This is a genomic window from Paraburkholderia heleia NBRC 101817 (assembly GCF_000739775.1).
GTDB classification, from domain to species: domain Bacteria; phylum Pseudomonadota; class Gammaproteobacteria; order Burkholderiales; family Burkholderiaceae; genus Paraburkholderia; species Paraburkholderia heleia.
In genome coordinates this window covers 1-51947 of the sequence record NZ_BBJH01000059.1, presented here as the reverse complement: position 1 = coordinate 51947, position 51947 = coordinate 1, and the positions used below count along the sequence as shown (strand labels likewise).

The 51947-nt window shown below is 65.1% G+C and carries 48 protein-coding genes and 1 pseudogene; 18 read left to right on the top strand and 31 right to left on the bottom strand.

Annotated features, from left to right (window positions below):
* Both BHE01S_RS33640 and BHE01S_RS33635 read right to left on the bottom strand, forming a co-directional pair.
* On the bottom strand, positions 1-830 hold an 830-nt coding region (locus BHE01S_RS33640), incomplete at its 3' end, for a T6SS phospholipase effector Tle1-like catalytic domain-containing protein (protein ID WP_042272224.1).
* A gap of 21 nt (positions 831-851) precedes the next feature.
* Positions 852-1370 (bottom strand): DUF3304 domain-containing protein, encoded by a 519-nt coding sequence (locus BHE01S_RS33635; RefSeq protein ID WP_084069541.1) that lies wholly within the window; start codon positions 1368-1370, stop codon positions 852-854.
* A 564-nt stretch (positions 1371-1934) separates the two neighbouring features.
* Here BHE01S_RS33635 and BHE01S_RS33630 point away from each other — a divergent pair.
* Together BHE01S_RS33630 and BHE01S_RS33625 are read left to right on the top strand one after the other, a co-directional pair.
* Positions 1935-2273 (top strand): Hcp family type VI secretion system effector, encoded by a 339-nt coding sequence (locus BHE01S_RS33630; protein ID WP_322787355.1) that lies wholly within the window; start codon positions 1935-1937, stop codon positions 2271-2273.
* Positions 2274-2312: 39 nt separating this feature from the next.
* Positions 2313-2705, top strand: a complete 393-nt coding sequence (locus tag BHE01S_RS33625; RefSeq protein WP_052406225.1) for a DUF3592 domain-containing protein — start codon at positions 2313-2315, stop codon at positions 2703-2705.
* A gap of 154 nt (positions 2706-2859) precedes the next feature.
* Here BHE01S_RS33625 and BHE01S_RS33620 read toward each other — a convergent pair whose 3' ends face one another.
* Positions 2860-3810, bottom strand: a complete 951-nt coding sequence (locus BHE01S_RS33620; RefSeq protein WP_042272199.1) for a cation diffusion facilitator family transporter — start codon at positions 3808-3810, stop codon at positions 2860-2862.
* Between the two features lie 90 nt (positions 3811-3900).
* Complete coding sequence (locus tag BHE01S_RS33615; RefSeq protein WP_042272196.1) at positions 3901-6672, bottom strand: type IIG restriction enzyme/methyltransferase; 2772 nt, start codon at positions 6670-6672, stop codon at positions 3901-3903.
* 244 nt (positions 6673-6916) lie between these two features.
* Here BHE01S_RS33615 and BHE01S_RS33610 point away from each other — a divergent pair, with 244 nt between their 5' ends.
* A complete protein-coding gene (locus BHE01S_RS33610) occupies positions 6917-8065 on the top strand; it encodes a methyltransferase (protein ID WP_042272193.1) in 1149 nt (382 codons plus the stop codon).
* Between the two features lie 135 nt (positions 8066-8200).
* Here BHE01S_RS33610 and BHE01S_RS33605 read toward each other — a convergent pair whose 3' ends face one another.
* Positions 8201-8521, bottom strand: a complete 321-nt coding sequence (locus BHE01S_RS33605; RefSeq protein WP_042272190.1) for a type II toxin-antitoxin system HicA family toxin — start codon at positions 8519-8521, stop codon at positions 8201-8203.
* A gap of 373 nt (positions 8522-8894) precedes the next feature.
* Here BHE01S_RS33605 and BHE01S_RS33600 point away from each other — a divergent pair, with 373 nt between their 5' ends.
* Positions 8895-9758 (top strand): class I SAM-dependent methyltransferase, encoded by an 864-nt coding sequence (locus BHE01S_RS33600; RefSeq protein WP_042272185.1) that lies wholly within the window; start codon positions 8895-8897, stop codon positions 9756-9758.
* 19 nt (positions 9759-9777) lie between these two features.
* Here BHE01S_RS33600 and BHE01S_RS33595 read toward each other — a convergent pair whose 3' ends face one another.
* Together BHE01S_RS33595 and BHE01S_RS33590 are read right to left on the bottom strand one after the other, a co-directional pair.
* Complete coding sequence (locus BHE01S_RS33595) at positions 9778-10347, bottom strand: DUF1415 domain-containing protein (protein WP_042272182.1); 570 nt, start codon at positions 10345-10347, stop codon at positions 9778-9780.
* 19 nt (positions 10348-10366) lie between these two features.
* Entirely contained in the window at positions 10367-11008 is a 642-nt protein-coding gene (locus tag BHE01S_RS33590; protein ID WP_042272179.1) for a TetR/AcrR family transcriptional regulator, read from the bottom strand.
* A 173-nt stretch (positions 11009-11181) separates the two neighbouring features.
* Between BHE01S_RS33590 and BHE01S_RS33585 the strand changes: the two genes are divergently transcribed.
* The 3 genes from BHE01S_RS33585 to BHE01S_RS33575 all read left to right on the top strand — a co-directional run bounded on the left by BHE01S_RS33585 (position 11182) and on the right by BHE01S_RS33575 (position 14682).
* The gene (locus BHE01S_RS33585; protein WP_042272175.1) at positions 11182-12465 is read left to right on the top strand and encodes an MFS transporter; all 1284 of its coding nucleotides are present in this window, start codon (positions 11182-11184) and stop codon (positions 12463-12465) included.
* A 164-nt stretch (positions 12466-12629) separates the two neighbouring features.
* Entirely contained in the window at positions 12630-13232 is a 603-nt protein-coding gene (locus BHE01S_RS33580; protein ID WP_042272172.1) for a nitroreductase family protein, read from the top strand.
* Positions 13233-13422: 190 nt separating this feature from the next.
* Entirely contained in the window at positions 13423-14682 is a 1260-nt protein-coding gene (locus BHE01S_RS33575; RefSeq protein WP_042272170.1) for an Hsp70 family protein, read from the top strand.
* A gap of 158 nt (positions 14683-14840) precedes the next feature.
* Here the strand turns inward: BHE01S_RS33575 and BHE01S_RS33570 are convergent, their stop codons facing one another.
* Entirely contained in the window at positions 14841-15044 is a 204-nt protein-coding gene (locus BHE01S_RS33570) for a cold-shock protein (protein WP_027797379.1), read from the bottom strand.
* A 433-nt stretch (positions 15045-15477) separates the two neighbouring features.
* Between BHE01S_RS33570 and BHE01S_RS33565 the strand changes: the two genes are divergently transcribed.
* Positions 15478-17073: an APC family permease gene (locus tag BHE01S_RS33565; protein ID WP_042272166.1), complete on the top strand. Its 1596-nt coding sequence runs from the start codon at positions 15478-15480 to the stop codon at positions 17071-17073.
* Between the two features lie 135 nt (positions 17074-17208).
* Here the strand turns inward: BHE01S_RS33565 and BHE01S_RS33560 are convergent, their stop codons facing one another.
* The 6 genes and pseudogenes from BHE01S_RS33560 to hemA form a co-directional block, all read right to left on the bottom strand.
* Complete coding sequence (locus BHE01S_RS33560; RefSeq protein ID WP_042272163.1) at positions 17209-18003, bottom strand: DODA-type extradiol aromatic ring-opening family dioxygenase; 795 nt, start codon at positions 18001-18003, stop codon at positions 17209-17211.
* A gap of 150 nt (positions 18004-18153) precedes the next feature.
* Complete coding sequence (locus tag BHE01S_RS33555) at positions 18154-18777, bottom strand: UbiX family flavin prenyltransferase (protein WP_245639939.1); 624 nt, start codon at positions 18775-18777, stop codon at positions 18154-18156.
* A gap of 134 nt (positions 18778-18911) precedes the next feature.
* Positions 18912-19223: a Grx4 family monothiol glutaredoxin gene (grxD, locus tag BHE01S_RS33550; RefSeq protein WP_042272160.1), complete on the bottom strand. Its 312-nt coding sequence runs from the start codon at positions 19221-19223 to the stop codon at positions 18912-18914.
* An 84-nt stretch (positions 19224-19307) separates the two neighbouring features.
* The gene (gene prmC, locus BHE01S_RS33545) at positions 19308-20177 is read right to left on the bottom strand and encodes a peptide chain release factor N(5)-glutamine methyltransferase (protein ID WP_042272157.1); all 870 of its coding nucleotides are present in this window, start codon (positions 20175-20177) and stop codon (positions 19308-19310) included.
* 14 nt (positions 20178-20191) lie between these two features.
* Entirely contained in the window at positions 20192-21274 is a 1083-nt protein-coding gene (gene prfA / locus BHE01S_RS33540) for a peptide chain release factor 1 (RefSeq protein WP_042272154.1), read from the bottom strand.
* A gap of 234 nt (positions 21275-21508) precedes the next feature.
* A pseudogene (hemA, locus tag BHE01S_RS33535) lies at positions 21509-22774 on the bottom strand (glutamyl-tRNA reductase); the annotation flags it as partial.
* A gap of 518 nt (positions 22775-23292) precedes the next feature.
* On the opposite strand from hemA, the gene BHE01S_RS33530 reads away from it, so the two are divergent.
* The 3 genes from BHE01S_RS33530 to BHE01S_RS33520 all read left to right on the top strand — a co-directional run bounded on the left by BHE01S_RS33530 (position 23293) and on the right by BHE01S_RS33520 (position 26109).
* Complete coding sequence (locus tag BHE01S_RS33530) at positions 23293-23550, top strand: hypothetical protein (protein WP_042272151.1); 258 nt, start codon at positions 23293-23295, stop codon at positions 23548-23550.
* A 77-nt stretch (positions 23551-23627) separates the two neighbouring features.
* Positions 23628-25442 carry an aminopeptidase P family protein gene (locus BHE01S_RS33525; protein ID WP_042272210.1) on the top strand — a complete coding sequence of 605 codons (1815 nt, stop codon included), beginning with the start codon at positions 23628-23630 and terminating at the stop codon, positions 25440-25442.
* 43 nt (positions 25443-25485) lie between these two features.
* A complete protein-coding gene (locus BHE01S_RS33520; protein WP_042272148.1) occupies positions 25486-26109 on the top strand; it encodes an HAD family hydrolase in 624 nt (207 codons plus the stop codon).
* A gap of 60 nt (positions 26110-26169) precedes the next feature.
* On the opposite strand, the gene BHE01S_RS33515 is transcribed toward BHE01S_RS33520, so the two are convergent.
* The 3 genes from BHE01S_RS33515 to ychF all read right to left on the bottom strand — a co-directional run bounded on the left by BHE01S_RS33515 (position 26170) and on the right by ychF (position 30281).
* Positions 26170-27327, bottom strand: a complete 1158-nt coding sequence (locus BHE01S_RS33515; RefSeq protein ID WP_042272145.1) for a DUF748 domain-containing protein — start codon at positions 27325-27327, stop codon at positions 26170-26172.
* Positions 27328-27484: 157 nt separating this feature from the next.
* A complete protein-coding gene (ettA, locus tag BHE01S_RS33510) occupies positions 27485-29149 on the bottom strand; it encodes an energy-dependent translational throttle protein EttA (protein WP_042272142.1) in 1665 nt (554 codons plus the stop codon).
* 37 nt (positions 29150-29186) lie between these two features.
* A complete protein-coding gene (ychF, locus tag BHE01S_RS33505; protein WP_042272140.1) occupies positions 29187-30281 on the bottom strand; it encodes a redox-regulated ATPase YchF in 1095 nt (364 codons plus the stop codon).
* 281 nt (positions 30282-30562) lie between these two features.
* Here ychF and BHE01S_RS33500 point away from each other — a divergent pair, with 281 nt between their 5' ends.
* From BHE01S_RS33500 to BHE01S_RS33485, 4 genes are all read left to right on the top strand, one after another.
* Positions 30563-31735, top strand: a complete 1173-nt coding sequence (locus BHE01S_RS33500; RefSeq protein WP_042272208.1) for a UbiH/UbiF family hydroxylase — start codon at positions 30563-30565, stop codon at positions 31733-31735.
* 165 nt (positions 31736-31900) lie between these two features.
* A complete protein-coding gene (locus tag BHE01S_RS33495) occupies positions 31901-32632 on the top strand; it encodes a DsbC family protein (RefSeq protein WP_042272205.1) in 732 nt (243 codons plus the stop codon).
* Positions 32633-32782: 150 nt separating this feature from the next.
* Positions 32783-34573, top strand: a complete 1791-nt coding sequence (locus tag BHE01S_RS33490) for a M61 family metallopeptidase (protein WP_042272137.1) — start codon at positions 32783-32785, stop codon at positions 34571-34573.
* A gap of 196 nt (positions 34574-34769) precedes the next feature.
* Positions 34770-35366 (top strand): FMN-dependent NADH-azoreductase, encoded by a 597-nt coding sequence (locus tag BHE01S_RS33485; RefSeq protein ID WP_042272133.1) that lies wholly within the window; start codon positions 34770-34772, stop codon positions 35364-35366.
* Positions 35367-35468: 102 nt separating this feature from the next.
* Here the strand turns inward: BHE01S_RS33485 and BHE01S_RS33480 are convergent, their stop codons facing one another.
* The 8 genes from BHE01S_RS33480 to rpe all read right to left on the bottom strand — a co-directional run bounded on the left by BHE01S_RS33480 (position 35469) and on the right by rpe (position 43095).
* Positions 35469-36428: a uracil-DNA glycosylase gene (locus BHE01S_RS33480; RefSeq protein WP_042272130.1), complete on the bottom strand. Its 960-nt coding sequence runs from the start codon at positions 36426-36428 to the stop codon at positions 35469-35471.
* Positions 36429-36598: 170 nt separating this feature from the next.
* The gene (locus tag BHE01S_RS33475) at positions 36599-37225 is read right to left on the bottom strand and encodes a CYTH domain-containing protein (RefSeq protein WP_042272128.1); all 627 of its coding nucleotides are present in this window, start codon (positions 37223-37225) and stop codon (positions 36599-36601) included.
* Positions 37226-37237: 12 nt separating this feature from the next.
* The gene (gene trpC, locus BHE01S_RS33470) at positions 37238-38023 is read right to left on the bottom strand and encodes an indole-3-glycerol phosphate synthase TrpC (protein WP_042272126.1); all 786 of its coding nucleotides are present in this window, start codon (positions 38021-38023) and stop codon (positions 37238-37240) included.
* Between the two features lie 29 nt (positions 38024-38052).
* On the bottom strand, positions 38053-39084 hold the full coding sequence (gene trpD, locus BHE01S_RS33465; protein ID WP_042272124.1) for an anthranilate phosphoribosyltransferase: 1032 nt from the start codon (positions 39082-39084) through the stop codon (positions 38053-38055).
* 13 nt (positions 39085-39097) lie between these two features.
* On the bottom strand, positions 39098-39673 hold the full coding sequence (locus tag BHE01S_RS33460; RefSeq protein WP_042272121.1) for an aminodeoxychorismate/anthranilate synthase component II: 576 nt from the start codon (positions 39671-39673) through the stop codon (positions 39098-39100).
* Positions 39674-39687: 14 nt separating this feature from the next.
* On the bottom strand, positions 39688-41181 hold the full coding sequence (gene trpE, locus BHE01S_RS33455; protein ID WP_042272117.1) for an anthranilate synthase component I: 1494 nt from the start codon (positions 41179-41181) through the stop codon (positions 39688-39690).
* 475 nt (positions 41182-41656) lie between these two features.
* A complete protein-coding gene (locus BHE01S_RS33450) occupies positions 41657-42400 on the bottom strand; it encodes a phosphoglycolate phosphatase (protein ID WP_042272114.1) in 744 nt (247 codons plus the stop codon).
* Complete coding sequence (gene rpe / locus BHE01S_RS33445) at positions 42397-43095, bottom strand: ribulose-phosphate 3-epimerase (protein ID WP_042272112.1); 699 nt, start codon at positions 43093-43095, stop codon at positions 42397-42399. The genes BHE01S_RS33450 and rpe overlap by 4 nt, the downstream gene beginning before the upstream one ends.
* A 217-nt stretch (positions 43096-43312) precedes the next feature.
* Here rpe and apaG point away from each other — a divergent pair, with 217 nt between their 5' ends.
* Entirely contained in the window at positions 43313-43687 is a 375-nt protein-coding gene (apaG, locus tag BHE01S_RS33440) for a Co2+/Mg2+ efflux protein ApaG (protein WP_042272109.1), read from the top strand.
* Between the two features lie 24 nt (positions 43688-43711).
* Here apaG and BHE01S_RS38585 read toward each other — a convergent pair whose 3' ends face one another.
* On the bottom strand, positions 43712-43855 hold the full coding sequence (locus tag BHE01S_RS38585; RefSeq protein WP_042272202.1) for a hypothetical protein: 144 nt from the start codon (positions 43853-43855) through the stop codon (positions 43712-43714).
* On the opposite strand from BHE01S_RS38585, the gene mltA reads away from it, so the two are divergent.
* Positions 43821-45137, top strand: coding sequence for a murein transglycosylase A (gene mltA, locus BHE01S_RS33430; RefSeq protein ID WP_407669584.1), 1317 nt, complete (start codon positions 43821-43823; stop codon positions 45135-45137). The genes BHE01S_RS38585 and mltA overlap by 35 nt on opposite strands.
* Positions 45138-45220: 83 nt before the next feature.
* Here the strand turns inward: mltA and paaK are convergent, their stop codons facing one another.
* From paaK to paaN, 5 genes are all read right to left on the bottom strand, one after another.
* Positions 45221-46519, bottom strand: coding sequence for a phenylacetate--CoA ligase PaaK (gene paaK / locus BHE01S_RS33425; protein ID WP_042272103.1), 1299 nt, complete (start codon positions 46517-46519; stop codon positions 45221-45223).
* 67 nt (positions 46520-46586) lie between these two features.
* Entirely contained in the window at positions 46587-47057 is a 471-nt protein-coding gene (gene paaI / locus BHE01S_RS33420) for a hydroxyphenylacetyl-CoA thioesterase PaaI (protein ID WP_042272101.1), read from the bottom strand.
* A gap of 1 nt (position 47058) precedes the next feature.
* A complete protein-coding gene (gene paaG / locus BHE01S_RS33415; protein WP_042272098.1) occupies positions 47059-47850 on the bottom strand; it encodes a 2-(1,2-epoxy-1,2-dihydrophenyl)acetyl-CoA isomerase PaaG in 792 nt (263 codons plus the stop codon).
* Positions 47851-47962: 112 nt separating this feature from the next.
* Positions 47963-49171: a 3-oxoadipyl-CoA thiolase gene (gene pcaF / locus BHE01S_RS33410; protein ID WP_042272095.1), complete on the bottom strand. Its 1209-nt coding sequence runs from the start codon at positions 49169-49171 to the stop codon at positions 47963-47965.
* A 97-nt stretch (positions 49172-49268) separates the two neighbouring features.
* Complete coding sequence (gene paaN / locus BHE01S_RS33405) at positions 49269-50969, bottom strand: phenylacetic acid degradation protein PaaN (protein WP_042272093.1); 1701 nt, start codon at positions 50967-50969, stop codon at positions 49269-49271.
* 138 nt (positions 50970-51107) lie between these two features.
* On the opposite strand from paaN, the gene BHE01S_RS33400 reads away from it, so the two are divergent.
* On the top strand, positions 51108-51884 hold the full coding sequence (locus BHE01S_RS33400; RefSeq protein WP_042272091.1) for an enoyl-CoA hydratase: 777 nt from the start codon (positions 51108-51110) through the stop codon (positions 51882-51884).
* Positions 51885-51947: the final 63 nt, after the last annotated feature.

Below are 51947 nucleotides of genomic sequence, written 5' to 3'. Positions count from 1 at the left end.
GGGTAAACGACCTCCTCGCAGTTGGCAGGATAGTCGCGGCCTACGCGGACCGAATCCAGCGGAAACGCTTCGCGCACCTCGTGCGCCGAAACGAAATGCACACAGCGTTCGACTTCGGTCGGTATCGCCAGTTCTCTGCCCCAGTCGAGATGCAGCGTTGGACCGCCAACCGACGCCACTGTGTCGAACAGTCCCATGAATCTGATTCGTACCGGCGTGCGCTCCCCATTCGAGGCCTGCCAGATCAGGCCGCTGTCCGTGCGTTGGCACTTTTTTTCGATCAACCTCCGCACAAACGCCCGTGCCTCAGTTGCGCCACGCGAAAAGCCGAAGATCGAGACATCGATGAACTGCATGCACCGCCAGGAAGCTGAACCCCAGTCGAGTTCAAGAGTTCGCGAGAATTCGGCCAACGCGTACTGGAGACGCATCTCACCGCCGCTCCCCAGTCCAAGCCCAAGCGCTCCGCCCTTGTCGTCGGAGAGCTTGTCGGTATAACCCACGAGCTTGGGCACCTTGAACGGAGTGCCCACACCTGGAATGTAGATCACAGAAGCTCCGCGCCCCTTCGGATCGTCAACCGCTGCACGGGAGAGCTTGGCGACATTTGACAGGCGCTGTAGCGGCTCGTCAATGTCAAGATTGTTGCCCGTGCCATCGAAGAAAAACGAGAGTTTGGGATACAAGCGGCATTTGGCGTCTCTCAACGAGATAGGGCCGGCCTTGTTGGCAGGGGAAGACAATTCCTGCATTTTTTTCATCCCACCGAACATCGCAGCACTGCGAAGATTCTTGTCCGTAACGGGCGCGCCCGCCTGGCGTACAGTCATCATGCAATGATTCCTTTTTGGTTATTTGTCGGCGCAACCAGATGCCGAAGGAGAAAACGTTAGTTCCGCCGTATTGAGGTCGCGCAGAATTACGCAGACGTAGGCATCAGCCTTTCTTGGGTCCGGGTCATCGTGTGGGCCACCGGAGGGGAAATGCGTAACGACCGTGTGCGGTGCGTCCGGCATGGTTACAGCCCTCGTCTTCGGGTCTTCTTCCCTGCCCCACGTCCATCGAACCGTAACTGGTTGACGCCAGTCCTTGAGGCCGGGATAGCAGCAGTTGATTCTGCCCCCGCCTGAATGATCGTCAACATCCCCGGCCCAGTATTTGTCCACGAAGATGCTTACCGCGTAGCGGTCGGTATGGTTGATCGGCACCATAGCCATCGCTTGGTCTTCGCTGGCGAAGGGATCATCGGGCAAGGTATGGCCGCAAGCGGACAGCGCGATCACTGCACCAGCCGCGAGTGCAGCGGTACGCCGGGATGCTATCGGCGAACTGACGGCGATGAAAAGATACGCAGAAAGGCCCTTCTGCATCGTGGATCTTCCTTCTTTATTGATTGTTGGGAGACAACCCACAGTGGTGCGCAGGGCTGCTATCGTCAGACTTGAGGTATGTCTACCGGCGCGGCCAAAGAAAGGCAATTGCTTCCAGTCCGAAAATTTGGCATTTATTGTCTAGACGCAAAATCGATCGGCTGGACCCTTCGCGTCGTGCCGTGACCGTATCGGCAAACGGTCGTCGCTTACCGAACTGCGCAACACAGGCGACGATGGCGACGGCGATATGTGCGAACTCGACCTCGAAGTGCGCGACGATCTGGCGAGCAAACGGCACTGCTCGCATTACAGGCAAAGCAGAAAGTCGTGCTTTAGATAGACACGCCATCGAAAACGAATAACCAGGTTAGTGATTAAAAATCATCATGTTTGAGCGCGATCAATAGACACCCGTGCTTGTTTGCTGAAGACTCAGCGATCTACCACACGATCGGATGAGGTGAGTATGTCGGACATGTTCATCAGGATTGACGGCATTGTTGGCGAGGCACAGGACGAGATTCACAACGGTGGGTTGATGTCGCGAGCTGGCATTGGAAAATGTCTCAGCAATCGTCAATGATGTCGGGTTCCGGCGGCGGAGCGAGCAAGGCCACAATCAACGATCTTGAATTCGTCCGCCAGATTGATCGCGCCAGTCCCAACCTGATGCGCTACTGCCTGACCGGTCGACACATCCCCAAATGCGTTCTCACAATGCGTAAGGCGGGCAGCCTGCCGCTCGATTTTCTCAAGATCACGATGAATGACGTTGTGATCACCAGCGTTGAGACAACCGCTGCGGGGACGAAATATTGGGAGCATGTGGCGCTCTCCTTCGTCAAGGTTAAACATGAATACACAGTCCAAAATAGCTTGGGATCGACCAAGGGCTCGTGACGGCTCAGTTCAACATCAAAGAAAACCTCGACCGATAGCATGCCCAAGTTCAACTATCTGGCACTGGCATTGGGCGCTGCGTTTTCGGTGGCAACCGCGTATTCCGTCTACAGCACACTCGACTTCATCGGCGCGACTCAGACTGCGCCTGGCGAGGTGGTCGCGACACCAATCGGCCCGCATCACCCCGTTGTCGTCTTCACGGATGTCGACGGCAACAAGGTCCGGTTCCAGGCGAACGGCGACATTTCCGGGAACGTTGGGGACCAGGTGACCGTTCGATACAGCCGGGAAAACCCAGAACGCACTGCGAAGCTCGACACATTCGGGAGTCTTTGGGGCGGCACGCTCGTCCTGCTGGCGATGGTTGTGTGCTTCATCATTGCCGGCCTACGCAATATCGCACCTGGAGGTTGGGGGCCGCAGGAATGATTCATCTGCGAAAGGAAAGCGCCTGAACCTTCAACATGAGCGCTGGAGGCGGGATGGGCCTTGTCTCGATAGTCGCGTCGGGCGGCATGTTCGTGTTGCAAGACCCTCAAGGTCGGTTGCAGCGTTTCAACTATAACGGGTATCGCCAAAACCCTCACTCCGCCCATTCCGGATCGCTCGTGAACATGATCGTGAGCCAGCGATGCGATTCGTCCCCGCCTATGGCCCGGCCAATTTCGTCGCGGATCGCATCCCATTCGGCGATGCGCTTCGCCGGCATATCGGGCGGCACGACGAAATACAGCTCGATTTCGCGGGAGCGGCCCACTTTCGCGACATAAGCGCGGTAGTACTCGAAGGCATAGCGCTCGACGAAGCGTTTCGCGACGGCATCGACATGCTGCTTGAGATCCGCGGGTGTCACGAGCAACACGTCCAGCAGGGCCTGGCGAATTTCCGCGAGCGGAATCGGAATGATCACGACGCAGACTGCGACGAGCGCCGCCGGGTCGACGTAGGGCGTGAAGTGCTCCCAAGCCGTTCCCTGAATCGCGTAACCGATGCTGAAGGCGATCAGCAGCGCCGCGGTGATCCCCGCGGACATGATCCACGACTTGATATCGAGGCGCACGAAATCCGAGTGGATCCGGCGGTTCGCGCGCGATTCGAACACCGCCATCGCCACGCAGGCGCTGACGGTGAGCACGGCGTAGACGAGGGCAGGACCGAAGTGCAGTTCGTGGCCGCCGGAGAGCAGGTTGGTGACGCCGTTGATGAGCGCGTAGACGGCCACGCCCACGAGCAGCGTGCTGTTCAGGCCGAGCACCATGGGTTCGAGATGCCAGAAGCCCATGGTGAAGCGCTCGCGCCATTTGCGCGGCAGGTCCACATTGACCGCGTAGGAGGTGATCAGGCGCACGACGGCGAGGGCGAGTGCACTCATGCTCGCGTCGACGAGCGAATAAACGCCGTCGAACACGATGGAAAACGAGCCGGAGACCAGGCCGAACAGAATGCCGATGAGGGCGATCAGCAACGTCGTGGCGATCGATAGCGTCAGCACGCTGCTCTCGTCGGAAGCACTGAAGAAGCGAAGCCGTTCCATGATGTCCGCCCTGCGCGAGGATGAGCAAGACTAGCCGACTTGCCGGGACGCCGTCGCCGCGCTGCGCGGTCAGCTTGCCCCGCGTGCCGTCTAGCCGGCGCGGCCTTCCACGAGGTCGATCTCCTGGGGGGACAAGCCAAATGCCGCGTAGAGGCGTCGATTGATCTCGCGCGCGATGTCGTCCACTGCCGGCACGTCGCATCCGGACTGTCCGGCGTGCAGCAACCGGGTCACGCATGCGGCGACTTCGCTGCGCACCACGGCGCCGCCCGGCACGGGCAACGCGTCGATCATCGCTGTCGTGAACGCCACGCCGCCGTTGTAGCTCGACGCGCCGTACTTCGCGCGGATCAGGAACACCGAGAGCGGGCAATTGAGCAACGCCGCCGCGAACTTCAGCAGGTTCTCGTCGTCCGAGCGCAGGATCAACGTGGTCTTGCCAGGGATCGTGTCGCCTGCGAGATCGAGTGTCGCGTCGAGTCGTGTGAGGCCTTTCACGATCACCTTTTTCGCCCTGGCTTTCGCGCGGTAGCCGTTCGCGAAAGCCGACGCGAAGCGCTCGCGTTCGACCACGGGCGCCTCGTAGCGTCGCCCGAGATAGGTCATCGGCTTGCTGCCCCAGCGCGAGACGTAGCGTCCGAGCGTGCCAGTGTTCACCACGCGGTAGTGGTGGTCCGGCCGGAAGCGGCCGTCGGCCGCTTCGACGAGCGGCGCGAGCCGGTAGGCGTCCGACGTCGCGCATGCGTTCTCGCAGGGCAACAGCGAACCGAGTGTGGCGTGCGCGCGGGCGAGCCGCTGCATGAACGCGACGTGCGGCGAGAACAATGCGTCGAGCGGCCATGGCGACTCGAGCGTGCCTTTGTCGGTTTGCGCAAGCTCGGTGAACGTCTCGCCGTCGATGCGCGCGGTCGCGATGGCGGGCGTGCCGGACTCGCGAAAGAGCGTGACGATCGAATCCACACGCGCCTGCTCGAACACGTCGCGCCCGAGCCTGACGATGCGTTCGATCTTGCCGATATGCCGTGCGCGCAACGCATTGCCGAAGGGCTTCGATAGCCACTTGTCCGGCGTGAGATACGCCATCGCGCCGCCCGGCTTCAGCAGCGCCAGGCCCAGCTCCATGAACACGATGTACAGGTCCCAGTTGCCCCTTGCGCTCGGCCAGCGTCGCGCCAGCCACTCGCGCAGCGCGCGCTGGCCCTGGTTGATCATGCGCTCGGAGTCGATATAGGGCGGGTTTGCAATGACGGCGTCGAAGTGCTCGAAATCGCCTTCGTCAGTGAGCAGATCTGCAAATTCGATACGCCATTCGAACGCCGTGGTTTCCTCGGGCGGCGTTTCGGCGTGGTTGGCCGGGAGGGTATTGTGCAATGCGTCGCGCAGTTGTGCGAACCGGACGGTTTCGGCGCGCCTTGCTGCGGGCGTAGCTGCCGTTCGCAGTCTCGCCGCGCTCGCGCGGTAGTTCGCCACTAGCTCAACCTGGTCGCGCAATGGCGTATCGAAATCGAAACGGCTGAGCGTCGCATTGCCTGCTTTGAGGTTGGTCTCGAGGTTCGGCAGCGCAGCGGTGAAATCCGCGTGTTCGAGCAGTTCGATCCACAGCCGCAGGCGCGCCATGCCGACCGAATCCGCATTAATATCCACACCGAAAAGCGAGTGCTCGACGATGTCCCGCTTGATGCGAAAGAGCGCCGCTTCGATCTTGCGGATGGTCGCGCCATCGCGCTCGCGGGTGAGCGGCTCGCCGTTCGCGTGCGTGACGCAAAGCCGGTCCGCAGTCACGTCGATGCGGCAAGCGCCAAGCGCTTCGCGCTCGTGCGTGTCCAGCAAGCCGAGGCGCACTTTCAGCGCCAGCAACTCGTTGAGTGCCGAAACGAGCAGATGCCCCGAGCCCACGGCGGGATCGCAGATGCGCAGCGAGTCCAGAATCGCGCGAGCTTCGTCGCGGTTTTCAGTCGATTCGCCGATCACTTCGGATAGCTGATCGATGTTTGCGCAGCACCAACCCTTCGCGCGATGCAAGCGGTTCAGCGCCGCTTGTCTGATGGCGGGACGCGCGAGCTGCATCGCGACGCTACCCGGCGTGTACCAGGCGCCGTCGCGGTAGCCGTTGAGCTTTTCGAAGACAAGCCCGAGCGCCGAGGCGTCGAGGCAGCGCCTGTTCGCCGCAGTTGGCTCTCGCGTGACCGGACCGGCGCAGAAGTCGAAGGCGGCGAGAAAATCGAGCAGATACGCAAGCACGTGCCGCTCGCCGCTCGCATGAGGCAGTACGGTCGCCGGGAAAAGCGCAAGCGTGGCGCGCTCGTCGAGCGTGCGCATGTCGAGCTGGCTTCGATCCAGGTCTTGCGGCTCGAAAAGCGTACCGTCGAAGCGGGGAAGGTGAGCGAAGCGAGCCGGTGGCGTGTCGTCACCGGCGCCGAAGACAGCGTCGCACAATGCGTCGAGGTCGCTGAACGAGCCGATGCGCTGTGCGTTCAGGAACGCGTAGGTCGAATCGCCGTCATGAAGCGTCAGCAAACGCGTTTCGAGCACCTTGAGAAAAACGAGGCGGCTGATCCATGCGATGCAAAGCCGAAGCGCGAGTTCGAAGGAGTCGGCCACCGGCCGCTCGCTCTGACTCTCGCCATTGCCATTGCCATTGCCGGCGGCGAGGCGCGACAGCGCGAGTTCGATCAAAGCGCCGGGCAAGCGCTCTTGCGGCGCGAGTCGTGCGACGGTGCGCCTTACGCCGGAAACGCTCTCCCGCAACCCGACGATATGCAGCAGTTCGGCGTAAAAGCCTTCGTCGAGTCCACCAACGGCGCCGGCGCGGCGCGTGCGCGGTTTGCGCGCGCGGCGTGTCTGCTGGGTGGTTTCTGGCATGGTCTCGGCGGATGGGCGTGCCCTGGCGGGACGCGGTTGGCGCACATTTTACTGCGGGGCGCGCGCGTTTCGTCCTATGCCGTCTGGCCGAGTCGACGCATTCGCCCGTCTGAGCGATCATCGTTGCGATGGCGATGCGGCGGAACGCGGCGCCTCGCTCTGCTATATGATGGCGCCCCGCGGCGCTCACCCGCGGGCCGGGTACGAATCGACAAACTGGCCCGCCGCACCGAATATCCGATCTATGACCGAACATCCCACTCTCACCTGGCCCGACACCGAAGGCCCGCGCACGGTGCGCTGGCGCTCCGAGGCCGGCGTGCCGGCGCCCAAACGCGTGGTCATCGCCGACGACCGCACGACTGCCGACGCCGCCTACCGCCTTGCCAGCGAAGGCACCGCGCTGCTGTGGCGCGGCGACTATCAGAACGCGCGTCAACTGCTGCAGGCCATGGGGCGCCGTGCCGAGCGCAAGCCGCGCAAGGCTGCGCCGCCCAAGGCGCCCGCTTCGCCGCTCGAAGCGTTTCATCTGCATCGCCAGGCGCAGGCGCAGCGCGCCCGTACGCTCGGCATGGTGCTGATTCCGCTCGAAGGCGATTACGGCATCAACCTGCGCCGCGCGCCCGACATCCGGCTCGCGTGCGAAGAGGCGTGGGGCGCGGCCGATGGCGAAGCGTCTGCCGTGTCGCTGCGTGAAATCCTCGGTCTGGTCGGCGCGCACGAATGGCGCAAGAAGGGCGTCGAGATCGCCGCGCTGAACGGGGCGCGCATTCATCCGTACTACGGCGTGTTCTCGCCGGTGCGCGGCGAATACGTCGATCTCGTTGCGCGCACGGCGCTGCCGTCGCTCGAAAAGGCCTTCGACATCGGCACGGGCACCGGCGTGCTCGCCGCCGTCCTCGCCTCGCGCGGCATGAAGCGCGTGGTCGCAACCGATCAGGACGCCCGCGCGCTGGCTTGCGCGAACGAGAACCTGGCTCGTCTCGGTTACTCCGCGCGGGTCGAGGTCGTCGAGGCGGATCTGTTCCCGCCGGGGCGCGCGCCGCTCGTTGTCTGCAATCCGCCGTGGGTGCCGGCGCGCCCCGCGTCGCCCATCGAGTACGCCGTGTTCGATCCCGAGAGCCGCATGCTGCGCGGCTTTCTCGGCGGTCTCAAGGATCATCTCGAGCCGGGCGGCGAGGGCTGGTTGATTCTGTCGGACTTCGCGGAGCATCTCGGGCTGCGCACGCGCGAATCGCTCATCGAGATGATCGTGCAGGCGGGACTTGAAGTAGCCGGGCGCGAGGACATTCGCCCGCGCCACCCGAAAGCTTCGGATCCTGACGATCCGCTCTATCGTGCGCGAGCGGCCGAGCTGACGTCGCTATGGCGCCTCAAGGTGCGCGCAGAGTGAGCCGGCGGCGGGAAAAAGCGTTGTCAATAAAGAAAAAGCCGGGCCGTGAACAATCCATGCGGCCCGTGTGGGTGTCGAGTATCAGCATCGGCGGCCTGGCTGCCACGCCGGGTGCGCGTCAGATTGACATCGGCTTCACCCGGGATAGGCTTCGTCGACCTTCAGGCCTGCCAGCTTGAAAATCACGCGCAGCGTTTGTGGCTTGATATCGCGGCGCGACGCCAGCGCCGACATCACGAAATCGAGCACCTTTGCGTACTTCAGCAGAATCAGGCAGGTCTCGAGATCCGAAGGGCCGTCGCGCATGCTTTCGGCGACCCGCAACATCTCCACCGAGATGTCGCGCGCCATTTCCAGCTCCAGCTGCTGCTTTTCCGTCCAGTCGGGAACCGCGACGAGTTTCGTAAGCAGTTCCTGGAATTTTTGCTCTGCGTTTCCGTCAGGTATCGTATTCATTGCATGCCCCATGCAAGGCCGTACAGCGGCGTGCGCTCTTTGCGCAGCGAGGACCGCGCCAGCCTGATTCATCGCAACCGGCACTCCCGGTGCGACCTCCCAATGCGCGCCTGTCGATTCGTTGCCGGCCGGTCGCGCTGCGTTTTGGTCCTTTTTGGGCATCGGGGACAAAAATCCTCGTGTCTCTTCTATTCAACCCCTCCCTCCTGTCCGCACGTGGGTCAGCGTGCCTGGACGCTATTACGACACTCGCTGCTCTTATGGGTTCGGCAGCCTTGACCAGCTTTTTTCGTAAAATGACAGAAGTACGGCGGCCCTTCTGTCGCCTGTCGCACGTTTCACGACATACCACGCCTTTCATCTGACCACGCCGATGTCCAGCAAGACTTACGAAGTCCGTCCGAACCAGTCTGTCGAACTCCTCAAGGAACTTCACATCCTGACGCGCGACGGCAAGATGAACCAGGACAGCCGCCGCAAGCTGAAGCAGGTCTATCACCTGTTCCAGTTCATCGAGCCGCTGCTCAAGGACCTCAAGCAGGATGGCCGCGACGTGACCCTCGTCGATCACGGTGCGGGCAAGTCCTATCTGGGCTTTATTCTCTACGACCTGTTCTTCAGGGATCAGCGCGACAGGTCACATATTTATGGCATCGAGACGCGCGACGAGCTCGTGCAGCACTCGCAGGCGCTGGCCAAACGGCTGGGCTTTGGCGGGATGTCGTTCCTGAACCTGTCGGTAGCCGATTCGATCACCTCGCCGCAACTGCCGCCGACCGTCGATATCGTGACTGCGCTGCATGCCTGCGACACCGCCACCGACGACGCCCTGCGCTTCGCGCTCAAGAAGCACGCGCGCTACATCGTGGTCGTGCCGTGCTGCCAGGCCGAGGTGGCGGGGGTGCTGCGACGCAACAAGGGCAAGTCGCTCGGCCAGGCGCTCACGGAGATCTGGCGTCATCCGCTGCATACGCGCGAATTCGGCAGCCAGATCACCAACGTGCTGCGCTGTCTGCAACTCGAAGCGCATGGCTATCAGGTGAGCGTGACGGAACTGGTGGGCTGGGAGCACTCGATGAAGAACGAACTCATCATCGCCCAGTACAAGGATTTGCCGCGACGCCGTGCGGCGGCGCGGCTGGGCGAGATTCTCGAGACTTTCGGGCTGGCGGATCTGCGCGAGCGCTTTTTCGCTGACGAAGGCGAGACGGCTTCCGAAGTGGCAACCGAAGGCTGAGCTCGTGGGTGGCGCGGCGTCAGTCGCGCTTGCTCATCCAGTCTTGCCAGCCTTCGAAGCCGAGCTTGCGCAGCGTTTCCTGGTTGCGTTCGTAGATGTCGGCGGCGTCGGGGAATGCCTCGACCGCGCGCTCGATGCTCGCCTCCCGCAGCAGATGCAGGATCGGATACGGCGCGCGGTTCGTGTAGTTCTCGATGTCGTCGGGCTCGGTGCCCTCGAACTGGAATTGGGGGTGGAAGCTCGCGACCTGGAGTGTGCCTTCGAGGCGCAATTGCTGCACGAGGCGCTCGGCGAACCAGGCCGCGTCATTGAAATCGGCGAAGTCGGCCAGCGCGCGGGGCAGGATCAGGAGTGTCGTGTCGATTTCCGCGGCATCCGCCTCTGCCAGCGTTTGCAACTCGCGTTCGAGATCGCCGAGGACACCTTCCAGACCGGTCGCCTCGCTGATCACATAGCGAATCTGGTTCTTCACGTGCACGCTTTTCGCGAACGGGCAGAGGTTCAGGCCGATCACGGCGCGCGTGAGCCAGTGGCGGGTCGCTTCGAAAATGGCGGCGTGGTCGGGGGACAGAGCAGCGGTTTCGTTCATCGTGACATTTTACGGGCGGCTAGCGCCGGGGACATGCCGTCTCGATCAATAGCTTTGCCATACGAGGCGCCGCGAGAATCGGGCCGCAGCCGGGGCCGTAAGTCTGGCTTGCGGCATAGATGCCTTCGACGAGCAGCGCGAGTTCCTCGGCGAGCGCGACCGGATCGTTGGCTCCCGCATCCTGCGCGAGCGCGGTGAACCGCGCCATGAGGCGCGTCTTGTTGTTGTCGACGCTGCGCCGTGCGGGGTGGGTGGCGTCGGGAAATTCGGTCGCGACGTTGACGAACGGACAGCCGCGATAGTCCGGCACCGAGGCGCGGCGCGCGAGGTCATCGAAATATTGCACCAACTGCTTTGCCGGCTCACCAGGGTGCTTCGCGAGACTTTCGTCGAAGCGCTCGAAAAAGCGCACGTCGCAGCGCTGCAGGTAGGCGACGACGAGATCGTCCTTCGACGAAAACTGCCGGTACAGGCTCATCTTGTTGACGCCAGCGCGCTCGACCACGGCCTCGATGCCGACCGCGCGCACGCCTTCGCGATAGAACAGCTCATCGGCGGCGCGCAGCAGGTGTTCGTGCGCACGCGCCCCAGCCGTCTGCGCGCGGGGGCGGGGCGGGCGGGCAGCGGCGCCAGCGGTTTCGTCGTGGCCTTCGGATTTCATGAGGGCATCTCGCGATCAGGGTGATTGCTTGACAATGTTACCGAGCGGTAACTACTATCGCAACACACTTGTGACCGATCGGTAACAAACGAACGATGGCGAATCGTTGCAGCGGACGGTCATACCAACGAAAACATGGGCGCGTCGAACGGCGCGCCGTGACAGGAGCACCGATGAACTGGGCAGCGAGGCGTATAGGCGGGCGTTTCCACTACGGATGGCTCGTCGTGGCGGTGGTGTTTCTGGTCCTGCTGGCGGCGGCCGGCACGCGCGCGACGCCCAGCGTGATGATGGTCCCGCTCGAGCATCAGTTCGGCTGGAGCCGGGCGACGATCTCACTCGCCATCTCGGTGAACATCGCGCTTTACGGCCTCATGGGCCCGTTTGCGGCGGCGGCCATGCAGCGCTTCGGCGTGCGGCCGACGCTGCTCGCGGCGCTCGGCACCATGGCGGCGGGCGTGGCGCTTTCCGCGCTGATGACGCATCCGTGGCAGATGATCCTGATCTGGGGCGTGATGGTGGGCGGCGCTACCGGGGTGGCGGCGCTCTCGCTCTCGGCCACCGTCGTCACGCGCTGGTTCCACTCGCACCGCGGGCTTGCCATGGGCATTCTCACCGCGAGCTCGGCCACGGGCCAGCTCGTGTTCCTGCCGCTCCTGGCGGCGATCGTGGAGAAGCACGGCTGGCAGTCGGTGGTGCTCGTGGTCGCGGTGGCGGCTGCCGCGGTGCTGCCGCTCGTGCTGTTCCTGCTGCCCGAGCGGCCCGCGAGCGTGAATCTGCGTCCGTTCGGCGAGGACGAGAGTACCCCGGTCGCCCCGCCCGCGCCGCATCAGAATCCGCTGAAGATCGCGTTCGACGCGCTCTTCATGGCGAGCCGCACGCGCGACTTCTGGCTGCTCTTCTTCAGCTTCTTCATTTGTGGCGCGAGCACGAACGGCTATGTGGGCACGCACCTCATCGCGATGTGCGGCGACTACGGCATGACCGAGGTGCAGGGTGCCTCGCTGCTCGCCACGATGGGCATTTTCGACCTGTTCGGCACGACGCTCTCGGGCTGGCTCTCAGACCGCTTCAACAGTCGCGTGCTGCTGTTCTGGTACTACGGGCTGCGCGGACTTTCGTTGATCTATCTGCCGCACGCGTTCGGCATCGACTTCTTCGGGCTGCCGATTTTCGCGGTGTTCTACGGTCTCGACTGGATCGCGACGGTGCCGCCGACCGTGCGGCTCGCCACCGACGTATTCGGCAAGGAGCGCGCGCCGATTGTGTTCGGCTGGGTCGTGGCGGGGCATCAGCTCGGCGCGGCATTCGCGGCGTTCGGCGCGGGCCTGCTGCGCTCGAGCCTCGGCACCTACACGGTGGCGTCGATGATTTCGGGCGGCCTGTGCCTCGTGGCGTCGTTCCTCGTGCTGCGCATCAACCGGGGGCCGCGCGCCGTGGGCGTGCAAACGGCCTGAAACGGCGTTCGCGCACCGCAACGCCTAAGCGCCGATTCGTACTTCGGCACATCCCGCCGGGCGACGCATGAGCGTCGCCCGTTGCGTTTGAGCGTATTTCACGCGCTGCGGTTATTCTAGTGACCCCCGGGCAAGCCGCCCGCCACCCCAAGGACACACAAGGCATGACGAAGCACAAACCCGCACCGACAGCCGTGCCCATTCACGAACTCATCGCTGGCCGCTGGAGCCCGCGCGCCTATTCGAGCGAGCCGGTGAGCCGCGAGGCGCTGCACGCGGTGATCGAGGCGGCGCGCTGGGCGCCCTCGGGCTACAACCTGCAGCCGTGGCGCTTTATCGTGTTCGACCGCAGCGCCGACGAAATCGCGTTCAAGCGCGCGTTCGCCACGCTCGTGCCGTTCAACCAGCAATGGAACGCGCCGGCGTCGGTGCTGATCGCGGTGACGGCACACACGCTCAATGCAAAGGGAGAAGTGAATCGCACGGCGCAGTACGATGCGGGCGCCGCGGCCATGTCGCTCGTGCTCCAGGCGCATGCGCTGGGTCTCGCCGCGCACCAGATGAGCGGTTTCGACGTGCAGGCGTTCCGCAAGGAATTCGCGTTGCCGAACGACGTGGAGCCGCTGTCGATCATCTCGATCGGCCACTACGGGGAAGCCGAGAAGCTGGAACCGGTGCTGCGCGACCGCGAAAAGGCGGAGCGCACGCGTTCGGCGGTGGGCGAGATCGCTTACGCGAACGCCTGGAAGCAGCCGTTCAAGGGCTGATTCGGGAGATGCCCCGCGCCCGTGAGGGTGCGCGAACTTCGGCGAAAACGCGCGGCACGGCCCGCGCGTTTTTTCTTGCGGGGCCGCATCATGGGCCTGCGGTTGCCCCGCGCCGCGCTTTCGTGCTACAAAGCCGATCCCCCCGACCTTTCCTCTCCTGCGCGCGCATTCGCTGCGGCGCGCCCTTGCCATGACCAGCTTCTGCGCGATTGACTTCGGAACCTCCAATTCGGCGGTGGCGCTCCCGGCAGCGGCCGGCGGCGCGATGCGCCTCGCACCGGTGGAAGGCGCCCACACGACCTTGCCCACAGCGGTGTTCTTCAACGTCGACGAACACACCCGCGAATTCGGGCGCGCGGCGCTGGCGTCCTATATCGACGGCTTCGACGGCCGGCTGATGCGCTCGATGAAGAGCATCCTCGGCTCGCCGCTCGCCGAGAGTACGACCGACCTCGGTGACGGCAGCGCGATGCCCTATACCGAGATCATCACAATCTTTCTGGAGCACCTGAAGCGCAGCGCCGAGCGTTGCTCGGGTACGCCGATCACGCGTGCGGTGCTGGGCCGTCCGGTGTTCTTCGTCGATGACGACCCGCGCGCCGACCAGCTCGCCCAGGACCAGCTCGAAGCCGCAGCGCGCCGGGTGGGTTTTCGCGAGATCGAGTTCCAGTACGAGCCGATCGCGGCGGCGTTCGACTACGAGTCGCGCCTGGCGGAAGAAGGGCTCGTGCTCGTCGCCGACATTGGCGGCGGTACGTCGGACTTCTCGCTCGTGCGAGTGGGGCCCGATCGCATGACGCGGCGCGAGCGCAAGGACGACGTGCTCGCGCATCACGGCGTGCACGTGGCGGGCACCGACTTCGACCGCCGCGTCGAACTCGCGACCATCCTGCGCGAACTGGGCTACCAGTCGCTCGACCCCGAAGGCCGCGAGGTGCCGAACCGCATTTATTTCGATCTGGCGACCTGGCACCTCATCAACACGATCTACACGCCCAAACGCGCCACCGAACTGAAGCTCATGCGCCATCTGTACCCCGATACGCGCCATCACGACCGGCTGATGCGCGTGGTCGACGAGCGTCTGGGGCACGCGCTCACGGCGCGCGCCGAGGAGGCGAAGATCGGCGTTTCGGCGGGTGGGGAGACGATGATCGACCTCGAAGCGGTCGAAGCGGACTTGCGCCTGGCCTTCGGCGACACCCAGCTCGTCGAGGCGGGGCGCGAGGAGACGCGGCGCATCGTGCAGGCCGCGCGTGAAACGGTGCAGGCGGCGGATATTGCGCCGGCGCAGGTAAGCGCGCTTTACTTCACGGGCGGCTCGACCGGTCTCCTGTTCCTGACGCAGGCGCTGGCGGAGGCGTTTCCGCAGTCGCAGGCGGTGTTCGGCGATCGTCTCGCCAGTGTGGCGACGGGTTTGGGCATTCACGCCCAGCGCCTTTTCGGCTAAGTGCGCGAAGCGCCTAAACCTCGTTCTAAATTGCCAGACAAGAAAAAACCCCACCTTCCAGAAGAAGCGTGGGGTTTTTCGGTAAGCTTGCTAGTCAGGAATTGCGCAGAGGCTGCGTTCAGGTCCTGAAAGCCGTAGCAGACCAATGAGCGCAGTACTTAGACCGGCTTGATGTTGGCAGCTTGCTTGCCCTTCGGGCCCGTGCGGACTTCGAATTGAACCTTTTGGTTCTCTTGCAGCGTCTTGAAGCCGTCAACCTTGATTTCCGAGAAGTGCGCGAACAGATCTTCGCCGCCGCCGTCCGGAGTGATAAAGCCAAAGCCCTTAGCGTCATTGAACCACTTGACGGTACCGGTTTCCATATTACTTTCCTAAAAATGAATGAAGGCCGAAGCCCGAGAGGTGCACGAAAATCAAGGAAGGGGTATGGGACCAGCCGGAGTACCGTTGATGGGCGAACTACGAAAGACCAATTCACACTCGCCGCTTGAAATCCTGCCCGAACTTTATACGGCTAAATGGCAGGAAGGTCAACTAGCTCCCCGGGAAAGTTCGTATTTTTTTGCTACAGGGTCAAAACCAACCCTTACAAAGCTTGATAAGCAAATGACTTTTTTGTATTAGGCGGTCGTTTTCGGCGCCCTTCCGTGGTGCAACCGGTTAAACTACGCGCCGCGCGGAAGTTGCGCCTGCAGGCGCAATCTTTCGTGTGGAGGTACGACAACCGCAGGAAACCCGCCCGCACAACAGACGGGATAAACGCGGTGTCGAGCTGCTCTTGAAACAGGAGAAGACGTGAAAAGTTCTATTCAACGGAACATCGGCCCGTTCGCGCTGATGTTCACCGGCCTCGGGTCGATCATCGGTTCGGGCTGGCTGTTCGGCGCGTGGAAGGCGGCGAAAATTGCAGGTCCGGCGGCGGTTTGCGCGTGGATCATCGGCGCCGTGGTCATTCTGGCCATCGCGCTCACCTACGCCGAACTCGGTGCGATGTTCCCGGAGTCGGGCGGCATGGTCCGCTACGCCCGCTACTCGCACGGCGCCCTGGTGGGCTTCATCAGCGCGTGGGCGAACTGGATCGCCATTGTCTCGGTGATTCCGATCGAAGCCGAAGCCTCGATCCAGTACATGAGCACCTGGCCCTATGCGTGGGCGCATGCGCTGTTCGTCGACGGGTCATTGACCCATTCGGGGCTCGCGCTCTCCGCGATTCTCGTGATCATCTACTTCATGCTCAACTACTGGGGCGTGAAGCTGTTCGCGCGCGCCAACAGTGCGATCACGATCTTCAAGTTCATCATTCCGGGTCTGACGATCATCGGCCTGATGGCTGGAAGCTTCCATCATGAGAATTTCGGCGAAACGACCACGTTCGCACCGTACGGGTGGTCGGCGGTGTTCACGGCGGTTGCCACGAGCGGCATCGTGTTCGCGTTCAACGGCTTCCAGAGCCCGATCAACCTCGCGGGCGAAGCGCGTAATCCGGCCAGGAGCGTGCCCTTTGCAGTGATCGGTTCGATCCTCTGCGCACTCGTGATCTACGTGCTGCTGCAGATCGCCTATATCGGCGCGGTCAATCCGGCCGACGTCGCGAAGGGCTGGAACACGTTCAACTTCAAGTCGCCGTTCGCGGAACTCGCGATCGCGCTGAACCTGAACTGGCTCGCGATCCTGCTTTACGTCGACGCATTCGTGAGTCCGAGCGGCACTGGTACGACCTACATGGCGACGACCTCGCGCATGATCTACGCGATGGAGCGCAACAACACGATGCCGAAGATGTTCGGCAACGTGCACCCGTTCTACGGCGTGCCGCGTAACGCGATGTGGTTCAACCTGCTCGTCTCGTTCATCTTCATGTTCTTCTTCCGCGGCTGGAGCTCGCTCGCGGCGGTGATCTCGGTGGCGACGGTCATTTCTTACCTCACGGGTCCGATCAGCCTGATGGCGCTCAAGCGCGCCGCCACGGACATCGAGCGCCCGCTCTCCGTGCCGTTCATGAAGGTGATCGCGCCGTTCGCATTCGTCTGCGCTTCGATGATCCTGTACTGGGCAAAGTGGCCGCTGACCGGCGAAATCATTCTGCTGATGGTCGTGGCGCTGCCGGTGTACTTCTACTTCCAGGGCAAGCAGGGCTATGAAGGCTGGGGTCAGGATCTGAAGGCGGCATGGTGGCTGTGCGCCTACCTGCCGATCATGGCGCTCCTCTCGCTCCTCGGCAGCAAGCAGTTCGGCGGCAGCGGTCTGCTTCCGTACGGCTGGGACATGCTGGTCGTCGCGCTGGTCTCGCTCGTGTTCTATTACTGGGGCGTGAATTCGGGCTACCGCTCGCCGTACCTCGCGGAACGCGAAGAGCACGATGAAGTGCTCGAAGGCATCGGCGCGCACTAATGCACTAAGGCGCACTAAACGTCGCACCACGCGTCAACTCGCGTCGTACAAAACGCAAAGCCCGCCTGAAGCCATTCAGGCGGGCTTTTTTCCTTTTGCCCCAGGGCGGAGCCAGTGTGGCCGCTCGCTGCGGCGTTATTGCACCGCGCTGCCGAACACGTAGTTCGTCATCGCGAGCGCGCGCTGGTAGGTGCCAAGCGACTGCACGCCGAGCGTGTAGTCGTCGTCGGCTGCGCCGAGCGCCGCGAAGACGGGCAGCAGGTGCTCGTCGGTCGGGTGCATGAGTACCGCATGCGGGGCGCGCTGGCGGTAGTCGAGCAACGCGTCGATGTCGCGCGCGGCGAGGTGATTCTCGAACCATTGCGTGAACTCGGCCACGCGCGGATCGGCGTCTTCCGGACGCGCCGAGAAGTCCGCCTCGCGCAGGTTATGGGTGATCTGGCCCGAGCCGATCACCATGACGCCTTCGTCGCGCAGCGAGCGCAGCGCACGGCCCAGCGCGAAGTGATGGGCGGCGTTGGCGCGCGGCTGGATCGAAAGCTGGGCGACGGGCACGTTCGCGTCCGGGAACATCAGCAGCATGGGCACCCACGCGCCATGGTCGAGGCCGTGCGCCTCTTCATCGACGGGAACACCTTGCTCGCGCAACAGCGCCGCTGCGCGCTGCGCCATCTCGGGCGCGCCGGGTGCGGGGTACTGGATCTCGTAGAGCGCGCGCGGAAAGCCGTAGAAGTCGTGGATCGTTTCAGGCTGCGTGGCGGTGCTCACCGCGGGGCGCATCGTGCCCCAATGCGCGGAGAGCATGAGTACCGACTGCGGACGCGGCAAATGCTCCGAAAGCACGGTGAAGCCGTCAGAAGGCAGCGATGGGTCGATCGGCAGCGTGGGAGCGCCGTGCGAAAGGAAGAGGGTAGGCGTGCGGGTGGTCATGATCGTCGGCGGACCGCGCGGAGGCGGTCCGAAAGTATCGTATTGCGATCAATATAAGACCCTACCGACTTGAATTAAACGGGGCGAAAGGGAATTGATTGTGTCGCCGATATTGATAATCGGCGCCGCGCGCGACAGTGAGTCCGGCGCTTATTCGTCGGTGCCGCGCAGCCCCGGCCAGGCGGGCGAAAGCGCGGGCCCGAGCGCGAACAGGTCGAGCACGCGCGCGACCGTATGATCAACCATCTCGTCGATCGAAGCCGGCCGGTTGTAGAAGGCCGGCAACGGGGGGAAGATCACGCCGCCCATTTCGGTCACGGCCGTCATGTTGCGCAGATGCGCGAGGTTGAACGGCGTTTCGCGCACGAGCAGGACGAGACGGCGGCGTTCCTTGAGCGTGACGTCGGCGGCGCGCGCGATCAGGTTGTCGGAGAGACCGTGGGCGACGCTCGCGAGCGTCTTCATCGAGCAGGGCGCGACGATCATGCCGTCGGTCGCGAACGAGCCCGAAGCGATGGTCGCGCCGACGTCGCGCACGGAATGCACGACATCGGCGCGCGCGTGCAGATCGTCCTTGCTCAACTGCAGTTCGTGCTGGATGTTGAGCCAGCCCGCTGCGGATACGAGCAGATGCGTTTCGACGCCGCCCAGCCGCCGCAGCAGGTCGAGCGTGCGCACGCCGTAGATCGCGCCCGTGGCCCCGGTGATCGCGACGATCAGCCGGCGTTGCGGCACTTGTGCGATGGCAGACGAGGCAGGGAAGGCGGTATTCACGTCAGGCGGGAAGCGAAGGCGGGGCGAGTTCGAAGCGAAGACGCTTCGTGAAAAAGCGCCGGCGTCATTTTCCGGGCGCTCGGGACGGCGTCGGGAGCACCGTCGTGCGCCCGATGCCGTCCCGAGGCTGGCGATTACGCCGCGGCGAAAAGCTGCTGCAGCTCGCCGTTCTGGTACATCTCCATCATGATGTCCGAGCCGCCGACGAACTCGCCCTTCACGTAGAGCTGCGGGATGGTCGGCCAGTTCGAGAATTCCTTGATGCCCTGGCGGACCTCGTCGTCCTCGAGCACGTTGACGGTCTTGAACTGATCGACGCCGCAGGCTTTCAGGATCTGCACCGCGCGACCGGAGAAGCCGCACATCGGGAACTGCGCGTTGCCCTTCATGAAGAGGACGACGGCGTTTTCGTCGACGATCTGCTTGATGCGTTGTTGGGTGTCCATGACTGACCTTGCGATTGAATTGATGCTGAATACGTTGGAATGCAGGATGAAATGATAGCGGATTTCGCCCGCGCAAGCCCGGCGTTACCGGGAGCGTTGCTGGCCGCCCGGCTGAGGCAGACAGCCGCCGCTGATGCGCTCGATCCCGGCCAGATCGCGCTCGGAGCGCACGTCCTTGAAACCGGCGTCTTCGAGCAACGCCCGGACGGCGGCGGCCTGGTCGTAGCCGTGCTCCATCCAGAGCACGCCGCCCGGTGCGAGCCGGGCAGGGGCGCCGGCGACGATTGCGCGCAAAGCGGTGAGGCCGTCGGCTTCGTCGGTGAGCGCGCCGCGCGGTTCGAAGCGCAAGTCGCCCTGTTCCAGATGCGGATCGCCGCTCGCGATATACGGCGGATTGCTCACGATCGCCTCGAATCGCAGCGCCGCATCGAGCGTGTCGTACCAGCTGCCCGCCACGAACGCGAGCGGGCCGCCGGGACGTTGGACGTCGAGCAGTTTCTCGGCGTTGCGCGCCGCCACGTCGAGCGCGGCCACCGAGCGATCGACGGCCCAGACGTGCGCGTCGGGCCGTGCCGAGGCGAGCGCCACGGCAATCGCGCCGCTGCCGGTGCCGAGGTCGAGCACGCGCGGCTGGGCGATGCCTTCGAGTGCCGCGAGCGCCGTTTCCACCAGCACCTCGGTATCGGGGCGCGGAATCAGCACGTCGGGCGTCACGTCGAAGTCGAGGCCGTAGAACTCGCGCGCGCCCACGAGCTGCGCGATCGGCTCGCCGCGCACGCGGCGCGCTTCGAGCGCGCGGTAGGCATCCGCGCGGGCCGCATCGAGTGCCTCGTCGCCGCGCGTGATGAGTTCGGTGCGGCGCCAGCCGAGCACGTGCATCAGCAGAATGCGCGCTTCGAGCGCCGGCAGCGGCGTGGCGCGCAGCAGCGCTTCGGCGGTGACGGCTTCGCTCATGTTCTCTTGCGCGCTCAATCCGCGTCGCCGAGCGAGGCGAGCTGCTCGGCCTGGTGCTCGGAGACGAGCGCGCCGATCAGTTCGTCGAGGTCGCCGTCCATGATCGCCTCGAGGCGATAGAGCGTGAGATTGATGCGGTGATCGGTGAGCCGCCCCTGCGGGAAGTTGTAGGTGCGGATGCGCTCCGAGCGGTCGCCCGAGCCCACGAGGCTCTTGCGCGTGGCCGCTTCCCTGGCGTGCTGCTCCTGGTACTGCTTGTCCTTGATGCGCGCGGCGAGCACCTTGAGCGCACGGTCCTTGTTCTTGTGCTGCGAGCGGTCGTCCTGACACTCCACGACGAGGCCGGTCGGAAGGTGCGTCACGCGCACGGCCGAATCGGTCTTGTTGATGTGCTGGCCGCCCGCGCCCGAGGCACGAAAGGTGTCGATGCGCAGATCGGCGGGATTGATCTCCACTTCGCCGATTTCGTCGGCTTCCGGCATGACCGCGACCGTGCAGGCCGACGTGTGGATGCGGCCCTGCGTTTCGGTGGCGGGCACGCGCTGCACGCGGTGACCGCCCGACTCGAACTTGAGCTTCGAGTATGCCGCCTCGCCCGCAATGCGCACGATCACTTCCTTATAGCCGCCCAGATCCGATTCGCTCGCCGACATCATCTCGATCTGCCAGCGGTTGCGCTCCGCGTAGCGCAGGTACATGCGCAGCAGGTCGCCCGCGAACAGCGCCGACTCGTCGCCGCCCGTGCCCGCGCGGATTTCGAGGAACACGTTGCGGTCGTCGTTGGGATCCTTCGGCAGCAACATCATCTGCAATTCGTGCTGGAGCTGCGCCATGCGCTCGCGCGCGGCTTTCACTTCTTCTTCGGCGAAGTCGCGCATCGAGGCGTCGGAGAGCAGGTCTTTCGCCGCGGCCTCGTCGTCTTTGGCCTGACGCCACTGTCCGTAGTGCTCGACCACGGGCCCCAGCTCCGCATGCTCGCGTGTGAGCTTGCGGTACTGGTCGCGGTTCGAGGTCACTTCGGGACGGCTCAACAGGTCGTTCAGCTCGGCCAGGCGCGTAGTCAGCTGGTCGAGCTTTGATTGCATGCTCGTTTTCATCGGGCGGTGCGGAGCGGGCTCCGGATAGGACTGCGAGAGAGAAGAGGCGGGCGTGCGGCCCGGTCGTGCAGGGCGCGCATGGCGCGCGCCCGACCAGGAACGTCGCTAACGGTCCGAATTACCGGACGAATCGGACGAATCGGACGAATCGGACAAATCGGACAAATCGGCAGAGCGCGAGGCGCTGACGTCCGCCGCGGCCTGCGCGGCGTCGTCTACTCTCGCCGGCTGGCCGTGGCGGTAAAAGCCGCCCATCAGTTCGATGAGCGAATCGCGCTGATCGCCGCTCGACGTGTTGAGCGCATGCGTCGGGCCGTGGATCAGCTTGTTGGTGAGCGACTGCGACAGCGCTTCGAGCACGGCCGACGGGTCGTCTCCGCGCGCGAGCATCTTGCGGGCGCGTTCGAGCTCGGCGCGCCGCAGCGCGTCGGCCTGGGTATGCATGTGGCGGATGACCGGCACGATGCTGCGCGAGTCGAGCCACTGCATGAAGTTCGCCACGCGCGATTCGATGATCGTCTCGGCCTGCGCGACGGCGGCCTGGCGCGAGGCATTGCCTTCGCGCACGATCGTGCCGAGATCGTCGACGGTATAGAGGAACACGTCTTCGAGCTGGGCGACTTCGGGCTCGATGTCGCGAGGCACCGCGAGGTCGACCATGAAAATGGGGCGGTGACGGCGCGCCTTCACCGCACGCTCCACCGCGCCGAGACCGATGATAGGCAGCGTGGACGCCGTGCACGAGACGATGATGTCGAATTCGTGCATGCGCGCCGGCAGATCGGAGAGCGCAATGGAGCGGCCGCCGAAGCGTTCCGCAACGTAGCGCCCGCGCTCGGCGGTGCGGTTTGCAACCACGAGTTCGCGCGGCTGCTGCGCGGCGAAGTGCGCGGCGCACAGTTCGATCATCTCGCCCGCGCCGATGAACAGCACACGCTGGTTGGCGATCTTGTCGAAGATGCGCTGCGCGAGGCGCACGGCCGCGGCCGCCATCGAAACCGACTGCGCGCCGATTTCGGTCGTGCTGCGCACTTCCTTCGCCACGGCGAAGGTGCGCTGGAACAACTGGTTCAAATAGGTGCCGAGCGCGCCGGCCTCGGTCGCGGTGCGTACCGCAGTCTTCATCTGGCCGACGATCTGCGTCTCGCCCAGCACCATCGAATCGAGCCCCGATGCCACCCGGAACGCATGACGCACCGCTTCGGACTGCGGCAGCGTATAGACGTGCGGCGCAAGCTCCTCTTCGCGGAGGCCGTGGTAGTGCGAAAGCCAGCTCACGGCGGCGTCGCGCGAGCTTTGCGCGTCGGTCGCGCAGTAGAGCTCGGTGCGGTTGCAGGTGGAGAGAATGGCGGCTTCCGGCGCGCTCAGCGAGCGCTTGCCGGACCACGCTTCCTTGAACAGGGCGAGCGCGGGCTTGATCTGTTCGAGCGGAAACGCCACGCGTTCGCGCAAGGCGACGGGCGCGGTGTGGTGATTGATTCCGATCGTTAGAAGCTGCATACCATGGGGGCGAGATTTAGGCGGATATTATAACTTTTCCTTGCATCCGACATTCGCGCCGACAGAGTCCGGCACTGCGGTAGATGATATGGAGAGCCTTTCGAGCGCGCAGCCAAAGCCGTACCAAGTGGTCGAACGCCCGTCATGCTCGGGCCCGAGCTGCAATTTGCTGCACAGCCGGAAGTGTGCGTGTCGCGGATGCGCGACCGAACGTCGCGGCTTGGATTCCACACGGTTTCGGGAACGCGCGCCCGCGGAACGGGACGCGACGCCTTGGTGAAGAGCGGGGGCGCGAAACGGTCTACCTGAGTGTGAGCAGGACGGTTTGACCCCGAAAGCGGCCTGGACGCGCTTGCCTTGCGCCATCCCGCCCCCTACACTCAACCGCTACGCGCGAAGCGCCGAGCCGACCGTTTTCCCGTTTTGTTTTAATGGAGTCCAATCAGGCTACCCATGCTAGCTCTCGTGCTTCGGCGGTCCTTTCGAACTAGTCCGGAAACCTGCAGGACAAGTCGCTAATGGGCTGGTCCGGTATCGTCATGCTTGGTTTGGCGGTGGGCTGTGCGGGGTGGTGGCTCCATCCCTTGCGCCGCGCCGCGCGTCATGGACTCGCGTTGGCGGTCGTGGCCGGCGTGTTCGGCGCGGCGCTCGCGAACGCGGCGGGCAGTGAGACCGGTCTCTTCCACGATGGCGAATTGCTCCAGTGGCCGCTTTGCGCGGCGCTCGCGCTCGTTTGCGTGGGCGTGTGCGTGGCGCTGCGCGCGCGGCGCAGCTAGTCGCGCGCTACCGCCCACCAGGCGCCGCTTTTGGCCGAACCCAGATCTTCCGCTTCGAATTCTTCGCAGGTGAAAACATGAACGCCCGACTCCCCGAAACCTCCTCGATTCCCGAGCGCATTGCCGCCCTGCGCGCCGCGATGACGCGCGCCGGCGTGGATGCCGCGCTCGTGCCTTCCGCCGATCCACATCTGTCCGAGTACCTGCCGCGCCGCTGGCAGGGGCGCGAGTGGCTCTCGGGCTTCACCGGCTCGGTGGGCACGCTCGTCGTGACGAAGGACTTCGCGGGCGTGTGGGTGGACAGCCGCTACTGGGTGCAGGCCGGGCAGCAATTGACCGGCACCGGCATCCAGCTCATGAAGATGATGGGCGGCCAGCAGAGTGCGCCGCACATCGACTGGCTCGCGCAGAACGTGAGTGCGGGCGGCGCAGTGGCCGTGGATGGCGCTGTGCTCGGCGTCGCCTCGGCGCGCGCGCTGGCCGAGGCGCTCAAGGCGCGCGATGTCGCACTGCGCACGGACCTCGATCTGCTCGACGACGTCTGGCAAGGCCGCCCGTCGCTGCCGCTCGAGCCCGTGTACGAGCACGTTGCGCCGCATGCCGACATGAGCCGCACGGGCAAGCTCGACCAGGTGCGCCGCGCGATGCAGGATAAGGGTGCGCAGTGGCACTTCATCTCCACGCTCGACGACCTCGCCTGGCTCTTTAACCTGCGCGGCGCGGACGTGAACTACAACCCGGTGTTCGTCGCGCACGCGCTGATCGGGCCGGACGACGCAACGCTCTTCGTCGCCGACGGCAAGGTGAGCGAGGCGCTCGTGCGGTCGCTCGCGAAAGACAAGGTGCGCGTCGCGCCGTATGCACAGGCCGCCGCCGCACTCGCGGCGCTGCCCGCGAAGGCCGCGCTGCTCGTCGATCCGCGCCGCGTGACGTATGGCCTGCTGCAGGCGGTGTCGTCGGCGGTCAAGCTCGTGGAGTCGGTGAACCCGAGCACATTCTTCAAGTCGCGCAAAACCGCCGCCGAAGCCGATCACGTGCGCTCGACCATGGAGCAGGACGGGGCGGCGCTTGCCGAGTTCTTTGCGTGGTTCGAGGCGGCGCTTGGCCGCGAGAGGATCACCGAGCTGACCATCGACGAAAAGCTTTCCGCCGCACGTGCGCGCCGTGCGGGCTTCAAGTCGCTCTCGTTTGCGACCATCGCGGGCTTCAACGCGAACGGCGCCATGCCGCACTACCGCGCCACGCCCGAGTCGCACAGCGTGATCGAAGGCGATGGCCTGCTGCTTGTCGACTCGGGCGGCCAGTACCTCGACGGCACCACCGACATCACGCGCGTCGTGCCCGTGGGCACGCCGAGTGCGGAGCAAAAGCGCGATTTCACGGTCGTGCTCAAAGGCATGATGGCGCTCTCGCGCGCGAAGTTCCCGCGCGGCATCCGCTCGCCGATGCTCGACGCCATTGCGCGCGCGCCGATCTGGGAAGCGGGCGCCGATTACGGCCACGGCACGGGCCACGGCGTGGGCTACTTCCTGAACGTGCACGAAGGTCCGCAGGTCATTTCGCACTATGCGCCGGCGGAGCCCTGGACCGCGATGGAAGAAGGCATGATCACCTCGGTCGAGCCGGGTATCTACCGGCCGGGCAAGTGGGGTGTGCGTATCGAGAATCTTGTGCTCAACCAGCGCGCCGAAACCACCGAATTCGGCGAGTTCCTCAGCTTCGAGACGCTCACGCTCTGCCCGATCGACACGCGCTGCATCGATCTCGCGCTCCTGCGCGCGGACGAGCGCGAGTGGCTCAATGCGTACCACCAGACGGTGCGCGTGCGCGTGGCGCCGCATGTGAGCGGCGATGCGCTCGCGTGGCTCGAAAAGCGCACGCAGCCGATCTGAATTCCCAAGCATCCCGATAGCGATCAAGCGGAGCGAGACGCGCATGACGATCAAGGCAGTGGTGTTCGATTTCGGCGGAGTGCTCGTGGACTGGAGTCCCGAGTATCTCTATCGCAAGCTGATTCCCAACGACGACGAGCGGCGCTGGTTTCTCACGCACGTCTGCAAGATGGACTGGGTGATCCGCCAGGACGGCGGCGAGCCCATCGCCGTGGGCACCGAGGAACTGGTCGCGGCGTTTCCCGGGCACGAAGCGCTCATTCGCGCGTTCTACGAGCGCTGGCACGAGATGATCGGCGGCTTGCTCGCCGGCGGTGTGGCGACGTTCGAGCGCCTCGAGGCGGCGGGCATGCCGATCTTCGGACTCACGAACTGGTCGGCCGAGACGTTTCCGTGGGCGTGGGAGCGCTTCGGCATCCTGCGGCGCTGCCGCGATATCGTCGTCTCGGGCCACGTGAAGCTCGTGAAGCCCGATCCGGCGATCTTCCACGAGATGTTCCGCCGCATCGAGGCACAGTTGCCGGGCGTGAAGCCGGAGGAACTCGTTTTCATCGACGACAACGCGCACAACGCCGAAGCCGCCACGGCGCTCGGCTGGCATGGCGTGCACCACACGAGCAACGCCACCACCGACGCGAAGCTGCGCGAACTCGGCCTGCCGGTTTAACCAGGCCCAACCAGGCCCAACCAGGTCTAACCAGGCAGACTCGAGTCGGCGCCCCGCGCGCTATTTCGAAGCGGGCGCCGGCGCCACCGGCTGCAGCAAACTGCGCAGCGCGTCGGCGATACCCTTCGCGGTTTGCCCGGCGCCCTTCGCCACGCCTTCCGCGCTCACCCCGAGCGCCTGCGCAAACCCTGCGCGCAACTCCGTCGTCAGGTTTTCGTTGAGCTTGAACTTCGGGTCGCGCAGGTTGCCGTCGAGCACGAAATGCAGCGTGATCTCGCCCTTGCGCGCCTTCAAGGCGGCCACGGCGGCGCGCGTCGGGATCGACAGGAAGGTGTCCACCGCGTCGCCGCTTTGCGCGAGTTGCAGGTTGCGCAGCGTGACCGTGCCCGGCGCGTGCAGGTGATAGCCGCGCACGGTCGAGGCGAGATCGAGGTCGAGCGTGCCGCCCGTCACGTTGGCCTTCGCGCCGGCCTTTCTGAGCAGATAGGGATCGATCATGCGCACATCCACGCCGCGCAGCGTCGTGTGGAGTTGCGAGTCCTTGCTCGCGATCTGGATCCAGCCGTCGAACGCGACGCGTCCCGTGTGTTCCGGACCGACGACGTTGCCGGTGAACGAAACGCGGGTGGGCTCCGTGAGCGCAGGCAGCTGGACATTGTCGACGCTCGCCTGCGCGCGGTTCACCGTGACATGCCACGGCGGATTGCTGATCGACTGGTCGTAAAAGTCGAATGTGCCGTTCTTGAAGCCGATATGGTCGATGATCTTTTCCTGCGGCAGGCCGTTTCCGCCCGGCGCACCGCTCGTGGGCGTGGCGCCTTGTGCGATCGCTTGGCGCAGATTCGGCAGGAGCAGGATCGAGCCGCTTTCCCGGCGCAGCACCGTCATCGTGAAATCGCTCACGGTGACGTCGCGAATATGCACGCGGTGCGAGATCAGCGCGCGCAAATCGGGCGTGATCGTGACGCGCGCGGCGCGCAGCGTGTCGGCGGTGGGCCAGTTGGGCGGCGGCTTCAGGCGCACGTCGGTGAGCTCGACGGACGAGAGATCGAACGCCACGTTCACGCTCGCGGCCGTGCCGACGGGCGCGAGTGCTTGCTCCACGTACGCCTTCGCCTCGCGCTGCAGCGCGTAGAGCGTGCCGAGCGCCGCGAGCACGAGCAGCGCGACGACGATCGCCACGATGAGGAGAACACGGTTGCGCAGCGACATCGCCATACGGAGTTCCTCGCGCGAGCAGGGCTAGATCAAGCCCCAGGTGACCCTAAGCGTAGCGGCTTTCGAGCAACCGCCATGCCGCGCGTGCGGCGAGGCAACTGCCAGAACGACAACGGCGGCCCGCGGGCCGCCGTTGTTTGCCATCGATCCCGCCTGCCTAGCGGCTGATCGGCTTGTAGCGCAGACGCTTCGGACGTGCGGCTTCCTCGCCGAGACGCTTGATCTTGTCGGCCTCGTACTCCTGGTAGTTGCCGTCGAAGAACGTGACCTGCGAGTCGCCTTCGAACGCGAGGATGTGGGTGGCGATACGGTCGAGGAACCAGCGATCGTGCGAAATCACCATCACCGAGCCCGCGAATTCGAGCAGGGCGTCTTCGAGCGCGCGCAGCGTTTCGACGTCCAGATCGTTCGACGGTTCGTCGAGCAGCAGGACGTTGCCGCCCGAGATCAGCGTCTTGGCCAGATGCAGACGGCCGCGCTCGCCACCCGAGAGGTTGCCGACGATCTTCTGCTGATCGCCGCCCTTGAAGTTGAAGCGGCCGATATACGCACGCGAAGGCGTTTCGTACTTGCCCACCGTGAGCACGTCCGCGCCGCCCGAGATTTCCTCGAACACCGTCTTGCCGGCGGCCAGCGCGTCGCGGCTCTGGTCCACGTAAGCGAGCTTGACGGTCGGGCCTTGCACGATTTCGCCCGAATCCGGCTGCTCCTTGCCCGTGAGCATGCGGAACAGCGTGGACTTGCCGGCGCCGTTCGGCCCGATGATGCCGACGATCGCGCCCGCCGGAATCTTGAAGCTCAGATTGTCGATGAGCAAACGGTCGCCATAAGACTTGCTGACGTTCTTGAACTCGATGACTTCGTTGCCCAGACGCTCGCCTGCCGGAATGAAGATTTCCTGCGTTTCATTGCGCTTCTGGTATTCCGAGCTCGACAGTTCCTCGAAGCGCGCGATACGCGCCTTCGACTTCGCCTGGCGGCCCTTCGGGTTCTGGCGCACCCACTCCAGTTCCTTCTTGATCGCCTTCTGGCGGGCGGATTCCGACGCTTCTTCCTGCTTCAGGCGCGCTTCCTTCTGGTCGAGCCAGCTGGAGTAGTTGCCCTTCCAGGGGATACCGTGGCCGCGGTCGAGTTCGAGAATCCACTCGGCGGCGTTGTCGAGGAAGTAGCGGTCGTGGGTCACGGCGACCACGGTGCCCGGGAAGCGCGTGAGGAACTGCTCGAGCCACTCGACCGATTCGGCGTCGAGGTGGTTGGTCGGCTCGTCGAGCAGCAGCATGTCGGGTTTTTCGAGCAGCAGCTTGCACAGCGCGACGCGGCGCTTTTCACCGCCCGAGAGGTTGCCGATCTTCGCGTCCCAGGCCGGCAGGCGCAGCGCGTCGGCGGCGATTTCGATCTGCTGTTCCGCGCTGCCGTCGGTCGTCGCGAGGATCGCTTCGTACTTCGCCTGCTCGGCGGCCAGCGCGTCGAAGTCGGCGTCCGGTTCCGCGTAGGCGGCGTAGATCTCGTCGAGCTTCTTCTGCGCGTTGAACACGTCGCCGAGACCTTCCTCGACCGCTTCGCGCACGGTTTTTTCCGGATCGAGCTGCGGCTCCTGCGGCAGGTAGCCGATATTCAGATTCGGCATCGGCGTGGCTTCGCCTTCGATGTCCTTGTCGACGCCGGCCATGATCTTGATGAGCGTGGACTTGCCCGAGCCGTTCAGGCCGAGCAGGCCGATCTTCGCGCCGGGGAAGAACGACAGCGAGATGTCCTTCAGGATCTGGCGCTTGGGCGGCACGATCTTGCCGACCCGGTTCATGGTGAAGACGTATTGGGCCATGTGAGAGTCTTTGGAAACGGGAAGAAAAAGGTGTCGCTTACACGTTGAACAGGAAGTTCATCACGTCGCCGTCGTGCACGACATATTCCTTGCCTTCGGCGCGCATCTTGCCGGCTTCCTTCGCACCGGTCTCGCCCTTGTACTGGATGAAGTCGTCGAACGCGATGGTCTGCGCGCGGATGAAGCCGCGCTCGAAGTCGGTGTGGATCACGCCCGCGGCTTGCGGGGCCGTATCGCCGACATGGATCGTCCACGCGCGCACTTCCTTCACGCCCGCCGTGAAGTACGTCTGCAGGCCGAGCAGCTTGAAGCCCGCGCGGATCACGCGGTCGAGGCCCGGCTCGTCCATGCCCATGTCGGCGAGGAACGCGATCTTGTCTTCGTCTTCGAGGTCGGCGATTTCCGCTTCGATCGCGGCGCACACGGCCACGACCGGCGAATTCTCGGCGGCTGCGTACTGGCGCACGGCTTCCAGATGCGGGTTGTTCTCGAACCCGTCTTCCTTCACGTTCGCGACGTACATGGTCTTCTTCGCGGTGATGAGGCAGAACGGCTTGATCAGCGCCTGCTCATCCTCGCTCAGCGCGAGCCCGCGCACGGGCTTCGCCTGATCGAGTTGCGCGCGCACCTTTTCGAGCACGGCCACGAGCTTCGCGGCTTCCTTGTCGTTGCCCGACCTGGCGGCCTTCGAGTAGCGCGTGAGCGCCTTCTCGACGGTGCCGAGGTCGGCGAGCGCCAGTTCGGTATTGATGACTTCGATGTCTGAGAGCGGATCGATCCTGCCCGCGACGTGGATCACGTTTTCATCTTCGAAGCAGCGCACGACGTGCGTAATCGCATCCGTTTCGCGGATGTTCGCGAGGAACTGGTTGCCGAGACCCTCGCCCTTGCTCGCGCCCGCGACCAGACCCGCGATGTCGACGAATTCGACCACGGCCGGCACGACGCGTTCGGGCTTGACGATTTCGGCAAGCGCCTTCAGGCGCTGATCCGGCACTTCCACCACGCCGACGTTGGGCTCGATCGTGCAGAACGGATAGTTTTCGGCCGCGATGCCCGCCTTGGTCAGCGCGTTGAAGAGGGTGGACTTGCCGACGTTAGGCAAGCCGACGATGCCGCATTGGAGGCTCATGTAAATCTCTGCATGTCAGGGTGGTGACGTGCGGCTCGCCGCGCACGAAGGACCGGGGCCGGGCGTCTCGCGAAAGCGCAAGCGGCGGGCGGGGCGGCGCAGGTGGCACGTCGGGGGACGTGACGGGGCGTCACGAAAACCGTAATTGTAACCTCGTCCGGGTGAGGGTTAGCCGCAGGCGTCGCCGTGCTCGCGGGCCGTTTTCCCGCAACGTCTTGCTGAGCCGCAACACCGCGCCCGTCCGGCCCGGCCGCACAGGCACCCGCGGCTATAATGCGCGCATGACTGCAAGCAACCAGACCTTTGATGTCGCCGTGATCGGCGGCGGGCTCGTCGGCAAGTCGGCGGCGCTCGCGCTGACCCAGAGCGGCCTGCGCGTGGCGCTGCTCGCGCAGCCGTGCGCGCCGTTGCCCGCGGGCGCCGTGTTCGACGCGCGCGTGTACGCCTTTTCGCGCAGTTCGCAGGCGTTGTTCGAGCGGCTGCGGGTCTGGCAGGCCGCCGACGCTTCGCGCCTCACGCCCGTCTACGACATGCGCGTGTTCGGCGACGCCGCGGCGGAGCTGCACTTCTCGGCCTATCAGGCGTCGGTTGCGCAGCTTGCCTGGATTGCCGAGTCGTCGATCGTCGAGCGCGCGCTCGACGCCGCGCTGCACTTCCAGCCCAATCTCGCGTGGATCGACACGCGTGCCCAGACGCTCGACGTGAAATCCGACGCGGCCGTGATCGGCCTTGCCAATGGTGGCACGATCGAAGCCGACCTCGCGATCGGCGCGGACGGTGCGCATTCGTGGGTGCGCGCCCAGATCGGCTCGACGGTCGAGCGGCGCGATTACCGGCAAACCGGCGTGGTCGCCAATTTCCGCACGGAAAAGCCGCACGGCGAAACGGCGTACCAGTGGTTCCGCGAAGGCGAGATCGTCGCCTTGCTGCCGCTGCCGGATCGGCACGTGTCGCTCGTCTGGTCGGCCCAGACCGACCATGCCGGCGAACTGCTCAAGCTCGAACCGGCGCAGCTTGCCGCCGAAGTCGAGCGCGTCTCGCAAAGCCAGTTGGGCGCGCTCGAATGCGTCACGCCTGCGCGCGGCTTTCCTCTGTCACTGCAAACCGTCGACCGGCTCGTCGCGCCGCGCGTCGCCCTCGTCGGCGACGCCGCGCATCTGATTCACCCGCTTGCGGGCCAGGGCGTGAACCTCGGCTTGCGCGACGTCGCCGCGCTCGTCGACGTCGTCACGAAGAAAGAGGCGTTCCGCGATCTCGGCGATATCGTGCTGCTGCGCCGCTATGAACGCGGCCGCCGTGAGGATATCCAGAAGCTCGTCGTCGCCACCGACGGCCTGCAGCGGCTCTTCTCGTTGCCCGGCACGCTCGCGCGCGCGGTGCGCAATACCGGCATGGCATTCGTGGGCGCGCAGCCGCTGCTCAAGCGCTGGCTCGTGGCCTCGGCGCTCGGCTAATATCGACAGGCTCGCCTGCTCGAGCAGGGCATTTCGGTCGCTCGAGGCCAGTGCAGCTTAGAATGGGCGTATTGGCCGCGCCCGCAGCGCATGCCGCCCCGGCCATTCAACGGAACTCTGCGCGCGTCGCCCCTGCGCGGCGCGCCCGAATCAGGAATGCATCCCATGCAAACGCGTATTCGATTCGCCGCGCTCGTGATCGCGGTAGCCACCTCGGCGCTCGGCTGCTCGGCCCAGGCCGACCAGACCACCGACAAGATCAGGTCGGCGCTGCAGACGCGCCTCGGCATCGACGCCAGCGATATCAAGGGCATCACCAGGGCGCCCATGCCGGGCCTTTACGAGATCAATCTCGGCACGCAGATCGTCTACAGCGACGCCAGCGGCGACTACGTGCTCAACGGCGAACTCATCGACACCAAGGCGCACCGCAATCTCACCGAGGCGCGCCTGAACGAAATCAACAAGGTCGATTTCGCCAGGCTGCCGCTCGAGAACGCGGTCAAGGTCGTGAAGGGCGACGGCAAGCGCAAGATGGCCGTGTTCTCCGACCCGAACTGCCCGTACTGCCATCAACTCGAAAACACGCTGAAGTCGGTGGACAACGTGACGGTCTACACGTTCCTGTATCCGGTGCTCTCGCCGGATTCGACGGCGAAGGCCAAGCAGATCTGGTGTTCGGCCGACCGCGCGAAGGCATGGGAGTCGTGGATGGTGGACCGCAAGGCGCCCACGGCAGCCGGTACGTGCGACACGGCCGCCATCGACAGCAATCTCGCGCTCGGCCAGAAGATGAACGTGACCGGCACGCCCACCGTGATCCTCGCCGACGGCACCCGCCTGCCGGGCGCAGTCAGCGCCGACCGGCTCGAACGCGGACTGAACGGCGCTCACTGACGCCACCCCCGAATCCGCCGGCCGCTTTCGCGGCCGGTGCCTTTTTTGCCCGGCGATTTTTCTCCGACGCTTTTTCTCCGGTTGTGTCTGCGGGGCATACTGAAATTGCATTGCAGCATCTGCTGACCGACTCTCTCACCGATCCCGCCGATGAAGCCGATCCGATACACCATCGTCCCGAAGCATCCCGCCGCGCATCTGTTCGAGGTGACGCTCACCGTGGAAGACCCCGCGCCGGACGGCCAACGCTTCATGCTGCCCGTGTGGATTCCGGGCAGCTACATGGTGCGGGAGTTCGCGCGCAACATCGTCGCGCTGCGCGCCTTCAACGACGCGGGCCGCAAGGTGCGCGTGACGAAGACCGACAAGCATTCGTGGCAGGCCGCGCCCGTGAAGGGCGCGCTCACGCTGCGCTACGAGGTCTACGCGTGGGACCTGTCGGTGCGCGCGGCGCATCTCGACGACACGGTGGGCTTCTTCAACGGCACGAGCGTGTTTCTCGCAGCGCTCGGCCATGAGGAGGCGCAGCACGCGGTCGATATTCAGCGTCCGGACGGACACGCGTACCGCCACTGGCGCGTGGGCACGGCGCTCACGGAGGCGCGCGGCACCAAGCGTTACGGTTTCGGCGAGTACACGGCCACGAATTACGACGAGCTGATCGATCACCCGGTGACATTCGGCGAGTTCACGCTCGCGAGCTTCAAGGCGCACGGCGTGCCGCACGACATCGTGATCGCGGGCCGTGTGGTCGGCCTCGACACCGAGCGTCTCGCCGCCGACCTGAAGAAGATCTGCGAGGCGCAGATCGCGCTTTTCGAGCCGCGCACGAAACGCGCGCCGATGGAGCGCTACGTGTTCATGACGCAGGCCGTGAGCGACGGTTACGGCGGCCTCGAGCACCGCGCATCGACGGCGCTGATCTGCAATCGCACCGACCTGCCGGTGAAGGGCAAGCCGGAGACGTCGGAAGGCTATCGCACCTATCTCGGCCTGTGCAGCCACGAATACTTCCACACGTGGAACGTGAAGCGCATCAAGCCCGCCGCGTTCGCGCCGTATGACCTCACGCGCGAGGACTATACGTCGCTGCTGTGGCTGTTCGAGGGCTTCACGTCGTACTACGACGACCTCATGCTCGTGCGCAGCGGCCTCATTTCCGCAGACGAATACTTCGGTCTGCTCGGCAAGACGATCGCCGGCGTGCTGCGCGGGGCGGGGCGCCTGAAGCAGAGCGTCGCGGAAAGCTCATTCGACGCGTGGGTGAAGTACTACCGCCAGGACGAGAACGCAGCGAATGCGATCGTGAGCTACTACACCAAGGGCTCGCTCGTGGCGCTGTCGTTCGACCTCGCGATTCGCGCGCAGACGAACGGCCGCAAGTCGCTCGACGACGTCATGCGCCTCTTGTGGCAGCGCCATGGGCGCGACTTCTATCGCGGCAAGCCGGTGGGCGTGGGCGAGGACGATGTCGAGGCGCTGATTGCCGAGGCGACGGGGGTGGAACTGGGCGCGCTCTTTAGCGACGCCGTGCGCGGCACGCGCGACCTGCCGCTCGCGGCGCTGTTCGAGCCGTTCGGCGTGACGCTCGAAGGGGAGCCCGAGCGCGGCGCGAAGCCGTCGCTCGGCGCGCGGCTGCGCGGCGGCGCCGAAGCGACGCTTGCCGTGGTCTACGAAGGCGGCGCGGCCCAGAAGGCGGGGCTTTCGGCTGGCGACGCGCTCGTTGCGCTCGACGGCCTGCGCGTGACGGGCGCGAATCTCGACGCGCTGCTCGCGCGCTACCAGCCGGGCACGAAAGTCGAAATCCACGCGTTCCGCCGCGACGAGCTTCGCGTGGCGCGTCTGACCCTCGACGCGCCCGACGTCGCGCGCTACAAGCTCGCCGCCTCGGACAAGCGCGCGCCCGCGCGCTCATTGCGCGAGCGCTGGCTGGCGGTGTAGACCGCTGGGCGAGGCACGGCGGCCCGGGTACCCATAGCGGCGTGGAGTGACAGATCCCATGCCGCTTTTTCATGCCCGCGATTGTTCTATCGTTGCAACAATCCGTCATCGGCGGACTACTTTTTCGCGGCGCGGTAAAAAAACACAATGCCTTCACTCGCGCAACGTTGCGCAACTGAGACCCGAAGGAGCCACCATGACCACGATCCTGCAAATCAATTCCGCCGCCCGCTCGCAAGGCGCCCAGTCGACGCTGCTCGTCAACGAATTGACGGCCAGGCTGCAACAATCGAATCCGGGCGCGCAAGTCGTCACGCGTAACCTGCAAGCCGATCCGCTGCCGCACCTCGACGACGCCGTGCTCGGCGCGTTCTTCACGCCGGCCGAGCAGCGCACGCCGGAGCAGCAGGCCATCGCCGCACGCAGCGAAGCGCTGATCGCGGAACTGCAGGCAGCGGACATCATCGTGATCGGTGCGCCGATGTACAACTTCGGCGTCTCGTCGCAACTCAAGACGTACTTCGACTGGATCGCGCGTGCCGGCATCACGTTCCGCTACACCGCGAATGGCCCCGAAGGTCTCGTGAACGGCAAGAAGGTGCATGTCGTTTCGGCGCGCGGCGGCAAGTATCAAGGCACCGCGCACGACAGCCAGACGCCGTACCTGAAGTCGTTCCTCGGCTTCCTCGGCATGACCGACGTGAACTTCATCTACGCCGAAGGCCTGAACATGGGCCCGGAAGCGGCAAGCGCAGCGCTCGCGGGCGCGCGTGAGGCGATCGCCGCAGCGTAAGGCGCGCGATTTTTGGCCGTAAAAACAAAAACACCACGGGAGCGATCTCGTGGTGTTTTTTTATTGCGGGTGGTGTCGCGTGCGTCGCGAGGCCGCGGCGCCTCAGGCGAGCACGAGACCTTCCTCCGGCAAGCGCCAATCGATCGGCTGGCGGCCGTGCGCCTGCAGATAGTCGTTGGCCTGCGCGAAATGCCCGCAGCCGAGGAAGCCGCGATGCGCGGAAAGCGGCGACGGATGCGGCGCTTCCAGCACGCAATGCGCACCTGAGAGCAGGGCGCGCTTGTTCTGCGCGTGCGCGCCCCACAGCATGAACACGAGGTGCTCGTGGCGCGCGGCGAGTTGCTGGATCAGCGTGTCGGTGCAGCGTTCCCAGCCGCGCTTCGCGTGGCTCGCGGCGCTCGCGCGCTCGACGGTCAGCACCGTGTTCAGCAGCAGCACGCCCTGGCGCGCCCAGGCGTCGAGACAGCCGTGCGTCGGCGCCTGAATGCCGAGGCTCGCCGCGATCTCCTTGAAGATGTTGCGCAGCGAGGGCGGCGGGCGCACCGAGGGCGGCACCGAGAACGCCAGGCCGTGCGCCTGCGGCGTGCCTCGGTCTTCGCCGTGGTACGGGTCCTGGCCGAGGATCACGACCTTCACGTCGTCGGGCGAGGTGAGGCGCAGCGCGCGGAACACGTCGGCGGGATAGACGGTCTTGCCGGCGGCGCGCTGATCGTCGACGAAGCGGCACAGCGGCGCGTAGGCGTCGCTCGCGATGAACGGCGCGAGCAGCTCGCGCCAGGCGGCGGGCAGTGCGTCGAACTGGTCTTCGAGGCGCGTGGTGTCGATGGCGGCTTGCGGCCTGGCGGGTTCGTGGGGCATGGCGGGGGTGGGCATAACGGCGTGCGTGCGCTCGGGCGCCGGGAATTCGTCGGCGTCGAACAACGAGAAGATCGTGATCTGGCGCGGGTCGAATTCGGGCAGCGGCGGCTCGTCGAGCGTGGCTTGCGGCGGGCCGGACCGATCGTCGTCGAACAGCGAGGCTTGCACCGGCATCGCGACGCGCGGGCGTTTCGTGGAAGTCATGGGCGGCAAGTGTCGCAGCAATTGCGCGCCGATTCAATCCGGCGCGAGCGCGGCGGGGCGGCCTTCTGCGGCATCTGCACTGATGTTGCAACTAACAGCGCCATTTTTACGCCGTTCCCGAGTCGTTGGGCGCGTTTGCGCGGGCACTCCGAAGCCGCACCGCGTCGTTCTCAGCCTTCGCGCAGCTTGTAACCGCGCTGGGCCTTGCTAACGTCGTCCGGCGCGAGGCCTGGCAGCGCCTGCGCGAGTTGCGCCGCGAGCGAGTGCAATGCCGCTTCGTCGCCCGACTTCAGTTCGAGTTCGATTTCGCAGATAGGCGTGCGCCGCGTCTCGCCGTTCACTTCGGCGGTGACTTCGCCCTGATCGATGGCCGCTTCGACGCGTGCGCCGTCGACTTCGAGCGTCCACAGCGTGCGCGTGAAGTCGGTGCGAAAGAGCGGGATCAGGTTCGCGGCGGCGTCCGAGAGCGCTGTCGAAACGCCGGCTTCATCGCACTCGTGCAGCAGCCTGTCGATTTCGAGCGCTTCGCCTGCCACCGGCATCTCCCATTCGTGGCGCGCGTGCAGCCCGTTTTGCGCCATGCCCACAGTCTTGAACGTCTGCAGCCAGCCCTCGGGCGCACGGCGCAGGCGCAGCGCGCTCCTGGCGCGCGCGAGCGCAAGCGCCGGCGTGTCGAAGTAGATGTTTTCGAGCCTGATGGCGCGACCCGGCTTGCCGGCGCGCGTCTCGATGAGACGCAGGGCCGCGTCCACCTGGTCGCGCGGCAGCGCGAGCTTGATTTCGCGTTCGATACCCATGGCGCCGCGCGATCAGAAGAACATGCGGGCGAGTTCCGCACCCGGCTGTCCGGCGCGCATGAACGCCTCGCCCACGAGGAACGTGTGAACGGAAAGCGCGCGCATTTTCTCGACGTCCGCACGCGAGAGGATGCCCGACTCGGTCACGACGATGCGGTCTTCAGGCACGTCGTCGAGCATGCCGATGGTCGTGTCCAGCGTCGTTTCGAACGTACGCAGATTGCGATTGTTGATGCCGATGAGCGGCGTCTTCAGCGTGAGCGCGTGCACGAGTTCCTCGCGGTCGTGCACTTCGACGAGCACCGCGAGACCGAGTGAATGCGCAAGCGCCTCGAGATCGCGCATTGCGCCGGGCTGGAGCGCGGCGGCGATCAGCAGGATCGCGTCGGCGCCCATCGCGCGGGCTTCGACGACCTGATACGGATCGACGATGAAGTCCTTGCGCAGCACCGGCAGGTTGCACGCGGCGCGCGCGGCTTCGAGGTACGCCGCGCTGCCCTGGAAGAACTGCACGTCGGTCAGCACGGAGAGGCAGGCCGCGCCGCCCTCGGCGTACGAGCGCGCGATCTCGGCGGGCTGGAAGTTTTCGCGCAGCACGCCTTTCGACGGACTTGCCTTTTTCACTTCGGCGATCACGGCGGCCTGGCCGTTGTCGTGCTTCGCGCGCAAGGCGCCGACGAAATCGCGCAGGTCACGCGTGCTGGCCTGCAGACGCAGCTCTTCGAGCGGAGCGCTCTGCTCGGCGGCGCGCACTTCTTCGCGCTTGACCGCGATGATCTTTTCGAGGATGTCACTCATGATGTTCGGAGGCAAAAAACGGTGCGGGATCAGCGTTTGAACTGTTGCGTGAAGCGTACCAGTTCGTCGACTTTGGCGCGTGCGCGGCCGCTGGCGAGCGCCTCGCGCGCAAGCCGGATGCCTTCCTCGATCGAGTTCGCCACGTTCGCCGAGTAGAGCGCCGTGCCCGCATTCAGCGCGACGATCTCGCGCGCGGTTCCGGCCTCGTTCGAGAGCGCGCCGAGCAGCATCGCCTTCGACTCGTCGGCGTTTTCGACCTTGAGCGAGCGGTTCGAGACCATCTGCATGCCGAAGTCTTCGGGATGGATCTCGTACTCGCGAATCTGGCCGTCCTTCAGTTCGCCGACGAGCGTGGCCGCACCGAGCGAGACTTCGTCCATGCCGTCCTTGCCGTACACGACGCACACGTGTTTCGCGCCAAGCCGCTCCATCACGCGCACCTGAATGCCGACGAGGTCCGGATGAAACACCCCCATCAGCTGATTGGGCGCGCCGGCCGGATTCGTGAGCGGCCCGAGGATGTTGAAGATCGTGCGCACGCCAAGCTCCCGGCGCACGGCGGCGATGTTCTTCATCGCGGGATGGTGGTTGGGCGCGAACATGAAGCCCATGCCCGTTTCGGCGATCGAGGCGGCCACCTGGTCCGGCTGCAGATCGATGTTCACGCCGAGCGCCTCGAGCACGTCCGCGCTGCCCGACTTGCTGGAGACGCCCCGGTTGCCGTGCTTGGCGACCTTCGCGCCGGCTGCCGCGGCCACGAACATCGAAGCTGTGGAGATGTTGAAGGTGTGCGAGCCGTCGCCGCCGGTGCCGACGATGTCGATGAAATTCGAGTTGTCCTTCACCTCGACGTGATTCGCGAACTCGCGCATCACCGTCGCGGCGGCGGTGATCTCGCCGATGGTTTCCTTCTTCACGCGCAGGCCGGTGATGATGGCGGCCGACAGCACGGGCGAAAGCTCGCCGCGCATGATGAGGCGCATGAGGTGGAGCATCTCGTCGTGAAAAATCTCGCGATGCTCGATCGTGCGCTGGAGCGCTTCCTGCGGGGTAATCATGATGGTCGCCTCCGGCTCAAGCGCGCCTGGTTTGTTTCAGGAAATTCTCGAAGAGGGCGTGGCCGTGCTCCGAAAGAATCGATTCCGGATGGAACTGCACGCCTTCCACCGCAAGCTCGCGGTGACGCACGCCCATGATTTCGCCGTCGTCGGTCCAGGCCGAGACTTCGAGGCAGTCGGGCAGCGACTCGCGCTCGATGGCGAGCGAGTGATAACGCGTGACGTTGAAATGCTTCGGCAGGTCGGCGAACACGCCCTTGCAGTCGGTTTCGATCTGGCTCACCTTGCCGTGCATGATGGTCTTCGCGCGCACGACGCGCCCGCCGAACGCTTCGCCAATCGCCTGATGGCCGAGGCACACGCCGAGAATCGGCGTCTTGCCGGCGAATTCGCGCAGCACGGCGAGCGTGATGCCCGCGTGCTGCGGGTTGCTCGGGCCGGGCGAGAGGCAGATGCGCGCGGGGTTGAGCTGCGCGATTTCGTCGAGGGTGATTTCGTCGTTGCGGTACGTGTGAACGTCTTCGCCGAGTTCGCCGAAGTACTGGACGATGTTGTAGGTAAACGAATCGTAGTTGTCGATCATGAGCAACATGGTCTTTTCTCCGCTCAGAAGTCGCTGTCGAGGCCGTCCTGCACCTGCTCGGCGGCGCGCAGCACGGCGCGCGCCTTGTTCTCGGTTTCCTGCCATTCGGACTCGGGCACCGAATCCGCCACCACGCCCGCGGCGGCCTGCACATACAGATTGCCGTTGTGGATGAGGCCGGTGCGGATCGCGATGGCCAGGTCCATCTCGCCGTTGAACGAAAGATAGCCGACCGCGCCGCCGTAGAGCCCGCGCTTCACCGGCTCCAGTTCGTCGATCAGTTCCATGGCGCGAACCTTCGGCGCGCCCGAGAGCGTGCCGGCCGGGAACGTGGCGCGCAGGACGTCGAAATTGTTCATGCCGGGCTTGAGCTTGCCTTCCACCGAACTCACGATGTGCTGCACGTGCGAGTACTTCTCGATGATCATCTTGTCGGTGACGGCCACCGAGCCGATCTCGGCGATGCGGCCCACGTCGTTGCGCGCGAGGTCGATCAGCATGACGTGCTCGGCGATTTCCTTCGGGTCGTTGAGCAGTTCGGTCGCGAGCTCGGCGTCGCGCTCGGGCGTGTTGCCGCGCGCACGCGTGCCCGCGAGCGGACGGATCGTCACGATGCGGTCCTCACCGCGCTTTTCCTGGCGCACGAGAATTTCCGGCGACGCGCCCACCACGTGGAATTCGCCGAAGTTGTAGTAGTACATGTACGGCGACGGATTGAGCGAGCGCAGCGCACGGTAGAGCGACAGCGGATTGTCGCGATACGGCTTGGTGAGGCGCTGGCCGACCTGCACCTGCATCAACTCGCCGGCGGCGATGTATTCCTTCGCCTTGCGCACGGCGGCGAGGTAATCATCCTTTTTGAATTCGCGGAACGTTTCGGTGCGCACGCTCGCCGAAGTCACCGGCGGCTGCACCGTGGTGCGCAGGCGCTGCTTGAGCTCGCGCAGGCGGTGCTTCGCCTTGGTGTAGGCCTCGGGCGTTTGCGGATCGGCGTAGACGATGAGATACAGCTTGCCCGCGAGATTGTCGATGACCGCGACTTCTTCGGTCAGCAACAACTGGATGTCGGGCAGGCCGAGGTCGTCGGCCGGGCAGGTGTCGGCGAGCTTTTTCTCGATGTAACGCACCGCGTCGTAGCCGAAGTAGCCCGCGAGCCCGCCGCAGAAGCGCGGCAGGCCCGGACGCTGCGCGACCTTGAAGCGTGCCTGGTATTTCGCGATGAAATCGAGCGGATCGCTGTCGTGCGTCTCGATGACCTGGCCGTCGCGCACGACCTCCGAAACGCCGTTGCGCGTGCGGATCAGCGAGCGCGCCGGCAGGCCGATGAACGAGTAGCGCCCGAAGCGCTCGCCGCCCACCACGGACTCCAGCAGGAAAGAATTGGCGCCGCCGCGCTCGGGCTGCGCGAGCTTCAGATACAGCGAGAGCGGCGTTTCGAGATCGGCCAGTGCTTCGGCGATCAGCGGGATGCGGTTGTAGCCCTCGTTGGCGAGGGACTGAAATTCGAGTTCGGTCATGTTCCGATCCTTTCGTGCTGCCAGTCGCGGCGGGTGCGGGCCCAGTGCGGCTCAAAACGGGGCGCGCGGTGGGCGCGAGGCGTTTGTTTTTGAGTGCTTGATGGCCGCTGGCGCTCGCTCGTGCGGTCCGAGGTCGCGCCGATGATGCAGCGCTTGCCGGGCCGGTGTGCAGTACATCGACGGAGGGTGAGGTGTAGCCGTTCGTGCCTCGCGCACCTCGCCACGAACGGCGAAACGATACGCAAGGACAACGAAAGCCAACGGCCAGACCAGCCGACGGGTTACCGCAACAGTTTAGAGTCGAGACACGCGCGAGTGCGCAGCGAAGTAAAAAACGGTGCTGAAGACAGGCTTCAGCGAACCTCGGGTGAGGTTAGCGCGACCAGCGACGCCAGGGCCAGGCTCCCCGGTCGATCGTGCTCAGACTCCGTTTTTTATTCAGAAACATGAGGATAGTTGACGTTCAGTTGAGAACTTAAGTCAGATCATTGTGCGCTGCGACCGCCTTGGCGGCGTCGAGCAGCGAGGCAACTATACCATCCGATTCGATTTTTTGTACAGGTTGGCCGTGGTTATAGCCGTACGGCACCGTGAGCGTGGCCATGCCGGCCGCGCGGCCCGCGATCGCGTCGTTCTCCGAATCGCCGATCGCCACAGCCGCCGCGGGCTTCACGCCGAGGCGCTCGCAGGCCGTGAGCATCGGGAGTGGGTCGGGTTTCTTCTTCGCCAGGCTGTCGCCGCCGAGCACCACTTCGAAGTACTGCGCGAGGCCGTATTGCTGCAGAAGCTCGACGGCGAAGCGGTGCGGCTTGTTGGTCACACACGCGAGCCTGATGCCCTGGTCGCGCAGCGCAGCGAGGCCCGCCTCGACGTCCGGGTACAGATGCGTGTGCAGGCCGTTGATCTTCGCGTACTCATCCTGGTAGAGCGCGAGCGCTTCGTCGAAGCGCGCCTCCACGTTGTCCGCGGCAAAGCGCGGCGCGAGCACGCTGCGGATCAGGTGCTCCGAGCCCTTGCCCACGTAGCCCATCACTTCCTCGCGCGTGGTTTCCTCGGCGTCGAGTTGCGCGAGCATGCCGTTCAGGCCGGCGGCGAAGTCGTCGGCCGTGTCGACCATGGTGCCGTCGAGGTCGATCAGCGCCGCTTCGATGCGCGGCGCGGTGAACTTCGCAGCGGACTTCGCTGTGAAATTCGCAGTGGACTTGATAGAGGCGCTCATTTTGCGTTTGCAGTGTGGGTGACGCTTGCGAGCTGCGCGCGCATCTCGTCGATCACGGTCTTGTAGTCCGGCTTGCCGAAGATCGCCGAGCCCGCCACGAAAGTGTCCGCGCCAGCCGCCGCGATTTCGGCGATATTGTCGACTTTCACGCCGCCGTCCACTTCGAGGTGGATTTCGCGGCCCGTGCGGGCCGTGTAGGCGTCGATCTTCGCGCGCGCCTCGCGCAGCTTGTTGAGCGCCTCGGGAATGAACGACTGGCCGCCGAAGCCCGGATTCACCGACATGATGAGCACGAGATCGAGCTTGTCCATCACGTGGTCGAGGTAGTTCAGCGGCGTGGCCGGGTTGAACACGAGGCCCGCCTTGCAGCCGTGGTCACGGATCAGCGAGAGCGTGCGGTCGATGTGATCCGAGCCTTCCGGGTGAAAGCTGATGAGATTCGCGCCGGCCTTGGCGAAGTCGGGCACGATGCGGTCGACCGGGCGCACCATCAGGTGCACGTCGATGGGCACGCTCACGTGCGGGCGGATCGCCTCGCACACCAGCGGGCCGATGGTGAGGTTCGGCACGTAATGGTTGTCCATCACGTCGAAGTGGATCCAGTCGGCGCCGGCAGCGACGACGTTGCGGACTTCCTCGCCAAGACGCGCGAAGTCGGCGGAGAGGATGCTGGGGGCGATGCGGAATTGCGTCATGGCGGCAATCGGGAAACTGACGGAAAAACCGTATTTTACGTCAGCGGGAGAGCCATTCGCGGCGGGCGCCGGGGGCCGCGCCGGGTTGCGGGTGCCCGTTGCATCAAGCAGAATGCCAAACCATGTGCCGCACCTCGCGGTGCGCCCGCGGGCGCCTTGCTGCGCGGGCGTCTCAGTCAACGGACTCAGTTGCCGCAGCCGGGCGAATGGAACAGGGATGAGCCAGTACGAATTCAGCGTGACGTCGCAGGTGCGCTACCTGCCCGAAGAATCGGACCCGGAGCGCCGGCAATTTGCCTTCGCGTACACGCTGACCATTCGCAATACCGGTCAGGTGAGCGCCCAGCTGATCGCGCGCCACTGGGTGATCACCGACAGCGAAAATCACGTGCAGGAGGTGAAGGGGCTGGGCGTGGTCGGCCATCAGCCGCTTCTGAAGCCGGGCGAGCAGTTCGAGTACACCAGCTGGGCCGTGATCGCGACGCCGGTGGGCACCATGCGCGGGGAGTACTTCTGTGTGGCCGAGGATGCCGAGCGCTTCGAGGCGAGCGTGCCCGAGTTCGTGCTGCGCATGCCGCGCACGCTGCATTGAACCGCCGCGAGAATTCGGGGTCTGCTAGTCCTGACGCCGATCGTCGCGCGAGGCTTGCTTCTTCCTGCCCGACGCGGTCCACACAACGATGAAAACCAGCAGGAACAGCGCAAGGAGCGCTTCCAGACCAAACATGAGCATCGGGTATTCGTCGAGCAGTTCTGACATGGCGGCATCCATCGAGAGCCAATATTGTAGGCGTGATTTTGACGTCGATTCGGGTCTCGATGTCCCGGTGATGCCGGGATTCACAAAGGTGCGAGATCGCGTGGGGTCGGCGCTTGGGCGTGACGGCGGCCGCTGGGGTGGTCGCTCGGGTGTCCGCTGGGGTGTCCGGTTAGGCGGCTGGTTAGGCGGCTGGTTGGGCGCGGCTTCGCTGGCGGCTTTGCTTGCCGCATGCGGCGGCCCGGGCTACGTGCACAACGTGCCGCCCAAGGGGGCGCCCACGCTGCCCTCGCAGCTCGCCGCGCAACGTCTCACGCCGGTCGCCTGGCAGCAGGTGCAGGGCTGGCAGGATGATTCGCTGATCGGCGTGACCGCGGCGCTGCGTGCGAACTGCACGCGCCTCGCGCGCGATCCGCGCTGGCAGCGCGCGTGCTCGGCGGCCTCGCAGCTCGACGACCTGGACGCCTCGAGTGCACGTGCGTTCTTCGAAACGTATTTCACGCCCTATCAGTTCGCCAACAACGACGGCACGCTCGACGGCCTCGTGACCGGCTACTACGAACCGTTGCTGCGCGGTTCGCGCACGCGTCACGGCATCTATCAGACCGCGCTGTATCGTTGGCCGTCCGGTTATCGTCCGGGCGCCGCGATGCCGCCGCGCGCGCAGCTCGAACGTTCGGGCGTGCTGGCCGGCAACGAACTCGTCTGGGTGGACGACCCGATTGAAGCGTTCTTCCTGCAGGTGCAGGGCTCCGGGCGCATCGTGATGGAAGACGGCAGCGTGATGCGCGTGGGCTTTGGCGGCACCAACAACCAGCCGTACAAGTCGATCGGGCGCTGGCTGCTCGACCACGGCGAACTCACGCCCGCGCAGGCGACCATGCAGGGCATCAAGGCATGGGCGCGCGCGAACCCGACGCGCGTGGACGCGCTCCTCGACACCAATCCGCGCTTCGTGTTTTTCCGCGAGATGGTGGGCTCCGAGGGCGACGCGCAGGGCGGCGCGGATGGCCCAATCGGTGCGCTCGGCGTGCCGCTCACGCCGGAACGCTCGATTGCCGTCGATCCGTCGTCGATCCCGCTTGGCACGCCGGTGTTTCTCCAGACCACGCGCCCGCTCACGAATACGCCGCTCAACCGGCTCGTGTTCGCCCAGGACACGGGCACGGCGATCAAGGGCGGGGTGCGCGCGGACTACTTTTGGGGCCTCGGCGACGACGCTGGCGATCTGGCCGGCAAGATGAAGCAGGGCGGACGCATGTGGCTGCTGTTCCCGAACTCGTGATCGCGATGGTGCTTGCGCTGTACGCGTGAAGAGAAAAGCCGGCGCTTGCCGGCTTTTCTCTTGCTGCGCGTTGCGAGCCGCGGTTACTTCGGCCGCTTGTCGATGACTCGCTTAGCCTTGCCAACCGAGCGCTCGATGCCGTTCACCTCGAGCACGTTCACTTTGCACGTCACGCCGATCAGCGCCTTGATGTCGTAGGCGAGCGCCTTGCTGGCCGCGTCGAGCGCGCCGTAATCGGGTGCGGTCTCCGGGCACGGCTCGCAATTGAGCGACATCACGTCCATCGGACCTTCCTTCGTCAGCACGATCTGATAGTGCGGTGCGAGCGCCGGCTGCTTGAGCAGCAGTTCCTCGATCTGCGTGGGGAACACGTTCACGCCGCGGATGATCAACATGTCGTCCGAGCGGCCTGTGATCTTTTCCATGCGGCGCATGGTGCGCGCCGTACCCGGCAAGAGACGCGTGAGGTCGCGCGTGCGGTAACGGATGATAGGCAGCGCTTCCTTGGTGAGCGAGGTGAAGACGAGCTCGCCGAATTCGCCGTCGGGCAGCACTTCGCCGGTTTCCGGATCGATGATCTCGGGGTAGAAGTGGTCTTCCCAGATCGTCGGGCCGTCTTTCGTTTCCGCACATTCCGATGCGACGCCCGGGCCCATGACTTCCGAAAGGCCGTAGATGTCGACGGCCGTGATGCCCATGCGCTGCTCGATGGCCTTGCGCATGTCGTTGGTCCACGGCTCCGCGCCGAAGATGCCGATGCGCAGCGAACAGGTGGCCGGATCGATGCCCTGGCGTTCCATTTCGTCGGCGATAGCGAGCATGTAGCTCGGCGTGACCATGATGATGTCGGGACGGAAGTCCTGGATCAGTTGGACCTGCTTCTCGGTCTGGCCGCCGCCGAACGGAATGACGGTGAGACCCGCGCGTTCCGCGCCGTAGTGCGCGCCAAGGCCGCCCGTAAAGAGTCCATAGCCGTAGCTGATGTGCACCTTGTCGCCGCGCCGTGCGCCCGCTGCGCGCACCGAACGCGCAACGAGGTTAGCCCAGGTGTCGATGTCGCGCGCCGTGTAGGCCACCACGGTCGGCTTGCCCGTCGTACCTGACGACGCATGGATGCGCGAAATCTGGTCTTGCGGCACCGCGAACATGCCGAAGGGGTAGTTGTCGCGCAGATCCTTCTTCGTGGTGAATGGAAAGCGCGCGAGATCGGCGAGCGACTGCACCTGGGACGGATGCACGCCCGCTTCGTCGAATTTGCGGCGATAGACCGGCGAATTCTCATAAGCGTGGTTCAGCGACCATTTCAGGCGCTCGAGTTGCAGCGCAGCAAGCTCGTCGCGGCTCGCCTTCTCGATGGGTTCGAGCTGCAGCGTGGTACTCATGGATGTCTCCTGGATCTTAAGAACTTGACTCGTGGCGCGTAGTGAATCGAGAAGGGGGAAATCCGCTTCACGTTGCGGCTGGAATGACATTGCCGCGGATCTGCGCGGACTTGCCTCGGAAAAGCGCGACGGTTTCGCCTGCCCGGTTCGTCACGCGGATGTCGTAGACCCCGTTGCGTCCCGATAGCACCTGTTCGACGGCTTCGGCGGTCAACACCTCGTCGCGCAGGACTGGACGCAGGAACTCGATCGAGCAGCCGGCCGCTACGGTGTTGACGTTGTATGAATTGCACGCGAAGGCGAACGCCGAATCCGCGAGCGAGAAAATCATCCCGCCGTGGCAGGTCTGATGGCCGTTGAGAAACTCGGGCCGCACGGCCATGGAGAGGCGCGCGTAGCCGGCGCGCACTTCGAGGAGTTCCATGCCGAGCGCGCGAGTGCAGCCGTCGGCTTCGTACATCGCTTGCGCAGCCGCGCGAGCGAGTTCGTCAGGCGGCAGGTTGTCGTTTTGAGGCAGCTGCGAGACCTGGGTGGACATCTCAGCGGCCCTCGAAGTGCGGTGCGCGTTTTTCGATGAACGCTTGCACGCCTTCTGCGTAATCGTGCGAAGCGCCCAGTTCGCGCTGCAGGTCGCGCTCGAGATCGAGTTGCCGGTCGAGCGAGTTCGTGGCCGATGCGCGCAGCGCTTCGCGCGTGGCGACGATGGCGCGCGTGGGTTGCTGCGCGAGGCGCGCGGCGAGCGCGCCGGCCGTTTGCGCGAGTTCCGCGTCGTCGGTCACTTGCCAGACGAGGCCCCAGCTCTCCGCTTTTTCCGCGCTCAGTTTTTCGCCAGTCATGGCGAGTCCGAGCGCGCGCGCCATGCCCACGCGCCGGGGCAGGAACCACGTGCCGCCAGAATCGGGCACGAGGCCTATCTTTACGAACGCCTGAATGAAGCTTGCGGATCGTGCGGCGAGCACGAGGTCGCAGGCGAGGGCGAGATTGGCGCCGGCGCCGGCCGCGGTGCCATTGACGGCGGCGATCACGGGCATCGGCAGCGCCTGCAGGCGCTTGATCAGCGGATTGAAATGCTCATCGATGAGGTCACCAAGATCGGTCATCGCCCCGGGCGTGAAGTCGAGATCGGCGAGATCCTGGCCCGCGCAGAAACCGCGGCCCGCGCCCGTCAGCACGAGGGCGCGCGCGCCGGCTGCGGCGACCTCGTCGAGCGCTGCGACAAGCTCGCGGTGCATGGCGCGCGTAAAGCTGTTGAGCTTGTCCGGGCGGTTCAGCGTGATCGTGGCCACGCGGGTGGATGCGTCGATTTCGACGCGGATCGCATCGTAGGGCATCGGTTGTCTCCTTGTCGGCCGCACCTGGCGCTTTAGCGTTTAGTGCGGCCCCATGCAAAGCTGTCTGAGGCCGCCGAACGCATCGCCCGGCGGCCGGTCGATACTGCAGGCGTTATGCCTCGACGCGTTCGATGGCGAGCGCGATGCCCTGGCCGACGCCGATGCACATCGTACACAGTGCAAAGCGTCCGTTCGTGCGCTCCAGCTGATGGAGCGCCGTCGTCACGAGACGCGCTCCCGAAGCGCCGAGCGGGTGGCCCAGTGCAATCGCGCCGCCATTCGGGTTCACGCGCGGATCGTCGTCGGCAATGCCGAGTGCGCGCAGCACGGCGAGGCCTTGCGAGGCGAACGCCTCGTTGAGCTCGATCACGTCGAACTGATCCAGCGTCATGCCGAGCTGCTTGAGCAGTTTTTGCGTAGCGGGCGCCGGGCCGATGCCCATGATGCGCGGCGCGACACCGGCGGTCGCCATGCCAAGCACGCGCGCGCGGCGACGCAGGCCATACTGTTTCGCAGTCTCCTCATTGGCGAGCAGCAGGGCGCAGGCGCCATCGTTGACGCCCGAGGCGTTGCCCGCCGTGACCGTGCCGTCCGGCTTCACGACGCCCTTGAGCTTGCCGAGCGATTCGAGCGAAGTCTCGCGCGGGTGCTCATCGAGCGTGACGCGCACGGGGTCCCCCTTCTTTTGCGCAATCTCGACCGCGACGATTTCCTGCGCGAGCGTGCCGTTCTTTTGCGCGCGTGCCGCTTTCTGCTGGCTGCGCAGCGCAAACGCGTCCTGATCGGCGCGATTGATGCTGAATTCTTCCGCGACGTTTTCCGCCGTCTCCGGCATCGAATCGACACCGTACTGCTGCTTCATCAGCTTGTTGACGAAACGCCAGCCGATGGTCGTGTCATAGATGGCTGCTTCCCGCGCAAACGGTGAAGCCGCCTTGCCCATGACGAACGGCGCGCGCGTCATGCTTTCCACGCCGCCCGCGATCATGAGGCGCGCTTCACCCGCCTTGATGGCGCGCGCCGCACTGCCGACGGCGTCGAGGCCCGAGCCGCACAGGCGGTTGAGCGTGCCGCCCGGCGCGTCGGTCGGCAGACCCGCGAGCAGCGCGGCCATGCGCGCGACGTTGCGGTTGTCTTCGCCGGCCTGGTTGGCGCAGCCGTAGAGCACGTCGTCGAGCGCGCTCCAGTCCACGCCGGGATTGCGCTCGACGAGAGCGCGGATGGGCACCGCGGCGAGGTCGTCCGCGCGGACGTCCTTGAGGGCGCCGCCATAGCGGCCGAATGGGGTGCGAATCGCGTCGCAGATATAGGCTTCGGTCATCTCGGATTCCTGGGGCGCGAGCGCAGGAGTGCACTCACGTCTTGCATGCTAGAGGGATGGGCAATCGGGCGCCATTCGGCTGAACGGCATAGGCCGTTCAGCCGGCTACCGCGGGGGCTGCTTTCGGTTCAACATGAACGCGGCTTTGAACCACGCGGAAACGGTTCGCCACGAAGGCGGCGTCCGCGAGCGCGGCGTTCGCAGCGGGGTTCGCGCCGGTGCCGTGGAAGTCTGAGAACGCCGCCGACTGGTTCACGAACACGCCGTCCGTGAGGTTGATCGAGAGCGCCACGCCGCCGGTGATGGCCGCTTCGTGTGCCGCCTCGATCACGGCGTCGTCCGTGCTGTAGACGGACAGCGTGAGCGCGCCGTGGTCACGCGCGGTAGCGCCTGCCAGCTTGAGCGACTGGGCGGTCGAATCCGTGGCGATCACGAACGAGATCGGGCCGAACCATTCGCGCGTGAACTGGGCAGCGTCGCGGGCTGCGTCGAGCGAGAGCACGAGCGGCGTGCGCACGCGCGCGCCGGCGAACTGAGGGTGTTCGAGCGTCTGGCTGTCGGCGAGCACGGTGCCGAGCTTGCGGGCTTCATCGATGCGAGCCATGACGCCTTCGTTCTGGATCGCGCCGAGCACTTCGACGGCGCGCGCCGGATCGGCGACGAACTTTTGCACGGCGCCGGCAATCGCCTGAGCGACGGCCTCGAAGCTCACCTGGCCCTCAGCGGTGCGGATGCCGTCACGCGGCACATAGATGTTCTGCGGGGCCGTACACATCTGGCCCGAGTAGAGGGAGAGCGAAAACGCGATGTTGCGGGCGACGGCCTTCAGGTCTTCCGCGGAGTCGATCACGATCTGGTTCACGCCGGCCTTTTCGGTGTAGACCTGCGCCTGATGCGCATTGCGCTCGAGCCAGTCGCCATTTTGCGTGCTGCCCGTGAAGTCGATCAGCTTGATTTCAGGGCGCAGCGCGAGTTGCTGCACGAGTGCGCCATCGTTGGGATCGGTGGCGAGCAGCGTCACGACGTTCGGATCGAAGCCGGCTTCGCGCAGCACCTCACGCGCAATGCGCACGGTGATCGCGAGCGGCAGGATCGCGCCGGGGTGCGGCTTGACGATGACCGTGTTGCCCGTCGCCAGATCGGCGAAAAGGCCGGGGTAGCCATTCCAGGTCGGGAACGTGCAGCAGCCGAGCACGAGGCCGGTGCCGCGCGGCACGATGGTGAAGCGCTTTTGCATCGCGAGGGGCGGGTTTTTGCCCTGCGGCTTTTCCCAGTGCGCGTCGGCAGGAATGCGGCGCAGCTGGTCGTATGCGTATGCGACAGCTTCGAGCGCGCGGTCCTGAGCGTGCGGTCCACCGGCCTGGAAGGCCATCATGAACGCCTGGCCGGTTGTGTGCATCACGCTGAAGGCGATCTCGAAGCTCGCGCGGTTCAGGCGCTCGAGGATCTCGAGGCTCACGCCTGCCCAAGCCTGCGGGCCGGCCGCGCGCCAATCGCGCTGTGCTTGACGCGCGGCTTCGATCAGCTGGTCCGGCGTCGACTTCGGATAGCGCGCGCCGAGCGCGAAGCCGAACGGCGAGGCCTCGCTGCCGACGGTTTCGCCCGTCGACGGCTGGTCGAGCTCGAAGGTGCGATTCAGGTGGGCCTTGAACGCGGCTTCGCCGTCGGCGCTAGCGGTTTCCCCGTACACTTTGGGGCTAGGCATTTCGGCGAACGGGCTCCAGTAGCCGCGGGTCTCGATGGCGGCAAGCGCTTTTTGAAGCGCGCCTTCATGCTTGGCGAACAGCGAATGTGTCATGGCTCAACGTTGATTGAGAGGTTGGACGGGGCCCGTGCCAATTAATTGACCGACCGGTTGGTTGGCCAATGTTAGCATTAGTCAAAGTTCGGCGTAAAAAATTTTTTGAGGGACTTTCTTTTGGTGGAAGGAGGAGTTATGGGGTACGAAAATATCCTGGTCGAGACGCGTGGCAAGGTCGGACTGATCACGCTGAACCGGCCAAAGGCGCTCAACGCGCTGAACGATGCGCTCATGGACGAACTGGGCGCGGCGCTCAAGGCGTTCGACGCGGATGAGGGTGTTGGCGCGATCGTCATCACGGGTAGTGAAAAGGCGTTCGCTGCGGGCGCGGACATCGGGATGATGGCGAGCTACACCTTCATGGATGTGTACAAAGGCGACTACATCACGCGCAACTGGGAAACGATCCGCTTGATTCGCAAGCCGATCATCGCGGCGGTTGCGGGCTTCGCGCTTGGTGGTGGCTGCGAACTGGCCATGATGTGCGACATGATCTTCGCCGCCGATACGGCGAAGTTCGGCCAGCCCGAGATCAAGCTGGGCGTGATACCGGGTGCGGGCGGTACGCAGCGCCTGCCGCGTGCGGTGTCGAAAGCGAAGGCGATGGACCTGTGCCTGACCGCGCGGATGATGGGCGCGGAAGAGGCGGAGCGCGCCGGGCTCGTGTCGCGAGTGATTCCCGCAGCAGATCTGCTGAACGAAACGTTGGCCGCGGCAGCGACCATCTGCGAATTCTCTTTGCCCGCCGTGATGATGGCGAAGGAGTCAGTGAATCGCGCTTACGAGACGACGCTTGCTGAAGGCGTGCACTTCGAGCGCCGGCTGTTCCATTCTCTCTTTGCTTCGGAAGATCAAAAGGAAGGGATGGCGGCCTTCGTCGAGAAGCGTAAGCCCGTATTCAGGAACAAGTAACGATTCGGCGGGATTCGATCGCTGCCAGCGGCGATCGGAATTATTTCTCGCCACCCCCTTGCG

Excerpts from the sequence above, each read along its gene's own strand:
- BHE01S_RS33590 (WP_042272179.1), bottom strand. The coding sequence starts at position 11,008 with ATGAAATCCGAAGGCCACGACGAAACCGCTGGCGCCGCTGCCCGCCCG.
- BHE01S_RS33520 (WP_042272148.1), top strand. The coding sequence starts at position 25,486 with ATGACGATCAAGGCAGTGGTGTTCGATTTCGGCGGAGTGCTCGTGGAC.
- BHE01S_RS33600 (WP_042272185.1), top strand. The coding sequence starts at position 8,895 with ATGTCCAGCAAGACTTACGAAGTCCGTCCGAACCAGTCTGTCGAACTC.
- BHE01S_RS38585 (WP_042272202.1), bottom strand. The coding sequence starts at position 43,855 with ATGTCAGAACTGCTCGACGAATACCCGATGCTCATGTTTGGTCTGGAA.
- BHE01S_RS33525 (WP_042272210.1), top strand. The coding sequence starts at position 23,628 with ATGAACGCCCGACTCCCCGAAACCTCCTCGATTCCCGAGCGCATTGCC.
- apaG (WP_042272109.1), top strand. The coding sequence starts at position 43,313 with ATGAGCCAGTACGAATTCAGCGTGACGTCGCAGGTGCGCTACCTGCCC.
- BHE01S_RS33635 (WP_084069541.1), bottom strand. The coding sequence starts at position 1,370 with ATGCAGAAGGGCCTTTCTGCGTATCTTTTCATCGCCGTCAGTTCGCCG.
- BHE01S_RS33515 (WP_042272145.1), bottom strand. The coding sequence starts at position 27,327 with ATGGCGATGTCGCTGCGCAACCGTGTTCTCCTCATCGTGGCGATCGTC.
- pcaF (WP_042272095.1), bottom strand. The coding sequence starts at position 49,171 with ATGACCGAAGCCTATATCTGCGACGCGATTCGCACCCCATTCGGCCGC.
- BHE01S_RS33580 (WP_042272172.1), top strand. The coding sequence starts at position 12,630 with ATGACGAAGCACAAACCCGCACCGACAGCCGTGCCCATTCACGAACTC.
- mltA (WP_407669584.1), top strand. The coding sequence starts at position 43,821 with ATGAGCATCGGGTATTCGTCGAGCAGTTCTGACATGGCGGCATCCATC.
- BHE01S_RS33585 (WP_042272175.1), top strand. The coding sequence starts at position 11,182 with ATGAACTGGGCAGCGAGGCGTATAGGCGGGCGTTTCCACTACGGATGG.
- paaG (WP_042272098.1), bottom strand. The coding sequence starts at position 47,850 with ATGCCCTACGATGCGATCCGCGTCGAAATCGACGCATCCACCCGCGTG.
- BHE01S_RS33475 (WP_042272128.1), bottom strand. The coding sequence starts at position 37,225 with ATGGGTATCGAACGCGAAATCAAGCTCGCGCTGCCGCGCGACCAGGTG.
- BHE01S_RS33485 (WP_042272133.1), top strand. The coding sequence starts at position 34,770 with ATGACCACGATCCTGCAAATCAATTCCGCCGCCCGCTCGCAAGGCGCC.
- BHE01S_RS33450 (WP_042272114.1), bottom strand. The coding sequence starts at position 42,400 with ATGAGCGCCTCTATCAAGTCCACTGCGAATTTCACAGCGAAGTCCGCT.
- BHE01S_RS33460 (WP_042272121.1), bottom strand. The coding sequence starts at position 39,673 with ATGTTGCTCATGATCGACAACTACGATTCGTTTACCTACAACATCGTC.
- BHE01S_RS33400 (WP_042272091.1), top strand. The coding sequence starts at position 51,108 with ATGGGGTACGAAAATATCCTGGTCGAGACGCGTGGCAAGGTCGGACTG.
- BHE01S_RS33575 (WP_042272170.1), top strand. The coding sequence starts at position 13,423 with ATGACCAGCTTCTGCGCGATTGACTTCGGAACCTCCAATTCGGCGGTG.
- paaN (WP_042272093.1), bottom strand. The coding sequence starts at position 50,969 with ATGACACATTCGCTGTTCGCCAAGCATGAAGGCGCGCTTCAAAAAGCG.
- BHE01S_RS33570 (WP_027797379.1), bottom strand. The coding sequence starts at position 15,044 with ATGGAAACCGGTACCGTCAAGTGGTTCAATGACGCTAAGGGCTTTGGC.
- ychF (WP_042272140.1), bottom strand. The coding sequence starts at position 30,281 with ATGAGCCTCCAATGCGGCATCGTCGGCTTGCCTAACGTCGGCAAGTCC.
- BHE01S_RS33630 (WP_322787355.1), top strand. The coding sequence starts at position 1,935 with ATGTCTCAGCAATCGTCAATGATGTCGGGTTCCGGCGGCGGAGCGAGC.
- ettA (WP_042272142.1), bottom strand. The coding sequence starts at position 29,149 with ATGGCCCAATACGTCTTCACCATGAACCGGGTCGGCAAGATCGTGCCG.
- trpE (WP_042272117.1), bottom strand. The coding sequence starts at position 41,181 with ATGACCGAACTCGAATTTCAGTCCCTCGCCAACGAGGGCTACAACCGC.
- BHE01S_RS33560 (WP_042272163.1), bottom strand. The coding sequence starts at position 18,003 with ATGACCACCCGCACGCCTACCCTCTTCCTTTCGCACGGCGCTCCCACG.
- BHE01S_RS33610 (WP_042272193.1), top strand. The coding sequence starts at position 6,917 with ATGACCGAACATCCCACTCTCACCTGGCCCGACACCGAAGGCCCGCGC.
- BHE01S_RS33530 (WP_042272151.1), top strand. The coding sequence starts at position 23,293 with ATGGGCTGGTCCGGTATCGTCATGCTTGGTTTGGCGGTGGGCTGTGCG.
- BHE01S_RS33500 (WP_042272208.1), top strand. The coding sequence starts at position 30,563 with ATGACTGCAAGCAACCAGACCTTTGATGTCGCCGTGATCGGCGGCGGG.
- BHE01S_RS33605 (WP_042272190.1), bottom strand. The coding sequence starts at position 8,521 with ATGAATACGATACCTGACGGAAACGCAGAGCAAAAATTCCAGGAACTG.
- BHE01S_RS33490 (WP_042272137.1), top strand. The coding sequence starts at position 32,783 with ATGAAGCCGATCCGATACACCATCGTCCCGAAGCATCCCGCCGCGCAT.
- BHE01S_RS33625 (WP_052406225.1), top strand. The coding sequence starts at position 2,313 with ATGCCCAAGTTCAACTATCTGGCACTGGCATTGGGCGCTGCGTTTTCG.
- rpe (WP_042272112.1), bottom strand. The coding sequence starts at position 43,095 with ATGACGCAATTCCGCATCGCCCCCAGCATCCTCTCCGCCGACTTCGCG.
- BHE01S_RS33480 (WP_042272130.1), bottom strand. The coding sequence starts at position 36,428 with ATGACTTCCACGAAACGCCCGCGCGTCGCGATGCCGGTGCAAGCCTCG.
- grxD (WP_042272160.1), bottom strand. The coding sequence starts at position 19,223 with ATGGACACCCAACAACGCATCAAGCAGATCGTCGACGAAAACGCCGTC.
- paaI (WP_042272101.1), bottom strand. The coding sequence starts at position 47,057 with ATGTCCACCCAGGTCTCGCAGCTGCCTCAAAACGACAACCTGCCGCCT.
- BHE01S_RS33595 (WP_042272182.1), bottom strand. The coding sequence starts at position 10,347 with ATGAACGAAACCGCTGCTCTGTCCCCCGACCACGCCGCCATTTTCGAA.
- paaK (WP_042272103.1), bottom strand. The coding sequence starts at position 46,519 with ATGAGTACCACGCTGCAGCTCGAACCCATCGAGAAGGCGAGCCGCGAC.
- BHE01S_RS33495 (WP_042272205.1), top strand. The coding sequence starts at position 31,901 with ATGCAAACGCGTATTCGATTCGCCGCGCTCGTGATCGCGGTAGCCACC.
- prmC (WP_042272157.1), bottom strand. The coding sequence starts at position 20,177 with ATGAGCGAAGCCGTCACCGCCGAAGCGCTGCTGCGCGCCACGCCGCTG.
- prfA (WP_042272154.1), bottom strand. The coding sequence starts at position 21,274 with ATGAAAACGAGCATGCAATCAAAGCTCGACCAGCTGACTACGCGCCTG.
- BHE01S_RS33615 (WP_042272196.1), bottom strand. The coding sequence starts at position 6,672 with ATGCCAGAAACCACCCAGCAGACACGCCGCGCGCGCAAACCGCGCACG.
- trpC (WP_042272126.1), bottom strand. The coding sequence starts at position 38,023 with ATGAGTGACATCCTCGAAAAGATCATCGCGGTCAAGCGCGAAGAAGTG.
- BHE01S_RS33620 (WP_042272199.1), bottom strand. The coding sequence starts at position 3,810 with ATGGAACGGCTTCGCTTCTTCAGTGCTTCCGACGAGAGCAGCGTGCTG.